This window comes from Photorhabdus sp. RM71S (assembly GCF_042879355.1).
GTDB classification, from domain to species: Bacteria; Pseudomonadota; Gammaproteobacteria; order Enterobacterales; family Enterobacteriaceae; genus Photorhabdus; species Photorhabdus kayaii.
Genome location: NZ_JBHFKV010000009.1, coordinates 1 through 57,671 on the forward strand (window position 1 = coordinate 1; position 57,671 = coordinate 57,671).

General features: G+C 41.3%; 51 protein-coding genes and 1 riboswitch (1 of these 52 running past the window's edge). Of the genes, 22 read left to right on the plus strand and 29 right to left on the minus strand.

The annotated features are described in order from the left end of the window. A partial coding sequence (locus ACGF5R_RS07230) for a hypothetical protein (RefSeq protein WP_387690388.1) occupies positions 1-107 on the plus strand: 107 nt, incomplete at its 5' end. A 105-nt stretch (positions 108-212) separates the two neighbouring features. On the opposite strand, the gene bioA is transcribed toward ACGF5R_RS07230, so the two are convergent. Beyond that, positions 213-1,484 carry an adenosylmethionine--8-amino-7-oxononanoate transaminase gene (gene bioA, locus ACGF5R_RS07235; protein ID WP_387690290.1) on the minus strand — a complete coding sequence of 424 codons (1,272 nt, stop codon included), beginning with the start codon at positions 1,482-1,484 and terminating at the stop codon, positions 213-215. A 95-nt stretch (positions 1,485-1,579) separates the two neighbouring features. Here bioA and bioB point away from each other — a divergent pair, with 95 nt between their 5' ends. From bioB to bioD, 4 genes are read left to right on the plus strand one after another with little or no spacing between them, the layout of a single operon-like run. Further along, positions 1,580-2,617: a biotin synthase BioB gene (bioB, locus tag ACGF5R_RS07240; protein ID WP_112876161.1), complete on the plus strand. Its 1,038-nt coding sequence runs from the start codon at positions 1,580-1,582 to the stop codon at positions 2,615-2,617. Beyond that, entirely contained in the window at positions 2,617-3,768 is a 1,152-nt protein-coding gene (gene bioF / locus ACGF5R_RS07245) for an 8-amino-7-oxononanoate synthase (RefSeq protein WP_112876253.1), read from the plus strand. Before bioB ends, bioF begins: the two co-directional genes overlap by 1 nt. Continuing rightward, positions 3,752-4,519 carry a malonyl-ACP O-methyltransferase BioC gene (gene bioC / locus ACGF5R_RS07250; RefSeq protein WP_387690292.1) on the plus strand — a complete coding sequence of 256 codons (768 nt, stop codon included), beginning with the start codon at positions 3,752-3,754 and terminating at the stop codon, positions 4,517-4,519. The genes bioF and bioC overlap by 17 nt, the downstream gene beginning before the upstream one ends. Further along, positions 4,512-5,192: a dethiobiotin synthase gene (bioD, locus tag ACGF5R_RS07255; RefSeq protein WP_387690294.1), complete on the plus strand. Its 681-nt coding sequence runs from the start codon at positions 4,512-4,514 to the stop codon at positions 5,190-5,192. Before bioC ends, bioD begins: the two co-directional genes overlap by 8 nt. Before the next feature lie 407 nt (positions 5,193-5,599). Here bioD and ACGF5R_RS07260 read toward each other — a convergent pair whose 3' ends face one another. Then, entirely contained in the window at positions 5,600-6,493 is an 894-nt protein-coding gene (locus tag ACGF5R_RS07260) for a queuosine precursor transporter (RefSeq protein WP_112876158.1), read from the minus strand. Then, positions 6,494-7,108: a helix-turn-helix transcriptional regulator gene (locus ACGF5R_RS07265; protein WP_112895810.1), complete on the minus strand. Its 615-nt coding sequence runs from the start codon at positions 7,106-7,108 to the stop codon at positions 6,494-6,496. 1,637 nt (positions 7,109-8,745) lie between these two features. Here ACGF5R_RS07265 and uvrB point away from each other — a divergent pair. After that, entirely contained in the window at positions 8,746-10,755 is a 2,010-nt protein-coding gene (gene uvrB, locus ACGF5R_RS07270; RefSeq protein WP_387690296.1) for an excinuclease ABC subunit UvrB, read from the plus strand. On the opposite strand, the gene yvcK is transcribed toward uvrB, so the two are convergent. Further along, positions 10,752-11,660 carry a uridine diphosphate-N-acetylglucosamine-binding protein YvcK gene (gene yvcK, locus ACGF5R_RS07275; RefSeq protein ID WP_387690298.1) on the minus strand — a complete coding sequence of 303 codons (909 nt, stop codon included), beginning with the start codon at positions 11,658-11,660 and terminating at the stop codon, positions 10,752-10,754. The genes uvrB and yvcK overlap by 4 nt on opposite strands. Before the next feature lie 384 nt (positions 11,661-12,044). Continuing rightward, a riboswitch (molybdenum cofactor riboswitch) is annotated at positions 12,045-12,189 on the plus strand. Here yvcK and moaA point away from each other — a divergent pair. The 5 genes from moaA (at position 12,179) to ACGF5R_RS07300 (ending at position 15,270) form a co-directional block, all read left to right on the plus strand. Further along, the gene (gene moaA / locus ACGF5R_RS07280) at positions 12,179-13,159 is read left to right on the plus strand and encodes a GTP 3',8-cyclase MoaA (protein WP_387690300.1); all 981 of its coding nucleotides are present in this window, start codon (positions 12,179-12,181) and stop codon (positions 13,157-13,159) included. Its footprint overlaps the riboswitch before it by 11 nt. Before the next feature lie 39 nt (positions 13,160-13,198). Further along, positions 13,199-13,678 (plus strand): cyclic pyranopterin monophosphate synthase MoaC, encoded by a 480-nt coding sequence (gene moaC, locus ACGF5R_RS07285; protein WP_112876153.1) that lies wholly within the window; start codon positions 13,199-13,201, stop codon positions 13,676-13,678. Beyond that, complete coding sequence (moaD, locus tag ACGF5R_RS07290; RefSeq protein ID WP_262981302.1) at positions 13,675-13,920, plus strand: molybdopterin synthase sulfur carrier subunit; 246 nt, start codon at positions 13,675-13,677, stop codon at positions 13,918-13,920. Before moaC ends, moaD begins: the two co-directional genes overlap by 4 nt. A gap of 3 nt (positions 13,921-13,923) precedes the next feature. Next, the gene (moaE, locus tag ACGF5R_RS07295; RefSeq protein WP_262981303.1) at positions 13,924-14,376 is read left to right on the plus strand and encodes a molybdopterin synthase catalytic subunit MoaE; all 453 of its coding nucleotides are present in this window, start codon (positions 13,924-13,926) and stop codon (positions 14,374-14,376) included. 183 nt (positions 14,377-14,559) lie between these two features. Continuing rightward, positions 14,560-15,270, plus strand: a complete 711-nt coding sequence (locus ACGF5R_RS07300; RefSeq protein WP_262981304.1) for a Bax inhibitor-1/YccA family protein — start codon at positions 14,560-14,562, stop codon at positions 15,268-15,270. Positions 15,271-15,338: 68 nt separating this feature from the next. On the opposite strand, the gene ACGF5R_RS07305 is transcribed toward ACGF5R_RS07300, so the two are convergent. The 5 genes from ACGF5R_RS07305 to cecR are packed head-to-tail and all read right to left on the minus strand — an operon-like array spanning position 15,339 to position 21,059. Beyond that, a complete protein-coding gene (locus tag ACGF5R_RS07305) occupies positions 15,339-16,445 on the minus strand; it encodes an ABC transporter permease (protein ID WP_387690303.1) in 1,107 nt (368 codons plus the stop codon). A 12-nt stretch (positions 16,446-16,457) separates the two neighbouring features. Further along, the gene (locus ACGF5R_RS07310) at positions 16,458-17,618 is read right to left on the minus strand and encodes an ABC transporter permease (protein WP_387690305.1); all 1,161 of its coding nucleotides are present in this window, start codon (positions 17,616-17,618) and stop codon (positions 16,458-16,460) included. Beyond that, positions 17,618-19,354, minus strand: a complete 1,737-nt coding sequence (locus ACGF5R_RS07315) for an ATP-binding cassette domain-containing protein (RefSeq protein ID WP_262981305.1) — start codon at positions 19,352-19,354, stop codon at positions 17,618-17,620. The genes ACGF5R_RS07310 and ACGF5R_RS07315 overlap by 1 nt, the downstream gene beginning before the upstream one ends. A gap of 9 nt (positions 19,355-19,363) precedes the next feature. After that, on the minus strand, positions 19,364-20,356 hold the full coding sequence (gene hlyD / locus ACGF5R_RS07320; protein ID WP_112876146.1) for a secretion protein HlyD: 993 nt from the start codon (positions 20,354-20,356) through the stop codon (positions 19,364-19,366). A 16-nt stretch (positions 20,357-20,372) separates the two neighbouring features. Next, positions 20,373-21,059 carry a transcriptional regulator CecR gene (gene cecR / locus ACGF5R_RS07325; RefSeq protein WP_112876145.1) on the minus strand — a complete coding sequence of 229 codons (687 nt, stop codon included), beginning with the start codon at positions 21,057-21,059 and terminating at the stop codon, positions 20,373-20,375. Positions 21,060-21,361: 302 nt separating this feature from the next. Here cecR and rhlE point away from each other — a divergent pair, with 302 nt between their 5' ends. Both rhlE and dusC read left to right on the plus strand, forming a co-directional pair. Continuing rightward, positions 21,362-22,648, plus strand: coding sequence for an ATP-dependent RNA helicase RhlE (rhlE, locus tag ACGF5R_RS07330; RefSeq protein WP_112876143.1), 1,287 nt, complete (start codon positions 21,362-21,364; stop codon positions 22,646-22,648). 3 nt (positions 22,649-22,651) lie between these two features. Further along, entirely contained in the window at positions 22,652-23,584 is a 933-nt protein-coding gene (dusC, locus tag ACGF5R_RS07335) for a tRNA dihydrouridine(16) synthase DusC (protein ID WP_387690307.1), read from the plus strand. A gap of 124 nt (positions 23,585-23,708) precedes the next feature. Here dusC and ACGF5R_RS07340 read toward each other — a convergent pair whose 3' ends face one another. The 7 genes from ACGF5R_RS07340 to ACGF5R_RS07370 form a co-directional block, all read right to left on the minus strand. Next, the gene (locus ACGF5R_RS07340) at positions 23,709-24,263 is read right to left on the minus strand and encodes a GNAT family N-acetyltransferase (protein ID WP_112876141.1); all 555 of its coding nucleotides are present in this window, start codon (positions 24,261-24,263) and stop codon (positions 23,709-23,711) included. A 235-nt stretch (positions 24,264-24,498) separates the two neighbouring features. Next, positions 24,499-25,605 (minus strand): lipase family protein, encoded by a 1,107-nt coding sequence (locus ACGF5R_RS07345; protein WP_387690309.1) that lies wholly within the window; start codon positions 25,603-25,605, stop codon positions 24,499-24,501. Between the two features lie 591 nt (positions 25,606-26,196). After that, a complete protein-coding gene (locus ACGF5R_RS07350) occupies positions 26,197-27,276 on the minus strand; it encodes a lipase family protein (protein ID WP_387690311.1) in 1,080 nt (359 codons plus the stop codon). Between the two features lie 357 nt (positions 27,277-27,633). After that, positions 27,634-28,752: a lipase family protein gene (locus tag ACGF5R_RS07355; protein WP_387690313.1), complete on the minus strand. Its 1,119-nt coding sequence runs from the start codon at positions 28,750-28,752 to the stop codon at positions 27,634-27,636. A gap of 578 nt (positions 28,753-29,330) precedes the next feature. Further along, positions 29,331-30,455 carry a lipase family protein gene (locus ACGF5R_RS07360; protein ID WP_387690315.1) on the minus strand — a complete coding sequence of 375 codons (1,125 nt, stop codon included), beginning with the start codon at positions 30,453-30,455 and terminating at the stop codon, positions 29,331-29,333. 629 nt (positions 30,456-31,084) lie between these two features. After that, positions 31,085-31,921 (minus strand): 3-mercaptopyruvate sulfurtransferase, encoded by an 837-nt coding sequence (gene sseA / locus ACGF5R_RS07365; protein WP_387690317.1) that lies wholly within the window; start codon positions 31,919-31,921, stop codon positions 31,085-31,087. An 83-nt stretch (positions 31,922-32,004) separates the two neighbouring features. Beyond that, positions 32,005-32,166 carry a hypothetical protein gene (locus ACGF5R_RS07370; RefSeq protein WP_167405280.1) on the minus strand — a complete coding sequence of 54 codons (162 nt, stop codon included), beginning with the start codon at positions 32,164-32,166 and terminating at the stop codon, positions 32,005-32,007. Between the two features lie 156 nt (positions 32,167-32,322). Between ACGF5R_RS07370 and dinG the strand changes: the two genes are divergently transcribed. Beyond that, positions 32,323-34,455: an ATP-dependent DNA helicase DinG gene (gene dinG, locus ACGF5R_RS07375; RefSeq protein ID WP_387690319.1), complete on the plus strand. Its 2,133-nt coding sequence runs from the start codon at positions 32,323-32,325 to the stop codon at positions 34,453-34,455. A 131-nt stretch (positions 34,456-34,586) separates the two neighbouring features. Here dinG and ACGF5R_RS07380 read toward each other — a convergent pair whose 3' ends face one another. The 3 genes from ACGF5R_RS07380 to rhtA all read right to left on the minus strand — a co-directional run bounded on the left by ACGF5R_RS07380 (position 34,587) and on the right by rhtA (position 36,802). After that, complete coding sequence (locus ACGF5R_RS07380; protein ID WP_112876135.1) at positions 34,587-34,808, minus strand: alkylphosphonate utilization protein; 222 nt, start codon at positions 34,806-34,808, stop codon at positions 34,587-34,589. A gap of 188 nt (positions 34,809-34,996) precedes the next feature. Further along, on the minus strand, positions 34,997-35,503 hold the full coding sequence (dps, locus tag ACGF5R_RS07385) for a DNA starvation/stationary phase protection protein Dps (RefSeq protein ID WP_387690321.1): 507 nt from the start codon (positions 35,501-35,503) through the stop codon (positions 34,997-34,999). Between the two features lie 405 nt (positions 35,504-35,908). Continuing rightward, positions 35,909-36,802: a threonine/homoserine exporter RhtA gene (gene rhtA, locus ACGF5R_RS07390; RefSeq protein ID WP_387690323.1), complete on the minus strand. Its 894-nt coding sequence runs from the start codon at positions 36,800-36,802 to the stop codon at positions 35,909-35,911. A 431-nt stretch (positions 36,803-37,233) separates the two neighbouring features. Between rhtA and ACGF5R_RS07395 the strand changes: the two genes are divergently transcribed. Further along, positions 37,234-37,797, plus strand: coding sequence for a TIGR00730 family Rossman fold protein (locus tag ACGF5R_RS07395; RefSeq protein WP_262981321.1), 564 nt, complete (start codon positions 37,234-37,236; stop codon positions 37,795-37,797). 189 nt (positions 37,798-37,986) lie between these two features. On the opposite strand, the gene ACGF5R_RS07400 is transcribed toward ACGF5R_RS07395, so the two are convergent. Continuing rightward, positions 37,987-38,397: a toxin gene (locus ACGF5R_RS07400; RefSeq protein ID WP_112876131.1), complete on the minus strand. Its 411-nt coding sequence runs from the start codon at positions 38,395-38,397 to the stop codon at positions 37,987-37,989. Between the two features lie 1,219 nt (positions 38,398-39,616). Here ACGF5R_RS07400 and ACGF5R_RS07405 point away from each other — a divergent pair. Next, positions 39,617-41,212, plus strand: coding sequence for an ABC-F family ATPase (locus ACGF5R_RS07405; RefSeq protein WP_112876130.1), 1,596 nt, complete (start codon positions 39,617-39,619; stop codon positions 41,210-41,212). 100 nt (positions 41,213-41,312) lie between these two features. Here ACGF5R_RS07405 and moeB read toward each other — a convergent pair whose 3' ends face one another. From moeB to ACGF5R_RS07420, 3 genes are all read right to left on the minus strand, one after another. Further along, entirely contained in the window at positions 41,313-42,065 is a 753-nt protein-coding gene (gene moeB / locus ACGF5R_RS07410) for a molybdopterin-synthase adenylyltransferase MoeB (protein WP_387690326.1), read from the minus strand. Beyond that, entirely contained in the window at positions 42,065-43,306 is a 1,242-nt protein-coding gene (moeA, locus tag ACGF5R_RS07415; protein ID WP_387690328.1) for a molybdopterin molybdotransferase MoeA, read from the minus strand. Before moeA ends, moeB begins: the two co-directional genes overlap by 1 nt. Positions 43,307-43,533: 227 nt before the next feature. Next, positions 43,534-44,280: an SDR family NAD(P)-dependent oxidoreductase gene (locus ACGF5R_RS07420; protein WP_387690330.1), complete on the minus strand. Its 747-nt coding sequence runs from the start codon at positions 44,278-44,280 to the stop codon at positions 43,534-43,536. Between the two features lie 362 nt (positions 44,281-44,642). On the opposite strand from ACGF5R_RS07420, the gene ACGF5R_RS07425 reads away from it, so the two are divergent. The 3 genes from ACGF5R_RS07425 to yeiB all read left to right on the plus strand — a co-directional run bounded on the left by ACGF5R_RS07425 (position 44,643) and on the right by yeiB (position 47,939). Further along, positions 44,643-45,818 (plus strand): YbfB/YjiJ family MFS transporter, encoded by a 1,176-nt coding sequence (locus ACGF5R_RS07425; protein ID WP_387690332.1) that lies wholly within the window; start codon positions 44,643-44,645, stop codon positions 45,816-45,818. 291 nt (positions 45,819-46,109) lie between these two features. After that, on the plus strand, positions 46,110-46,769 hold the full coding sequence (gene folE, locus ACGF5R_RS07430) for a GTP cyclohydrolase I FolE (RefSeq protein WP_112876125.1): 660 nt from the start codon (positions 46,110-46,112) through the stop codon (positions 46,767-46,769). A gap of 21 nt (positions 46,770-46,790) precedes the next feature. Beyond that, a complete protein-coding gene (yeiB, locus tag ACGF5R_RS07435) occupies positions 46,791-47,939 on the plus strand; it encodes a DUF418 domain-containing protein YeiB (protein WP_112876124.1) in 1,149 nt (382 codons plus the stop codon). Here yeiB and sanA read toward each other — a convergent pair. From sanA to metG, 6 genes are all read right to left on the minus strand, one after another. Further along, positions 47,911-48,651 carry an outer membrane permeability protein SanA gene (sanA, locus tag ACGF5R_RS07440; RefSeq protein WP_112876123.1) on the minus strand — a complete coding sequence of 247 codons (741 nt, stop codon included), beginning with the start codon at positions 48,649-48,651 and terminating at the stop codon, positions 47,911-47,913. The genes yeiB and sanA overlap by 29 nt on opposite strands. A gap of 141 nt (positions 48,652-48,792) precedes the next feature. Then, complete coding sequence (locus ACGF5R_RS07445) at positions 48,793-50,490, minus strand: NAD-dependent malic enzyme (protein WP_112876122.1); 1,698 nt, start codon at positions 50,488-50,490, stop codon at positions 48,793-48,795. Between the two features lie 212 nt (positions 50,491-50,702). Then, complete coding sequence (cdd, locus tag ACGF5R_RS07450) at positions 50,703-51,587, minus strand: cytidine deaminase (RefSeq protein ID WP_262981316.1); 885 nt, start codon at positions 51,585-51,587, stop codon at positions 50,703-50,705. A 141-nt stretch (positions 51,588-51,728) separates the two neighbouring features. After that, positions 51,729-52,424 (minus strand): CidB/LrgB family autolysis modulator, encoded by a 696-nt coding sequence (locus tag ACGF5R_RS07455; RefSeq protein ID WP_112876120.1) that lies wholly within the window; start codon positions 52,422-52,424, stop codon positions 51,729-51,731. Positions 52,425-52,426: 2 nt separating this feature from the next. Beyond that, positions 52,427-52,855: a CidA/LrgA family protein gene (locus tag ACGF5R_RS07460; RefSeq protein ID WP_387690334.1), complete on the minus strand. Its 429-nt coding sequence runs from the start codon at positions 52,853-52,855 to the stop codon at positions 52,427-52,429. Positions 52,856-52,987: 132 nt separating this feature from the next. Further along, positions 52,988-55,015, minus strand: a complete 2,028-nt coding sequence (metG, locus tag ACGF5R_RS07465; RefSeq protein ID WP_387690336.1) for a methionine--tRNA ligase — start codon at positions 55,013-55,015, stop codon at positions 52,988-52,990. A 261-nt stretch (positions 55,016-55,276) separates the two neighbouring features. Here metG and apbC point away from each other — a divergent pair, with 261 nt between their 5' ends. From apbC to dcd, 3 genes are all read left to right on the plus strand, one after another. Next, positions 55,277-56,389 carry an iron-sulfur cluster carrier protein ApbC gene (gene apbC / locus ACGF5R_RS07470; protein ID WP_387690338.1) on the plus strand — a complete coding sequence of 371 codons (1,113 nt, stop codon included), beginning with the start codon at positions 55,277-55,279 and terminating at the stop codon, positions 56,387-56,389. Positions 56,390-56,646: 257 nt separating this feature from the next. Then, on the plus strand, positions 56,647-57,288 hold the full coding sequence (gene udk / locus ACGF5R_RS07475) for a uridine kinase (protein WP_036777923.1): 642 nt from the start codon (positions 56,647-56,649) through the stop codon (positions 57,286-57,288). 183 nt (positions 57,289-57,471) lie between these two features. Continuing rightward, positions 57,472-57,671, plus strand: partial view of a dCTP deaminase gene (gene dcd / locus ACGF5R_RS07480; RefSeq protein ID WP_387690340.1) — the beginning only. It continues 382 nt past the right edge of the window; only the first 200 of its 582 coding nucleotides appear in the window; the start codon lies at positions 57,472-57,474; its stop codon lies beyond the right edge, outside the window.

The window sequence follows — 57,671 nt, forward strand, 5'->3', positions numbered from 1 at the left end:
AGTTAGTGAAGCTCCCGGTAAGGAGAAAAAGAGCCTTCCCGAGGGTAGTAAAGGAAAGACCTTACAAATACAGAAAAGCCCAGAAAAACAGCCAGTCAGTTGCTTAACTGATCGGCATTACTCCCGGTTGGGGGCCTTTTTTGATCGAGTTGAAATTCAGCTTTACTAACTGTTCGCAATAAATTCAGAAAAATTTTTTCAATAACAAAAAATCACAAATTAATTGCACCAGAGACAGCCTTTGTCAGACGTGAAAGTTGCTCTGGTTGAATAATATAAGGCGGCATCAAATAAATCAGCTTGCCAAATGGTCTTATCCAGACACCTTGAGAAACAAAATAGTGTTGTAGCACCGCCATATTCACGGATTGCTTCATCTCCACGATGCCAATTGCACCTAATACCCGAACATTAGCCACTTTTGTATGGTGTCTTAGTGGCATCAATTCAGTCTTTAACTGGTTTTCAATTGATTTAATACGTTGTTGCCAAGGGCTTTGTAATAACAAGTTCAAACTGGCTTCTGCTACGGCGCAAGCTAATGGATTGCCCATAAACGTTGGGCCGTGCATAAAACAGCCTGCTTCACCATTGCTAATCGTTTCGGCTATCTTACGGGTTGCCAGTGTTGCTGATAGTGTCATATAACCACCTGTCAGCGCTTTTCCTACACATAAAATATCTGGCTCAATTTCAGCATGTTCACAAGCAAACAATTTTCCTGTGCGGCCAAAACCGGTGGCAATTTCATCTGCAATTAATAGAATCCGGTGCTGATCACAAAGCATTCTGACCTGACGCAGATATTCAGGATGATAAATTCGCATTCCTCCAGCACCCTGTACGATAGGTTCAAGGATCACCGCGGCAATATCACGGGAATGCTGCTCCAGCAAAGTGCGAAATGGCATGATATCCCGCTCGTTCCATTGAGAATCAAACCCGCACTGAGGCGATTCAGCGAACAGATGGGGTGGCAGATAGCCTTTGTAGAGATTATGCATTGAATTGTCGGGATCACAGACGGACATAGCGCCGAATGTGTCGCCATGGTAACCGTGGCGTAATGTCAAAATACGCTGGCGTTTCTCACCTTTTGCCTGCCAGTATTGCAATGCCATTTTCAGAGCCACTTCCACTGTGACAGAGCCTGAATCAGCCAGAAAAACACATTCCAATGATGGCGGGGAGATTGCCACTAATTGCCTGCAAAGTGCGATTGCGGGTGGATGGGTAATTCCACCAAACATGATATGGGACATATGATCAATCTGAATTTTAGCGGCTTGGTTCAGTACCGGATGGTTATATCCATGAATGGCGGCCCACCAAGAAGACATACCATCCACTAGCTTACGGCCATCAGCCAACTCGATTTCCATCCCAGAAGCGCCAACAACAGGGTAAACCGGAAGAGGGTTGGTCATGGAGGTATAGGGATGCCAAATATGGTGTAGATCAAATTCAATATCAGAAGAAGTCATAAGGCTATACTGTCAACCAATTTTATTAAAATTGGTTGACAGTATAGCGGCATTATTTAAACTGACTAGACTTTTTTTACACTGGAGATGTTATTGTGATTGAGCGTAAGCAATGGACAATTAAGCAGGCGCAAGAGCTGTTTGATAAACCTTTTTTCGAATTATTATTTCAAGCACAGCAGGTTCATCGTATTTACTTTGACCCACAGCAAGTACAGGTTAGTACACTACTTTCCATCAAAACCGGGGCTTGTCCGGAAGATTGCAAATATTGCCCGCAAAGCTCCCGTTACAAAACAGGTCTTGAAAAAGAGCGGTTGATGGAAGTGGAACAGGTGATTGATTCTGCTCGTAAGGCTAAAAATGCGGGTTCAACACGTTTTTGTATGGGTGCCGCGTGGAAAAATCCCCATGAGAGGGATATGCCTTATCTGGAGAAAATGGTTAAGGAAGTCAAAGCATTGGGAATGGAAACCTGCATGACACTGGGCATGCTCAATGGGTTACAAGCGCAGCGGCTGGCGGATGCAGGATTAGATTACTACAACCACAACCTTGATACCTCCCCGGAATTTTATGGCAACATCATTACGACTCGGACCTATCAGGACAGGTTGGATACCCTTGATAAAGTACGAGAGGCCGGAATAAAAGTGTGCTCTGGTGGTATTGTTGGTCTGGGTGAGGCGATACGTGATCGGGCCGCGTTATTGGTACAACTGGCAAATCTGCCAAAACCGCCAGAGAGTGTACCCATCAACATGTTGGTTAAGGTCAAAGGCACGCCATTGGCTGAGAACGAAGATGTAGACCCTTTCGATTTTATCCGCACGATTGCTGTTGCCAGGATCATGATGCCGTCTTCTCATGTTCGGTTATCCGCAGGTCGTGAACAGATGAATGAGCAGACACAGGCAATGTGTTTTATGGCTGGCGCTAATTCTATTTTTTATGGCTGTAAGTTGCTCACTACACCTAACCCTGCGGAAGATAAAGATTTACAACTATTTCGCAAGTTGGGCATTAATCCTCAGCAGACTCAGACAGCATTTGGTGATAATCAGCAACAGCAGCATTTGGCAGAAGCCATTATCAATGCGGATAACGAACAATTTTATAATGCGGCATTATGATGGACTGGTCATCTTATCTTTCCCGGCAATTGTCTGAGCGTCGGGACACTTCGCTATGGCGTCAGCGGCAGGTCAATCAGAAATCAGATGGGCGTTTCCTGTATGCCACTGATGGCAAATATCTTAATTTTTCCAGTAATGATTACCTTGGGTTAAGTGCAAATCCCGCAATCATTTCCGCATGGCAGCGGGGAGCTGAACAATATGGTGTTGGTAGTGGAGGTTCCGGTCATATTACGGGTTATACAAAGGCTCATCAGCTATTGGAACAACAATTGGCTGACTGGCTGGGTTATCCAAAAGCATTACTGTTTATTTCGGGGTATTCTGCTAATCAGGGGGTCATTGCCGCGTTAATGACGGAACAGGATCGGATTATTGCCGATCGCCTGAGTCATGCTTCATTAATGGAAGCGGCTATGCATTCCCCCGCTCAGCTACGGCGTTTTCTGCATAATCAACCTGAATCACTTGCAAATTTACTGGCAACGCCTTGTGTTGGAAAAACGCTGGTGGTAACCGAAGGTGTGTTCAGTATGGATGGTGACTGCGCACCGCTAGCCGATATTCATCAGCAAACCAGAATTTCTGGCAACTGGTTAATGGTGGATGATGCTCACGGTATTGGTGTCTGTGGTGAGCAGGGAAGGGGAAGCTGTTGGCAACAGGGAATCAAACCGGAAATTTTGATTGTCACTTTTGGCAAAGCATTTGGATTGAGTGGCGCGGCGGTGCTTTGTGATGAGCAGACGGCAGAATATCTAATTCAGTATGCCCGTCATCTGATCTACAGCACTTCTATGCCTCCTGCACAGGCTCAGGCGCTTTCTGAAGCTGTTCGGCAGATACAATCTGGTGATGAATTGCGCCAACGATTACAGCAGAATATCAATTACTTCCGCCGGCAAGCTCAGAAACTGCCATTCAATCTGACAGATTCAATTACCGCAATTCAGCCATTGATTGTGAGTGATAATGAGCTGAGTGTGTCCTTGTCTCAGTATCTGCAACAAAAAGGGATTTGGGTTAAAGCCATCCGCCCACCAACAGTACCACCGGGCAGCGCCAGATTACGTATTACTTTGACGGCCAGTCATATGCCACAGGATATTGATATGTTGATGGAGGCGTTGCATGGGTTCCGTAGCTGAATTTGCCAATAAACAGGCGATTGCTGGAGCGTTTGGACGAGCGGCCGCCAATTATGATGTGGTAGCGAAATTACAGCAGCAAACCGGTGAATTCCTCATGCAACAAGCCGCTGGACATCCTGGTCAGTTAATATTGGATGCTGGTTGCGGTACGGGTTTTTTTAGTCACCGCTGGCGACAACAGGGGAAACAGGTTATTGGGTTGGATTTAGCATCAGGCATGTTAGTTTATGCCCGTAAGCAATTGGCGGCTGACTATTATTTACAAGCGGATATTGAACATTTAGGGCTTGCTGACAGCAGTGTTGATATCTGTTTCAGTAATCTGGTTGTTCAGTGGTGTGATAATTTATCCAGCGCTTTAAGAGAACTTTATCGGGTAACCTGCCCTGGTGGATTAATTCTATTTTCCACCTTGGCCAAAGGTTCATTGCATGAATTGAAGCAAGCTTGGAGTGCGGTTGATAACTACCAGCATATTAATCAGTTCCTACCGCAACAGACAATTAAAGATGCCTGTCAAGGGTTCCGGCATTGTCTTATTAGTCAGGTTTATCGCCAGCAATATTCTCATATATTGCCGCTATTGGGTTCTCTGAAAGGGATTGGCGCGACTCACCTTCATTATGGGCGACAGCAAGGACTGATGACGCGTGGACGACTGACTGCTCTGGAACAGGCTTATCCACGAGAAAATGAACAGTTACCTCTTAGCTATCAGGTTGTTTTTGGAGTGATTCATCGTGACTAAGTGCTGGTTTTTGACAGGTACAGATACCGAAGTGGGTAAAACAGTTGTAAGTTGTGCTTTGTTACAAGCGGCAACTAAAACAGGATATAAAACAGCAGGTTATAAACCTGTCGCTTCCGGTAGTGAAATAACGCCGGCAGGTATCCGTAATTCCGATGCGCTGGCATTGCTGGCAAATAGTTCTGTATCTTTGCAATATGAAGAAGTGAATCCGTTAGTATTTGTTGAAGCAACATCACCCCATATTGCCAGTGATGACTTGAATCAACCTATTGATTTTACTGTTATGTCTACGGGGTTGCATCAGTTAGAAAAGAAAGCAGACTGGGTTTTAGTTGAGGGCGCTGGTGGTTGGTATACCCCTTTATCAGAATCGGTGACTTTTGCTGACTGGGTGGTTAAAGAGCAACTGCCGGTTATTTTGGCAGTGGGGGTGAAGTTGGGCTGTATTAATCATGCGCTACTTACCGTGGAAGCTATTATAGGTTCAGGGTTACATTTTGCAGGCTGGATAGCTAATGAGGTTGAACCCGCAGGCAAACGTCAGCAAGAATATTTGGCGACATTAGAGCGTATGTTACCGGCTCCTTTATTAGGTATGATTCCTCATTTAACGCAAGAATATTTTAATCATTTAGGGGAATATATAGATTTAAAATTACTGAATAATTAATTTGAAAATTTAATCTGGTGGAATGTTATTTCAATGTCATGATGAATGATTACACTACTCATATCTATACCCGTCATCTTTCAAGTTGCCTCTTTGTTGGCTGCACTCACTCACCCCGGTCACATAGTTATCTATGCTCCCGGGGATTCGCTCCCTTGCCGTCGCGATGCATCTTGAAATCCATAGGGTATATACCCGTTATCTTTCAAGTTGTCGCTTTGTTGGCTGCACTCACTCCGGTCACATAGTTCGCTATGTTCCCGGGGATTCACTCCCTTGCCGTCGCGATGCATCTTGAAATCCATAGGGTATAGGTTATTTTAGGATAATATGCCGGAATGACACTCCGGCATAAAAATGATATTTTTCAACGAGTTTACTCTATTTTGAAAAAACGTTATCTCTATTTATACTTCAGCGAGTTTTTTATTCACTGGCGCATCTGCTGGCCGATTTATATAATTCCTGAATATCTTCCTTACCAGATAAATAGGGCCTACACCCAAGATAGAATAAGCCACTTTAATGAGGAACTGGGCGATAATCATTTCTTTTATGATGTCTATGCCGAGAACACCATAGAAAGCGATTGAACAGAATATGATACTGTCGAATGCTGAAGCGATAACAGTACTGGTTATTACTCGCAGGAAAAGATACTTTGAGTTTGTGAGAGATTTTATTTTGCAGAGGAGATACGAGTTTATATTCTCAGAGATAAAATAAGCAAGAGATGATGCCAGTAATACAGATACGATACTATTCACTATTCCATTATAAGTCGCACCAAACTCCCATCCAGGAACACCTGGCATCAGTGCGGTTCCCCAAAGCCCTAGAACAAATAATAAGTTCGCTGTAAAAGAGATAATAATCGTTCTTCTTGCCAGACGTAATCCATAGAATTCGTTTAGAATATCGACCAGTAAGAAGGTTATAGGGTAAATAAAAACCCCAGGAGGCGTGACAATATTAAGGATCGGGATATGAATGGGCTTCACACCACATATGGTAGAGAAAATATAGATAACACTGAGTGCGATGCTAATGAGTAAATAGGCTTGCCATGAACGCTCATGACGATCCCCAAGTTCATAAGCTGTTACGATATTACTGTGGCTGTATAGTTTCCGGTATATCGTACTGAGCTCATGTCTGCTCAGATCTTCTGAAATATCACTGTCAGCGAGCTCTTTTAACCCCATAGTAATGGTCTTACCTGTCGCTAGCACCATGACATTTGCCGATAATTTACCATACCTTGAAAATCCCAGTAACTTAAACTTTTGATTTACCGTCATTTATAGTCTTTCTCCTACGATACAGCCTAAAAAATAAGCATTTTTGTAGGGTTTCCTATCGAGGCTGTCATCATTTTTCTCTTGCCGGATAAAGAACCCAATTTCCTTAGAGTAATACAATAATGGCGTATTGGTGACTAATGCGGGGGGACGTTTTATAATGATCACCTCACCGGGTATGAATGTATCTTCTATTGCCGATTCGACTTTAAGAGCCAACATGTTTGATTCATCACCAAAGAAATAGGTAAGCGGATACTCGGTAACAAGCTGACCTATTTTTTTCTCAGAAACGGCTAGAAATTCAGATTGTGGAACGATAGGGATAGCCGAAGGATTTTTATTGCCTTCGGTTGAGAGTGTTTCATTGAGGCGTTCTAATTGCTCAAGGTCATAATATTCTATTTCTTCACAAGAAACGCCGAAAAAATCGGAGATCCGAAGAACCGTAGATTGTTGAACGTTATTGACTTGTCCTTCCAGAATTTTATAAATGGTGGTACGGGTTAATCCTGTTCGGTTGGAAAAAGAGCTCTTGGTTTCTCCACGGGTACGTATCAAATATTCTATATTTTTAATGATATTTGTTTTTCGCTGTGCATTAGACGTTTTCATGAGAATCCTTTATGTAAAGATAACAGCATTACTATATATTACTTGATGATATTGTCCAGTGTGAAAAAACCACTCATTGTGATAATTTATTGATTTTACTTTTAATATCTGATTTTTCTAGTTATCTATATTAGCACATCCTATATCAGAAAATGCTCATGGATTTACCTTTATATTCTAAAAATGAAAGTTAAATCATATAATTAAGTGAAATTCATTATAAAGTTTACACAAAACTGAACTTTATGTTTATTTTTGTGTTGACTTTATGGATTTTATTATAATAATGTTAAGTTGTGTTGATGTGTTTTTGGATCATTAGATAGCATCAAACGAAACATTATTCTTATTATAAATCTCTCGGGGAAGAGCTACTTTATCCTTTGAGTTTGAAAGTGGGTTATTTTTTTAGCACTAGGGAATTTCAAGAAAATAGAGGAAATTAAATAAACATTAGGACTGAAATTAGTAAATTAATAAAATGATAACGCAGTTAAAACACCAGGAAATGGCAGTATAAAGATGCTTTGGAACAGCAATCGATTGAAATTGTGAATGATAGATACAAAGTAAGTTTTTCGATCGAAAATAGCCAGCAGAATATTGGACGTTTTACGAGGGCTGTGTCGATTTGATATTTGTGTATCTATCATTTTTTTTGAGCAGTTACGATGGAGCTCGTTTTGTAAAATAGAGGATATGCTGATGTGAATTGGTTAATTTATCAATGACATATCTTAATATTCTAATTAAAAATTGGGTTTTGCTCATGCCAATTGAGTCAGTTGTTGTTTTTTGGTAAATGTTTATCGGCACTGTTTATATCGGCATAGTCAAAAATGCTATTGAACCTGCTATTGCTGAAAGCGTAGGAAACAGAGAATTTAGGTAAAACACGCCTCTCCTCTTGATTAACAGATTTCATATAGGAAACTGTTCACCGGTTATCTCTTATTGAATAAAAATCCCAATCTAACCCGTATTATTTGCTGTTGTTTGATGCAAAAAAGGCAGTTTTTTTCGCTCAGTCTACAGAAAAAATAGACAATTATCTACCTTTAATGCTGGTAATATTGAAAGAATATAATTTATTGATGTTTAATTTCCGTGAGAAAATTCTTACTTTTTCAGCAAATTTATTCATTTTTTTGAAAGGAAGAATTGAGATAAAGGTTAAAAAAATAGTAAAAATTTTTATCGGTAGAGGATACCTATTTTGTGGCATGATGTTGCAACCTCGTACAGTTAATAGGGTTTGTAGAGTTATCCACTATTCCTGTGGATAACCTTGTGTATTAGACTTAGAAAAGTTACGCGACGCAAGAAAATACGCGGCTTTCGTCAAGGTTGATGTTATTCTCGTCTTTGTTTTAATTTTATTAAATATCAATAAGATAACTAAAATCAAGCCCTGTCTGACCTGTGATGATGTCCCATGTTGTCACCTTTCAGCCAATCATATAAAAAATGGAAAAATCAAGATAATTTTGGGGATAAAATGGTATTTATTTTGATATCAACGGATGTTTAATTGATAGGGAAGTGACCTACTTGAGTCCGTTTTTATAAAATCAACTTGAAGCTGGTTTTATATCCAGTATTATAGGCTAACTTAATGTTAGGAAAGTGAGATACCGATGAGTAAGGTGTTCAAATTACATTCTGACTTCCAACCGGGGGGTGATCAACCAGAGGCCATCCGTCAATTACAAGAAGGCTTAGAAGACGGGCTTGCCCACCAGACTTTGTTAGGGGTAACTGGGTCGGGTAAGACATTTACTGTCGCTAATGTGATAGCCAATTTAAACCGACCAACGATGGTACTTGCTCCGAACAAGACACTGGCGGCTCAACTTTACAGCGAAATGAAGGACTTTTTCCCAGAAAATGCCGTAGAGTACTTTGTTTCCTATTACGATTATTACCAGCCGGAAGCTTATGTGCCGAGTTCCGATACTTTTATCGAAAAAGATGCTTCCGTGAACGAACACATTGAACAAATGCGCCTGTCTGCCACAAAAGCTTTGCTGGAGCGGCGAGATGTGATTGTCGTTGCGTCTGTATCGGCTATTTATGGTTTAGGTGATCCTGATAGTTACCTGAAAATGATGCTCCACCTGACCAACGGTATGATGATTGATCAACGCTCCATTCTGAGACGTTTAGCTGAATTGCAATATACCCGTAATGATCAGGCATTCCAGCGAGGGACATTTAGGGTTCGTGGTGAAGTGATTGATATCTTTCCGGCTGAATCTGATGAGCATGCCCTGCGCGTTGAACTATTTGATGATGAAGTAGAACGGTTATCACTGTTTGATCCGCTAACGGGACAGATTCAATATCATGTTCCACGATATACCGTTTATCCGAAAACCCACTATGTTACTCCGCGTGAGCGTATTATTCAGTCAATGGAAGCGATTAAAATTGAGCTTGAGCAGCGGCGTAATGTATTGCTGGCAAATGGTAAACTGCTGGAAGAACAGCGTATTACGCAGCGTACCCAATTTGATTTGGAAATGATGAATGAATTGGGTTATTGCTCCGGCATTGAAAACTATTCCCGTTATCTCTCTGGCCGTGCCGAAGGGGAGCCGCCGCCGACACTGTTTGATTATCTCCCGGCTGATGGTTTGCTGGTAGTGGATGAATCGCACGTTACCATCCCGCAAATTGGTGGGATGTATCGAGGGGATCGTTCCCGCAAAGAGACGCTGGTGGAATATGGTTTCCGTATGCCTTCTGCGCTGGATAATCGTCCACTTCGGTTTGAAGAATTTGAAGCACTGGCTCCACAGACCATTTATATTTCGGCTACGCCAGGCAAATATGAATTGGAAAAATCCAGTGGCGATGTGGTGGAACAGGTGGTGCGTCCTACGGGTTTGCTTGATCCGGAAGTGGAGGTGCGTCCTGTAGCGACACAGGTTGATGACTTACTGTCTGAAATCCGTATTCGGGCGGTGGAAAATGAACGGGTATTGGTCACCACATTGACTAAGCGAATGGCGGAGGATTTAACCGAGTATTTGGAAGAGCACGGTGAACGGGTTCGCTATTTGCACTCGGATATCGATACTGTCGAACGTGTGGAAATTATTCGGGATCTTCGTTTAGGTGAGTTTGATGTATTAGTGGGAATTAACTTGCTGAGGGAAGGGCTGGATATGCCAGAAGTTTCTCTGGTGGCCATTCTTGATGCGGATAAAGAAGGTTTCCTGCGGTCTGAACGTTCATTAATTCAGACGATTGGGCGTGCTGCCCGTAACCTGCATGGTAAAGCGATCCTTTATGGCGATAAGATCACTGATTCAATGGCAAAAGCTATTGGTGAAACGGAACGCCGGCGTGCTAAGCAGCAGATATTTAATGAAAAACACGGTATTGTTCCAAAAGGTCTCAATAAGAAAATTAGTGATATTCTGCAAATTGGGCAGCCAGCGGGTGGTAAAAGAAAGGGCAGAGGTAAAGCGGTTGCCACAGCGGAAACATTCAGCAACCTGTCTGCCAAAGAGCTGGAAAGCAAAATCCGCGAGCTGGAAGCGAAGATGTACCAGCATGCGCAGGATCTTGAATTCGAACAGGCGGCGAGTGTTCGGGATCAGATTCAGGCATTGCGAGAGCAATTTATTGCCAATTCTTAACCAAGGTTTTGCAGGGTATTCTCTAACGCCTGATGTAGTAATTCACGGTCGTGGCGATAGGGAACATCCTGTGCTTCGAGTATTTGCTGAGTAATAATCCAGTCGTTAAGCTCGCTGATATTTGTGCACGGGCCAACGATTACTGCATCAATTATCCGGCTGCCAATTTTGTTTTCCATTATTTCCAGCTTATCTTTCAGTGTCAGTTCGGCGGCCGCGGCACTGAGTTCTTTGCCTAGGTTACCGATATAAATCATATTGGCGTTGCTACGACGCAGTGCTTGGGTTAAATCTTCAAGCAGAAGCAATGGCATCAGACTGGTGAAGAAGCTGCCAGGGCCGATAATAATCAGATCTGCTTGAGTGATAGCATCCAATGCCTCTTTTGTTGCGGTCGCAGGCGGATAAAGCATCAACTCCTGAGGAATACAATTCAATTGATCAACATTAACTTCGCCATAAATGGTGTTGCCTTGATCATCTATCGCCATTAGGTCAACGGGCTGCTCAGACATTGGAATAAGATGAGCATTAACTTTCAACAAACTGCGGATTAAATTAATTGCCTCAAGGGGTCTGACACTTAAATGATCTAACGCTTTAAGCATCAGATTCCCCAGATTATGCCCTGCCAGTTCGCCATTGCCACTGAAACGGTATTCGAACATTGCTGACGCGACACTGGGTTCGGTAATAAGCTGATTTAAACAATTGCGGGTATCACCCCAGGCAATACCGCCTTCTGAACGCCGGATCCTGCCGGTTGAGCCGCCATTATCTGTCGTGGTCACAATGCCTGTCAGGCGAGAGCCTAGTGATGAAAGAGAGGACATAACGCGCCCAAGGCCATGACCTCCGCCTAAGGCAACTACCCGATCTAAATCGGCTAATGTGCGGTTTCGCATAGAATTCCTATTACTGACTGAGCATATATTCGCTGAATAATTTTAGCGTAATTTATTATAAAACACGATTAACCGAACAAACGTTATGATTGGGTGCAATGTTTTAACTGATCACAAATAGAAATTGTCTGTTATTTATTCTGAACAATGTGGTAATTCATTGTATATTCAATTATATAACGAAAGTGGGTATTCGCATTTTTCTTTGTTAAGCGCTAAAATCCATATCAGAGAAGGTCGTTTTACATTAAATCATATACCCAATGGATTTCAAGATGCATTGCGACGGCAAGGGAATGAATCCCCGGGAGCATAGGTAACGATGTGACCGGGGTGAGTGAGTGCAGCCAACAAAGAGGCAGCTTGAAAGATGACGGGTATAGATGTTGGAATTAACTCCTAGCCTCTGCATCTAAGTCCCTTTTTACACAGCGATATGATGTTTTGGCCGTGACTACTGAGTCACCAGGATGCGAGGCAGAAATGCTCGCGTCTCCCATGTTTGGAAAGGTGTTATTGTGGAACAACTCATAGACGCTTTTGCTCGTAAATTTTACTATTTGCGGCTATCTATTACCGATGTATGTAATTTTCGGTGTACTTATTGTTTGCCGGATGGTTATAAACCCCGTGGACATCACTCCTTTTTGACATTATCCGAAATTCGTCTTGTTGGCCGGGCGTTTGCCGATCTGGGTACAGAGAAAATCCGTTTGACGGGGGGCGAACCGACCATGCGCCGTGATTTCACCGATATTATTTCCGTCATACGTGAAAATAAGTTGATTAAAACCCTCGCAGTAACCACTAACGGTTATCGAATGGAACGAGATATTGCTAAGTGGAAAGAGGCGGGTTTAACCGCAGTGAATGTCAGTATGGATTCGCTTGATCCCCGTCAATTTCATGCGATTACCGGGCAGGACAAATTTTTTCAGGTGATGCGTGGTATTGATGCAGCATTTGCGGCGGGTTTTAGTAAAGTGAAAGTCAACGTAGTGCTAATGAAAAATGTTAACGATATCAGCCTGCCGGCTTTCCTGCACTGGATAAAAGATCGTCCGATTCAATTAAGATTCATCGAGTTGATGGAAACCGGTGACGGTGGTGAAATGTTTCGTCAATACCATATTTCGGGGGAAGTTATCCGGGAACGCCTGTTGCTCGATGGTTGGCATTTGCTTCAACGTTTACGCAGTGATGGCCCTGCACAGGTTTTTAGCCATCCTGATTATCAGGGAGAAATTGGTCTAATTATGCCTTATGAGAAAGATTTTTGTCGGAGTTGTAATCGGTTACGTATTTCTTCAATAGGTCATCTTCATTTATGCCTGTTTGGTGAACAGGGGATACCACTGCGTGACTTATTGGCGAGTGAAAAACAACTTGATGATCTGAAATTGCGTATTCAGGATGGATTGCGGCATAAACGGGAAACCCATTTTCTTCATCAAGGTGACAGTGGTATCACCCCAAATCTTTCCGTCATCGGCGGTTAATTTACCGTCTGGATCTTGTTGTTTTTTCAGGAGCTAAGAATGTCTCAATTAACCCACATCAATTCTATCGGTGAAGCGTATATGGTTGATGTTTCTGCTAAAGCTGAAACATCACGCGAGGCAAGGGCAGAAGCGTTTGTTGGAATGAAGCCGGAAACACTGGCAATGATTATTGAAGATCGCCATCACAAAGGTGATGTATTTGCTACCGCGAGGATTGCGGGTATCCAAGCAGCCAAGCGCACATGGGAATTAATTCCGCTGTGTCATCCATTACTGCTAACTAAAGTAGAAGTCCAGTTGGAAGCTCAGACAAAATATAACCGGGTCAGAATTGAATCCTGTTGTCGTCTGACTGGGAAAACCGGTGTTGAAATGGAGGCACTGACAGCGGCGTCAGTCGCGGCTTTGACAATTTACGATATGTGTAAAGCGGTACAGAAAGATATGGTCATTGGGCCAGTTCGTTTGTTGGAGAAGATAGGTGGGAAATTAGGCCATTTTAAGGTGGATAAATGATTAAGGTACTGTTTTTTGCTCAGGTACGTGAGCTGGTAGGTACTGATTCACTGGATCTCGATAATCGTTACACAACCGTTGACGGTTTGAGGACGGCGTTAATATCAAAGGGAGAACGTTGGGCCTTGGCGTTGGAAGATGGAAAATTGTTGTCAGCGGTAAACCAATCTCTTGTTCATGGCGGGCACCCATTACAGGATGGTGATGAAGTGGCCTTTTTCCCGCCAGTGACTGGGGGATAATAAATGGAAAACACCCGCATTTTCGTTGGGCCGGAAAATTTCAATGTAGGGGAAGAATATCAATGGCTTGCTCAATGTGATGAAGATGGTGCTATCGTCACTTTCACCGGCAAAGTCCGTAATCATAATCTGGGTGACCGAGTGAGTGTCCTGAGACTGGAACACTATCCCGGAATGACGGAAAAAGCGTTACAAAATATTGTCACCGAAGCACGGGATCGCTGGCCATTGCAGCGTATCAGTGTTATCCACCGGATTGGGACGCTTTACCCTGGTGATGAAATTGTGTTTGTTGGCGTGACAAGTGCCCATCGTCATATGGCTTTTGCAGCGGCTGAATTTATTATGGATTATTTAAAAACGCAGGCGCCTTTATGGAAAAAAGAGTTTTTGCCTGATGGTGATCGTTGGGTTGAATCCCGTGAGAGTGATCAGGAAGCCGCGAAACGTTGGTGATGAAAGTGTTGGCTAAATTCTGCGAAACGCTTCGAAAACTGATCAGATAGATGAACTGCTATACAAGTAATTATTGAATGGTTAATTGTTTTGATTATATTCTGTGATAATGTATAAAACTTGAGTGGGTTGTTGATATTAAACAGCCTGAATTTCTAAACACTGTCATAGAAGGTAAGCGCCATGGATCGTTATCCACGCTCAAATGGTTCTATAATCCAGCAAGCTGGAACCGGCTTGCAAACTTATATGGCCCAAGTTTATGGTTGGATGACTTGTGGCCTGTTGTTAACGGCGTTTGTGGCTTGGTATGTGTCACAAAATCAGAATGTTGTTGAATATATTTTCTCAAACTCGGTGATTTTCTATGGATTAGTTATTGCTCAATTGGGATTGGTTTTCGTCCTCTCTGGCATGATTAACCGCATGGGAGCTTCGTTAGCTACTGGGTTGTTTATGCTCTATTCAGCGCTGACTGGGCTAACGCTTTCCGGTATTTTTAAAATATATACTGGTGGTTCCATTGCCACTACTTTTGTCGTGACCGCAGGGATGTTTGGTGCGTTGAGTTTTTACGGCTATACCACCAAACGTAGCCTGAGTGGCCTTGGTAGCTTCTTGTTTATGGGGTTGATCGGCATCATTTTGGCTTCTCTGATTAACCTCTGGTTAAAGAGTACAGCGTTGATGTGGGCGGTAACCTACATTGGTGTCGTTATCTTTGCGGGCTTAACCGCTTATGACACTCAGAAGCTGAAAGAGATGGGTGAAGATCTTGATGTGAATGACAAAGAGAATTTGCGTAAATTCTCAATTGTTGGCGCATTAACGCTGTATCTGGACTTCATCAACATGTTCTTGATGCTACTACGTATTTTTGGCGATCGTCGCTAAATTCACTGATTGGTTTCTGAGAAAAGCCCTGCATCGTTAAGTATAGCTAAAATGCAGGGTCATTCTTATTAAGAAATTTTCCGTCTAAATAACCAATAGGCAAGATTACCGGTTGTGGCAGTAATTACCAAAAGAGGCCACAAACTTCTCCAGATAACCGTGAAATCGGCATCTTTGAGATAAATTTGCTTAGTGATGTCGTTAAAGTGCCAGATAGGATTAATCCAGGTGATGTCTTGTAACCATCCGAACATATTTTCAACCGGAGAAATATAACCGGAGATTAAGATAGCGGGCATGATAAAGACAAATACGCCAATAAACGCCTGTTGCTGAGTGTAGCAAAGGGAAGAGATTAGCAGGCCAAATCCCACCAACGATAAACTGTAGATCAGCATAGCGCAGTAAAACAGCGCTAGTGAACCAGAAAAGGGAATTTGATAGCAGAATATGCCAATAGCAAGCACTAAAGTTGCCTGAAAGGTAGCGACAATCACCGCAGGAACTGCTTTGCCAATGAAAATCTGCCAGGTGGTCATGGGTGAAACTAGTAATTGATCCAGTGTTCCTTGTTCCCTTTCGCGCGCAATTGACAGTGCTGTGACCGTCAATATTCCAACCGTAGTAATCAGTGCCACCAAAGAGGGCACGACGAACCATTTATAATCCAAGTTAGGGTTATACCAGTTGCGGATCACCAACTCGCTATTATTGGCTTTCGGCAGGTTACCCATCAGTTCCTGTTGATAGTTAAGGACAATTTCTTGGATATAGCCCGCAGCAATTTGAGCGCTGTTAGAATTGCGTCCATCCAGCAATACTTGGAGGGAAACCGGGTCATGACTGGCAATTTTAGCACTGAAATCTTGTGGGAAACGTACCAGTAATAAGGCCTTTTGGTGATCGATTACCGGTTGTATTTCTTGTGAATGGTTCAGCAATAGCACATCAGGAAATGCTTTTGATTTTGCCAGCCGTTGGGTGAGCTCAATAGAGGCTCTGCCTTTGTCTTCATCAAAAATAGCAATAGTTGCATTAGTCACATCAAGGGTTGCTGATAAAGGAAATAAGATCATCTGGAAGATAACCGGCATAACTAAGATAGCCCGTGTTTGCGGATCTCTGAGTAGAGATTGCAATTCTTTAATAATCAGGGTGTAAAGACGATAAAACATGCTAATTCCTTCTTAATCCAGACGCCGCTGGGTTTTCCATGCTGTCAGGCCAATAAACACAATAGCGGAGGCGATCAGTAATAATAGATTTATCACCAGTACCGTACTGATATTTCCAGCCAGAAAGAGAGTATGCAAGCTACTGACAAAATAACGAGCCGGGATGAAATAGGTCACTACCTGAATAAAGGCAGGCATGCTATTTATTTCAAAGATGAAGCCGGAAAGCATAATCGCAGGCAGAAAAGCGACATTCAGCGCTATCATTGCGGCATTAAATTGGTTGCGTGTCACCGTAGAAATCAAAAGCCCGATACCAAGGGCCGTAGCCAGGTAGAGGCTAGTGATTGCGGACAATATCCATAATGAGCCTCTGTAGGGTACATCCAGCACAAATACTGTCATCAGCATACAGAGCATCATGGAGAATGATCCAAGCACTTGATAAGGCAAGAGTTTGGAAAGCAGTAATTCGGTGCGGGTAATTTGAGTAGAAAGCAGAGCTTCCATCGTACCGCGTTCCCATTCACGGGCAACCACCAATGATGTCAGAATGGCGCCAACCACGGTGATGATAATGGTTATTGCGCCGGGAATGATGAAATGCTGGCTAATTGTTGCCGGATTGAACCAATAACGAACCTGCATATCAATTAACGGATTAACAGCGTTCCCCTGATCTTGTCCTCTTTGTTGTAGCCAAATCTGCCACACTCCTTTAGCATAACTTTGTACAAAACTTGCTGTATTGGGTTCACTGCCGTCAGTAATGACTTGAATTTGGGCTTTACCGTCAGGACGGGCAAATTGCGCATCGAAATTAACAGGAATGACAACCAGTCCACGTATTTCTCCCGATTGCATCATATTAATTAATTGCTGACGATTATCGCTGATTTTGGGTTCAATATAGGGAGAACCGGCAAAAGCCTGTATCAATTCACGAGCATCTTCACTTTGTTGTTCTACCAGAATACCAACACGGACTGTACTGGCGTCGAGATTAATACCGTAACCAAAGATAAACAGCAGAATCAATGGAATGGCAATAGAAATTAATCCGCTGGTGGGATCACGTAAGATCTGTTTTGTTTCTTTTACACAAAGTGCTTTCAATCGCCACCAAGAGAAGCAGACAGCTTGCTGTGGAGTATGTTGCTTTGGGCTACTCATTATTGTAGCTCCTCATCATAATTAACGACCAGATCAATAAATGCCTGTTCCATTGATGGGTCAGGTTTTTCATCAGTAGCAACCAATTGTTTCAAATCATCAGGCGTTCCGGCGGCAATCAATTTACCTCGGAATACCAACCCTATTCGGTCACAATATTCTGCTTCATCCATAAAGTGGGTGGTCACCATAACGGTAACGCCTTTATCTACCATGCCATTAATATGTAGCCAGAATTCCCGTCGTATCTGTGGATCAACTCCCGAAGTTGGCTCGTCCAGGAACAAAATATCTGGTTCATGCATCAGTGCGCAGGAAAGGGCAAGACGCTGTTTATATCCCAGAGGCAATTGGTCGGTGGTTTGATGTAAAACAGATTTGAGATTGAAAGCGTTGATCATGCCATCAATTTTTTCTTTTTGCTTGCGCCCTTGCAGGCCGTAAATGCCGGAAAAGAATTTCAGGTTCTGTTCAACTGTCAGGTTGCCATACAGAGAAAATTTCTGCGCCATATAACCCAAATGTTGGCGGGCTTTCCCGGAGCTGGTTTTCAGATCCATTCCCAATACCAGCGCCTTACCGCCAGTCGGCACCGTGAGCCCGCACATCATTTTAAACGTGGTGGATTTACCGGCACCGTTCGGGCCAAGCAGACCAAAGATTTCTCCACGTTTTACCTGAAAATCAACATGGTCAGTGGCAGCAAAATCGCCAAATTTTTTGGTTAAATCCTGCGCTTCAATGACTGTTTCTGTCGGGTTAGCAGCAATCCGTGGCATGATCTTTGCTAGTTCAGAATGGCGGGTGGAACCGCCACCGAGTAAATCGATAAAAGCATCTTCAAAGCGGGGAGCGGTTTTAACGATTTCAGCATCAGGTTGCTTAAGCTGGCTAAGTAATTCTTGCGGTGAGGCATCAGATTTGAGAATAAGACGAACATATTTCCCCTGAATCACGCCGTCTGTTACTTGTGGCAAGGTAAGAGCGTGTTGCAGCATTTTTCTACGAGAATCTTGTTTGGCACCAAGCAGAAAAGAACGCCCGGACATCTTTTGGGTCAGTTTTTGTGGTTGTCCGCTGTAGAGCAGTTTTCCTTGATTAAGTAACAGGACATCACGACACCGCTCAGCTTCATCCAGATAAGAAGTACTCCAGAGGATTAGCATCCCATCATCTGCCAGTTCGTGAACCATCCGCCAGAGTTCGCGGCGGGCTATCGGGTCAACTCCAACGCCGGGTTCGTCCAGCAGCAGAACTTTGGGTTTGCCAAGCAGAGTACAGGCAAGCCCCAATTTTTGCTTCATGCCGCCTGAAAGTTTGCCCGCCAGTCGCTTGGTAAAACGGGTCAGATCAGTAAACGTAAGTAGTTGTTCATAGGTTTTTTTACGCTCGTCACCCAGCACGCCACGCAGATCTGCATACAGATTCAGGTTTTCTAATACGGTTAAATCTTCATACAGGCCAAATTTCTGTGGCATATAGCCCAGTTCAAAGCGCACTTGTACGCCATCTTTTATCGGATCAAGCCCTATTATTTCAATAGAACCGCTATCGGGTTTCAGTAAACCCGCTAGCATGCGTATCAGTGTAGTTTTTCCTGCTCCATCCGGGCCTACAAGCCCAGTAACTGAGCCACCGTAGATCTCTGCGGTCAGGCTGGATACCGCAGGATTATTCAGGCTGGGAAAAGTTTTTTCGACTTTTTCTAACCTTATCGTATATGCAGAGCTGCTCATGACAGCTCCTTATTTATCTGAATCGGAAAAATGCAGAGTAACTGGCATACCTTGACGCAGGGCATCATCCGGGTCGGTGACAATAATGCGCAACCGATAGACTAGAGTAGTACGTAGATCAGGGGTCTCTACATTCTTTGGTGTAAATTCGGCGGTGGGTGAAACAAAGCCAATTTTGCCGTGATAAGGTTTATCTTTACGGCTGTCGGTATAGAGTAAAATTTCACGTCCGGGCGTTGCCTGTCCGAGATGGCTTTCACCGATATAGGCTCTTACCCAAACTGGGTCAGTCAGAGAAAGTGTAAACACCGTATTGCCGGCTGACAACATAGTGCCTGGTTCAATGGCGCGGGTCAGAATAGTACCGGATGAGGGGGAAGTCAGTTGAGTATCTTGCAAGTCCAATTCAGCCTGAGCAACAGCCGCTTCGGCTTGAGCAAGCTGGCCTTTAGCTTCTGCAATTTCTTCTTTACGATAACCGGTTTCGAACTGGTTCAGTTTATCTTTAGCTGCTTGTAAAGCTGCTAATGCTTGATTGTGATTTGTTTTAGCATCATCTAATTCGTTGGCCGAAATAACTTTACTTTGCCACAAACCTTGTTGGCGTTTGAAGAAACTATTAGCGAAATGCCAGGCAGCCTCGCGTTGTGCAACTTCCGAACGGACTTGGGCAATTTCTTCTGTGCGATAACCCTCTTCCATCATGGCTAAACGTGCTTTAGTGCTATCACGAGTGGCTTTCGCTTTATTGAGGGCGTTAATAAATGGCCCATTGTCCAGTTGGCCGATGACTTGATTGGCTGCAATGGTATCGCCTTCATCAACTTGTAGACTAGCGAGTTTACCACCAACCCGGAAACTAAGATTAACAGTACGTATATCTACATTGCCATAGAGGGTCAGAGTTTTATCACTTTTACCTTGATAATAGTAACTTCCTAAAATAGCACTAAGAATAATCGCAGTCACCAATATTGCCAGAGTGAGTTTTTTGTTGTACATGATATTCCCTGTTATTTTATTTATTCGGATTATGTTTTTTCAGTCCATTCAGTAATAAATCGATATGCTGGATAAGGATCTGATCAATCAATTTATATTCTTCGGGTCCGATATTATTCCAGCCTGTCTGACGTAATAAAGTTTCCCTCGCCATGCGGAAAGTGAGAACTTCTCCCATTAAAGCATGAGTGTGTAACATGGTAGAAAGCTGATGTTCATCGGCGCCGATATAGCTGGCAATCAGTTTATTTAATCTGCTGTGAAGGGGCACGAGTGCTTGCTCATGGATTAGGGTATAAGCATCCGTTGGCGCAAGTTGTTCTCTGGCCATTATCCGGCTGATATTAATACTCTCTTTTTCAATCATCAGGCGGTTAATTCCAAGGAATCCTTCATGAATCATCCTCAATATATTTTCTGGTGAGTACGGTGCTGATGATGAAAAAAAATCATCAATTTTTTTAAAAAGATGAGTGAACTCAGTCTTAATTGTGTCAGTAATATGCTGGGCAACTGCCTGATAAAGCCCCTCTTTAGAGCCAAAATAATAAGCTATGGCGGCAATGTTTTGTTGAGCATGTAATGCAATTTCCCTAGTCGTTGCACCGGTCAGTCCTGATTTACCGAAAATTTCAAGGGCTGCTTCGAGTAGCTGTTGTTTGGCTTGTTCGCCTCTGGTGGTTTGGGTGTTGTTGACTGACATGGACATGAATCCTGTTGCAAATAATCAAAAGACTTAAACAAAATATCAATCATTAGTTAACTCTATACTTATAGTAAATCAATGTAAATTGCATAAAAATGTTATGGATCATGAAAATTACTGGGTAAATAGCTGTCGTTTTAGTTGCATCATCAGAAAGTATATCTGGTATAATAGTTAAAACATGGAGCATTGCAGTTTGTGTTTTTTCCTTTGTGGTATTTACCACGTCTGATTTTCTTCCCATAAAACTGCCCCTGAATAGCGTTCAGGAATGGTGAAGTTTGGAGTTTTTCTTATTTATGAATTTTAAATCACTTGGCTTAAGTGCTGATATTTTGCGTGCCGTTGAAGAACAAGGTTATTCAGCGCCGACGCCAATCCAACAACAGGCAATTCCTGTTGTATTAGCAGGTAAAGATTTATTAGCGAGTGCTCAAACAGGCACGGGTAAAACTGCCGGTTTTACCTTACCCATGCTGCAACGGTTAAATGATTCTCCTATTCAGATGAAAGGGCGCCGGCCAGTCAGAGCATTAATCCTGACTCCAACTCGTGAATTAGCTGCTCAAGTGGGTGAAAATGTACGCGACTACAGCAAATACCTCAGACTGCGCTCTCTGGTTGTTTTTGGCGGTGTCAGTATTAACCCTCAGATGATGAAATTGCGGGGTGGTGTGGATATTTTAGTCGCAACGCCAGGGCGGTTACTGGATCTTGAACATCAAAATGCGGTTGATTTATCACGGGTAGAAATTCTGGTATTGGATGAAGCTGACCGGATGCTGGATATGGGGTTTATTCATGATATTCGCCGGGTGCTGAATAAATTACCACCGAAACGGCAAAATTTACTGTTTTCTGCGACTTTCTCTGACGATATCAAAAAATTAGCCAATAAGTTATTGCGTGATCCTGTTAGTGTTGAAGTTGCACGTCGTAACTCTGCTTCTGAACAGATTGAACAGTTTGTTCACTTTGTCGATAAAAAACGTAAAGGTGAGCTGCTCTCTTTCTTGATCGGTAGCCGTAACTGGCAGCAAGTGCTGGTATTTACCCGAACCAAACATGGCGCAAACCGTTTGGCGGAACAGTTAAATAAAGATGGTGTAACGGCTTCTGCTATTCATGGTAATAAAAGTCAAGGGGCGAGAACCCGTGCACTGGCTGATTTTAAAGATGGCCGGATCAGAGTGCTGGTAGCGACAGATATTGCTGCCCGTGGTTTGGACATTGATCAACTGCCTTATGTGGTGAATTTTGAATTGCCTAATGTCGCTGAAGATTATGTCCACCGTATTGGTCGTACTGGTCGAGCAGATGCAACAGGGCAGGCACTTTCTCTGGTCTGTGTTGATGAGCATAAACTGTTGAAAGATATTGAACGTTTGTTAAAACGGGAGATTCCCCGTATGGCAGTTCCCGGCTATGAGCCAGATCCAACCATCAAGGCTGAACCTATTCAGAATGGCCGTCAGGCACGTGGCGATAATGGGCAGAAAAATAGCCATCGTCGTTCTGGGGTACCTTCACGTCAGCGTAGCCGCAATCATGATGTATCCCATAAATGGCCTAACGCTAGAGGTTAATGAATGCGGGTTTTACTGGCTCCGATGGAGGGTGTGCTGGATTCTTTGGTCAGGGAACTTCTGAGTGAAATCAATGAGTATGATCTGTGCATTACAGAATTCTTACGAGTTGTTGATAGCTTATTGCCAGTAAAATCTTTTTATAGGCTTTGTCCTGAATTACATAACCAAAGCCGGACACCATCCGGCACGTTGGTAAGGGTTCAGCTCTTGGGTCAATATCCGCAGTGGCTGGCAGAGAATGCGGTACGAGCGATTGAATTAGGATCTTACGGTGTTGATTTGAATTGCGGTTGCCCGTCAAAAACAGTCAATGGTAGCGGTGGCGGAGCAACGCTGCTGAAAGATCCTGAACTGATTTATCAGGGAGCGAAAGCGATACGTGAAGCGGTACCTGCTCATTTGCCTGTGACGGTTAAGGTTCGCTTGGGTTGGGATAGCGGTGATCGGCAATTCGAAATTGCTGATGCGGTACAACAGGCGGGCGCGACGGGAATTACGGTTCATGGGCGAACCAAAGAGGATGGTTACCAAGCGGAGCGTATTAACTGGCAAGCAATTGGTGAAATTCGTCAACGTCTTTCTATTCCGGTTATCGCCAATGGTGAGATTTGGGATTGGCAAAGTGCGCAGGATTGCCTGAGTGTGACAGGTTGTGATGCGGTCATGATTGGGCGGGGTGCGCTTCACGTTCCTAATTTGAGCCGAGTGGTGAAATATAACGAACCAAAAATGTGCTGGCAGGACGTTGTTCAACTATTGCAAAAATATATCCGGTTGGAAAAGCAGGGTGATACCGGGCAATATCATGTTGCTCGAATTAAACAGTGGCTTGGTTATTTGCGTAAAGAATATGAAGAAGCGACAATGCTGTTTGAGGCGATAAGAAAGTTAAAGACATCTGCTGATATAGCACATGTGATCTCTTTGGTGTAACAGGTGATTAAGAGCAATTTAAAACCTCCCATCAGGGCTATTATTTTATTTTGCTCTTCTTTGTTATGAAGAATGAACTTGGGCAGTGCTTAGACAAAAGCATGCCCATGAACATGTAAGACCGTTACTCTTTTTGAGAATTATTTTTATTCCACTCGTCGCGAGTTATTTCCCATATTTCCGAGGGCATTCTTCCGCTAACAAAATCTTTACTCTCTAGTCTTATTAATCGCATACCACTTTTAATTGATATTTTCCTTGAAGCGATATTGTTACTGGATTTAGGCGCTCTGAGTAGGTTGCGATTTAGGGTATTAAACCAAAAATCGGTAACTATTTGGACCGCTTCGGTCATAAATCCGTTTCTATGCCATTGTGGATCTAGCCAGAAACCTCTATTATTATTTTCTTGATCATATAGTGATATCATTCCTATTATTATTGATGGCTGATCCTTCTTTCTTATAGTCCAAAACCATGCATTTCCTTTTGCCATTGATGGTAGGGCAATATTATTTATATATTTCATGGCACCATCATCTGGGTAGGGCCACGGGGTGTTTGCTGTAAGATAGCGAACAATTTCCCACTGAGGAAAGATATTTTGAATTTGTATATAATCCTTACTTTCTAAAGGATGTAATATCAATCTTCTGGTTTCTAGTTTTTTGGGTTCCATTTTGGTTTCCTTTGGTAATGCTTTATTTTAAAAAAAGTCAGATGATAATGAATTTTACTACCACTACGTGATATCTTTGTCAAAAGAATTTTAATTGATGTGATAATGGTTATTATGAATGATTTTGGTGGAGGGATGATTCATTAGTAATGTTGAAGATTATGAAGTCATAAAATGGAACCTTTAATCAAGGTTCCATTTGGTTTAAATTAAAGCAAGAGACAATACGATGAAATTAACAGGTATTATCTTCATCTTGAATAATAGATGAGAAAAGCTCTCTAATATTGCGAGATTGACCATCGTTAATCACAACAATATCATAATCAGTTGGTGGATTAATACGATCATTAACGACTGTAAAACTCATGCCGTACTCTTTGGGATAAGCATCAATATGTTGAAGTACGAGTTTTTCAATTAAACCGGTAGAAGGTTTTAAATCAGGTGCAGTAAAAGGTAAATCTGGCGTAAGTTGAGTGTAATTCTTATCCTTCACGACTGAAATAAAACCGTTAACGATTAAAGTTGATATTGGATAGAGAGCCTTAATTTGCTCTAATCCTTTTACACTCCAGGCTAGGGTAACGATATCTTTACGATTGTGGATTCGGAGAAACTTACTTTCATAGCTAGATAGTAATGTTCCATTAAAAATAGATTCACTATAGGATACAAAAACGTCGTTACCGGCAGTTGGGGCAGCAAAGGAGGAAACATGAATACGAATATTGTTATTTCCTTTATCAATATAACGTCTCTTTAAATACAGACCAAGCGTAGAGGCCATCACACCGCCTAAACTGTGCCCTGTAAGAATAATATTATGTATTCCTTCTTCCAGAGCAATTTTATCAATTGCTTCAATCAGTGATTCTCCATAACCAGCAGGGTTATTGCTCTTTATTTGGTTGACAATATAGTCTAAAGTTATATGGGTTCCTTTTGAAATTTTAGCATCTTTGGGGGCTTTTGGATCCCAAATTGACCAGTTTTCAGTTGTGCCTACATTGAAATTCTCATCAAACCAGTTAACAGTGGACCATGAACCACGAATAACGATTCGATAATCATTTGGATTTTTGAGATCTTTTACAATGAATAAAACGTGATCATCTTTTTTATCTGTAACGCTTGTTTTCTTATTAACACTACCGACACGAAAAACAGCAGGTCCCCAAATGATAGAGAATCTATTTGCTGTCGCTTTACTACTTGCTAATGATTTTTGAATATTTTCTGAAACGAGAGCCGGTTCTGGTTGATAGGTTATTATACTCCCCGAGTTAATAATAAAGCCTAACGCGAGATTTATTTTTTGATCTTCAAGAGAAATTGTCATTTTTGTTTCCAATTTTTAATATAATGAATGCTGATCTGATGTGTTAGCTTAAACATCAATGATCAATACCTTGGGTTTTTATTTAAACAACAGAATCAAAGTTAATAATAATCTTTAAATCTGTTAAATGAGAGTATATAATTTTTTGAAGTTATTTTATTTAACAAAATAAATTATCTATTATGAACTTTAAAATAAGCGATAAAAATTACACCATGCTTTTGTAAGGTTATATTAGCTATTGAGAGTGATAATTGTGATATCTATTATCTATGGAAAATAATTTATATTGGTATCTACAAAAATGAGTGATAGTGAATGGCTGTAATTAGTGATAGATAAGAAAAATAATTTATTTACGCTATTTAATTATATACCCAATGGATTTCAAGATGCATCGCGACGGCAAGGGAGCGAATCCCCGGGAGCATAGCGAACTATGCGACCGGGGTGAGAGAGTGCAGCCAACAAAGAGGCAACTTGAAAGATGACGGGTATAATTTATTGCAATGAATGGAACCCTTAATATAAGATTCCATTACTGATGAATCAAAAAATATATTACAATATGGTAAGGTTAGTAATATTGTTCTAATCTTTAATTAGAGAACTGAAACAGTCATGAATATGTTTAGATAAGTTATTGTCAACCACAACAATATCGCAATCAGTCGGTATCGTTGAATTGCCATGAACTTCTTTGTAAGTCATTTGATAATGTTTTGGATATGCCTTGATATGTTGAAATCCTATACTATCAAGTAAGTTTTGATGTTTATTTAACTTCTCTGAAAAAGAGCACTCTGGGGAGAGTTGGGTATAGTTTATATGGTGGGTTTTGTGGATATAAATCTCAACTCCAATTGTTAGTAGTGGATAGAGTTTCTCAATTTTCCTCAAATCATTTTTAGCCCATGCTAATGGAACGATATCATTGATATTATGAATTCTCAGAAAATTACTTTCATAAACGTTAGGGCTTAATGTTCCTTTAAAAACAGAGTCAGAATAGGAGGCGAAAATATCATTGCCGGCAGTTGGGCCTGCGAAGGAGCAAGTGTGAATACGTATATTGTTGTTGTTGATGTAGCGCCTTTTAAGATATAAGCCAATAGTAGAGGCTAGTAAACCACCCAAACTATGCCCCGTGACGGTAATATTCAGTATCTTATCTTTCCTTTCTTCTGTGGTAATTTCATCAAGTTTATCGATGAGTGATACGTTGTTCTCATTAAGAGGTTTACCTTGAATAAGGGATTTTAATGCTAAGTCTGTTCCATGGGAGATCTTAGCATCTTTAAATTCTTGAGGAATATTTGTGTCCCACTTCGACCAGTCTACAGTTTTAGATACATGAAGATCTTCATCAATTTCGTTAATCTTAGACCAGGTTCCCCGAATGATAAGGCGATAGTCACTTGGATTATCGATATTTTTCACAATCATGACAACGTGATCATATTTTTTGTCATGGTGTTTTTCATTAATACGGAACACAGCCGGTCCCCAAATAATAGAGAATTTATCTGCTGTTGCCTTACTGTTTTTAAGTGATTGTTTAATATCACATTCAATGGTTTTTATTTTGTCTGATTTGTCAGATATTTCTCCAGAATTAATAATAAGGCTTAACGCGAGATTTAATTTTTGCTCTTCAAGAGATATAGTCATTTTTTACCCCTCCCATTTTTTCATATGGTAAATGTTGATCTGATGCTTTGGCTCAAACATCAAGGTTTAATTTTTTGAGTCTTCCGTTTAAATAAAAATATAGTTAAGTTTAAAGTTAATAATGAATTTTGAATTTGTCAAATATGTGCAAAGGGTTTTTAATGTTATTTTATTTGACAATACGTAAATTATTTATTATGAAATTAAAGGTAATTGATAAAAATGACATGCTAAATAATTCTATAAAAATATCATTACATCTTTGAAAGGTTATTTATAACGCTGATTATGGAAAGTCATTTATTGCAATGAATGGAACCTTTAATAAAGGCTCCACTTATATTATACATAATAAGATTATGTAATATTGATTTTATCTTTGGTTAGAAATTTGAAGAGATCGACAATACTTTCGGATAGGCTATCATTAACTACAACAATATCGTAATCAGTCGGTATATTTGAATTATCATCAATGGTGATAAAACTCATATCATACTCTTTGGCATAGGCATGAGTATGTTGATTGCCAATATTAACCAGTAAATCATCAAACGACACTATTGGTGATATTGGAATCTGTGAATGAATAGGGAAATCTGGGGAAATTTGAGTGTAATTCTTATTAAAGACAGAGAGGATGAGAGCATTAATTGTTACAGTTAACACTGGATAGATAGCTTTAACTTCCTCCAAATCTTTTATATGCCAGGCTAGGGGAACCACATCCATGCTATTATGAATTCTTAGAAAATTACTTTTATAACCGGCTACTGATATGTCATTGAAAATAGATTCAGAGTAGGATGCGAAAACATCGTTACCAGCAGTTGGTCCTGCAAAAGCACAAACATTAATCCGAATATTATTATTTCCTTTATCAAGATATCGTCTCTTTAGATATAAACCAATGGTAGAAGATAGTACGCCTCCCAAACTGTGTCCTGTAATAGTAATGTTTTGTATTCCTTCTTTTAGGGCTATTTTATCAATCGCATCAGTGAGAGATTCTCCATAACCCGGAGAATTATTGCTTTTCATTTGGTTAATAATATAGCCTAATGCCATGTCGGTTCCATAGGCTATCTTGGCATTTTCAGGTGATCTTGAATCCCATCGTGCCCAGTCTTGAGTTTCACAGACAATAATATCTTCATTAAGCCAGTTAATATCGGACCATGATCCCCGAATAACAACGTGATAGTCATTTGGATCATAGCGATTTTGCACAATGAATAAAACATGATCGTCTTTTTTATCTATAACGCTTTTTTTCCTACCAATGTCATCAACACGAAACACTGCGGGTCCCCAAATGATAGTGAATTTATTTGCTGTAGCTTTACTGCTTTCTAACGATCTTTGGATATTTTCTGAAACAATGCCCGGTTCTGGTTTACTGGTTTTGATTCCTCCAGAGTTTATAATGAAGCTGAGCGCGAGATTTATTTTTTGATCTTCACGAGAAATAGTCATTTTTACTCCCTATTTTTTCATGTAATAAGTGTTAATGCGAGGTATCGGTCTAGATATCAAGATTTAATTCTTTTGCTCTTCCATTTAGACAAAAACAGAATTTAACTTAAAGTTAATAATAACTTTCAAATCTGTCAAATAATTACATCGGTTTTTTGATATTATTTTATTTGACGGAAATATAAATTATTTATTTCGAAATTAAAAGTAAACGATTGAGTTATATATTGAATAATTACATTGTAATATTATTTTTATCTTTTAGGATTATATGTATTACTTAATATTAGTAATATATAAATAGCTTTGAGATTATCTCTGCGAATAATGTTATTGGGAGTAATTATAAATCAATGATATTCTAATGATATATACCCGTCATCTTTCAAGCTGCCTCTTTGTTGGCTGCACTCGCTCACCCCGGTCACATAGTTTGCTATGCTCCCGGGGATTCACTCCCTTGCCGTCGCGATGCATCTTGAAATCCATGGGGTATATTAAAATAATTTTGGTTTAATGGAACCTTTGTAATAAGGCTCCATTAAATTTAGATAAAATATAGATAAAGCATAATAAATTTATGAGACATTAATATTGTCATCAGGCAGAGGTATAAGTAAGAAATAAGCGACGATATCTTGAGATAGATTACTATTAATAACCACAAGATCATCAATAGGTGGTTGAGTACCGTCATTAACTTCCACTAAATTCATGCCATATTGGTTAGCATAGGCTTTAATATGTTGAAAAACAACTTGCTTATTGAGGTCCAGTTCTGCAATAGGTGCTGTAAAAGGTAAATCTGGCGTGAGTTTGGTGTAACCTTTATCTTGTACGAGAAGAACAATCTTTTTAAATCTATTAATTAATTTCTCATCTAATTTAATTAATGGTTCATAGATGGTTGGGATTTTCTCTAATCCATCCAGGTTCCATATTAGGGAAATAACATCTTTACGATTATATATCCTTAAGAAATGGCTTTTATAGCGGGTTGTTGAGGTGCCATTAAAAACAGATTTAATATAAGATGCAAAAATATCATTACCGGTATTTGGATTGGCAAAAGAGCAAACATGAATACGAATATTATTGTTCCCTTTATGAAGGTATAAGCGTTTTAAATACAACCCAAGGGTAGAAGCGAGAATACCACCCAAACTGTGCCCGGTGATGGTAATATTATGTGTACCTTTTTCCGAAGCAATTTTATTAATTGCCTCAATGAGTGATTCTCCATAACCAGGAATATTGTTACTTTTTACTTGATTAACAATATAGTTTAATGCTAAATGGGTTCCATAAGAGATCTTAGCATCTTTAAACTCTTCAGGGATATTTTGATCCCAAAGTGACCAGTTTACCGTTTCATGTACAGCAAAATTTTCAACTTGCCAGTTAACATCAGACCATGATCCTCGGATAACGATGCGATAATCATGGGGAATTTTGCGATTTTTTACAATGAATAAAACGTGATCGTCTTTATTATCTTTAGTGTTTTTTCCATTATCAACACGAAAAACAGCGGGGCCCCAAATAATAGAAAATCTGTTGGCTGTCACTCTGCTCTTTTCCAGTGATGTTTGAATATCTTCTGCAACCATAGTTGGCTCTGGTTTTTCAGTTATTATACTCCCCGCACCACTGATAAAGCTGAGTGCGAGATTTATTCTTTGATCTTTAAGAGAAATAGTCATTTTTACTCTCCATTTTTATAATATAAATTTTGATATTATGCTCTGGTAAAAGTATCAATATCCAACTTTTTTATAACCCATTGCATAGGGATATTTTATTTTTACACCTTTGTGGTAAAACGTGGAACAGGGTAATATTCCAGATAAAAATCAATGGGTTTTAAACCCATCTTGGTGCTGATCTCCTTATGTATTTCCTCTAAAGACAATCCCTATTGGAATAATATCTTAATCTTATTTTTAAATAAAAAACAGAGTTGAATTTTAAGTTGATAATAATAATATTTGAATTTGAAAATATATTTATTTCATTGTTTTATGTAACTATGATTGATAAAAATAATATTGATTGAAGAATGAAAAATTAAATTGACAAATGGAATTGTGAAATATAACGATATGGAAATTATTTGATTGGATGCTATTTAATTACTGAAAAACATATCTATACCCAATGGATTTCAAGATGCATCGCGACGGCAAGGGAGAGAATCCCCGGGAGCATAGCAAACTATGTGACCGGGGTGAGCGAGTGCAGCCAACAAAGAGGCAACTTGAAAGATAATGGGTATATTTGTTTATATTAAATAATTAGAGGGCATAGAGTAAATATGCCCTATGGCATTTAATTATTTTTCAAGTGGCAAAGCATCATCTGCTCCCCATTCAGCCCATGAGCCGTCATATAAATAAACATCTTGCTTGCCGATGATATCTAAACCCAGTACCAAAACGGCCGCGGTCATACCTGATCCACAACTGGCAATAACTGGTTTGTTTAAATCGACATCTTGCTTACGGAAAATATCTGTAATTTCATTTGCGGATTTAAAATGACCACTTTCTACTAACATGGTCCACGGAACGTTTTTACTACCGGGAATATGGCCCATTCTTAATCCGGGACGCGGTTCTGGTGCTTTAGCTTGAAAACGGTCTGTTGCTCTAGCATCGGCAATTTGGGTCTGTTGATCATTGAGAGAATCCAGAATTTGTTCCAGAGATTTCACTTTGTCGGCATTGAAATTGGCACTAAAGATTTGAGGATTGCGTTTCACTTCACCTGATTCTGTTGGCAATCCTGCCTGTTGCCAACCTTGTAAGCCGCCATCAAGAATACGGACGTTATGGCTACCGAATATCTTAAATGTCCACCATGCACGAGGAGCAGAAAACATATTGCCTTGGTCATAAATCACGACTAAATGATTTTTACTGATCCCCATTGCGCCAATAGCCTGACTAAAAGTTTGCGGGTCGGGCAGCATGTGAGGTAATCCACTTTGATGATTGGCAATTTTGTCTAAATCAAAAAATTGGGCGCCGGGAATATGGGTATCCAGCCAAAGTTTATGACAATCAATCTGTTGAGGTGGTGGTGGGGCGGTTGCATCAAGGATGACGAGATTCTTATCATCAAGATGATCTTTTAGCCATTGTGGAGTGACAAAGTATGCGTTATTCATGGGGTCCCTCACTTGATACGAAGATGAATTAGATACAAGGATAAAATAGCCCTATTGGGATAGGCACTACGTGTTACAGCCCGTTATTGTTGTTGTGCCGGCGCTGTGGTGGTTTCTGGTTGTTGGCTGGTTGGTGATTCTATCGGTGTGGTTGAACGGGTATACATATTAAGGCCCGCCAAGAATACGCCGCCAATTGAACCAAATGCAAAGATAGCGATGAAAATGATAAGGAGCTTTTTCATTATTGTTCTCAGGTGTTGTAGAAAATAGGCAGTATATAGCGTTCTGAATAGCTGACAAGGTGCTCACCAATTTAATGATTATTGCCTCGACATGAAGCTGATTTCATTTCTGCTCTGTGGGACAATAGCGCTCCGATTTCATAGCAGTAGAATCCAATGGCACTTTCCAATTCAATAAAAAATCAGATAAGTCAGTGGTATAAGATATTACCTCAACATATTAATGGTTTTATTTCTCGTACTCCGCAGCGGCAGATGATTGCCGAAGTTGCAAAAACGCTTGCGGATCAGGAAGGTCGTCATTTGGTTATTGAGGCACCAACGGGAATCGGTAAAACCCTTTCTTACCTGCTACCTGGGATTGCTATCAGCAGAGCGGAAAGTAAGCCATTGGTCGTGAGTACGGCGAATGTCGCTTTACAAGATCAGATTTACAGTAAAGACCTTCCTCTGTTGCGTAAAATTATTCCCGATCTGAAATTTACCGGTGCTTTTGGTCGTGGTCGTTATGTTTGCCCACGCAATCTTGACGCTATCTGTGCAACCGAGAGTGAGCAGATCGATCTTATGTTTTTGGTTGAGGACAAAACAGAGCTTGCCAGTAGTGAAGAGAGGGAATTGTGTCGTCGGTTGCGTAGTGATTACACAACTTTTGCCTGGGATGGGTTGCGTGATCACCATAAATTGGCTTTGTCCGATGCTTTGTGGGGGAAAGTGAGTACGGATAAAGCAAATTGTTTGGGACGTAACTGTCAGTATTATCATCGTTGCCCATTTTTTATTGCTCGCCGTGAGATAGAAAATGTCGATGTGGTGGTCGCTAACCATGCGTTAGTGATGGCGGCATTGGAGAGTGAATCGGTACTCCCTGATGCTAAAAATTTGTTATTGGTACTCGACGAAGGACACCATATACCGGATGTTGCCAGGGATTCTCTGGAAGTGGAGGGGGAAATCACTCTGTTTCAACTGAATGGTCAATTAGATACTTTTGTTCGTCATGTTGAGCAATATCTGGTGCAGTTCCATCCGGCAAAGCCACCACGCTTAGCTAATGCCAGTCGCCTTAATGAACACAGTGAAAAACTACGAGAATGCTTTAGAGAGCTTGCAATTATCACTCAGGCGTTTTTACCTGATAAGAATGAAATAGATGAGTATCTGTTTGAGATGGGTAAATTACCGGATAACTTGCTACTTTGCTGCCAGCAGCTATTTAAATTGACTGACGGTTTACGGGGTTTGGCAGAAGCGATACTGAATGATTTGACTGAGCGGACGGCTAAACAGGATATTGTCAGATTGCATCGGTCTATTTTGCATACTAGTCGTACGCTTGGATATTTTGAAAATATGACTAAGCTGTGGCGTTTAGCAGCGTTGGAAGAGTCATCCAGTGCGCCGGTATCAAAATGGCTTAGACGCCGTGATGAGAAAAATCAGTCACACCTCTATTTCCATTGTGCCGGTATCAGAGTCAGCGAACAGCTTAATCAACTGCTTTGGCGTAGCATTCCTCATGTGATTGTGACATCGGCAACGCTTCGTTCTCTGAATAGTTTTTCCCGTATTCAGGAGTTGACTGGGTTGACTGAAAATGCAGGCGACCGTTTTGTCACATTGTCATCACCTTTTGATCATATGCGGCAGGGCAAACTGGTTATTCCCAAAATGTCATGGGAGCCGACACTGCACAATGAAACCGCTCATTTGCAAGAGATGGCGTGTTATTTCAGAGCCCAACTGCTGAGGCAGCAACATAAAGGCATGTTGGTTTTGTTCAGCAGTCAGAGGGCGATGGATATCTTTCTCTCTTATGTAACAGATTTACGTCTGATGTTACTTGTGCAAGGGGATCAGCCACGTTATCGGTTAGTGGAAACACATTGTCAGCGTATCAATGAAGGGCAGTGTAGTGTTTTGATTGGATTGCAATCTTTTGCCGAAGGTTTGGATTTAAAGGGGGATTATCTGTCCCAAGTTCACATTCAAAAAATCTCATTTCCGCCAGTGAATAATCCAGTCATTATTACTGAAAGCGAATGGTTGAAATCACTTAAACGTTATCCTTTTGAAGTGCAGAGTTTACCAAGTGCTTCTTTTAGCCTGATTCAGCAAGTAGGAAGACTTATCCGTAGCCATGAATGTTATGGTGATGTGGTGATTTATGACAGGCGCTTACTGAGCAAAAGGTATGGCCCAAGATTGTTGCAGGCGCTGCCCATTTTCCCTATTGAACAGCCGGAGGTTATTTCAGAGACGGAAATTGAGAACATAAAAAAGAGATAACTAGCAAGGAATAGTAAATCTACCCAAAATCGAGGTTTATTTTTACTCTTAGCAAAAAATGTCGGCCTTTTACGCCACCCTCTTTATAGGGGGCGGCTAATTTGGTAAATAAAATCGATAGAAAAGGCGATTTATCCTACTTTTTTCAGAAAACAGGTTTTTAATACTAACCCTCTGATTTTATCTGCGTTACATTCGATTTCATCGTCACGATGGGTAAGACGGATATTTTTAATCAAAGTGCCGCGTTTTAACGTTGCTGATGTGCCTTTTACTTTTAGATCTTTGATGACCTGTACAGAATCGCCATCATTAAGTAGGGTGCCATTACTGTCTTTTACTTCGGTGTCCATTTTATTATTTCCTCAAGTTATTTCTGAAAATAAGTGTGGATTATAGACAATTTGTGCTGATTATTAAAGGATATGGCGAAATTTGTCCGTTCCGGGTATTGGGTGATGAAAGGATAATGCAAACAAGCCCCATTGTTAACAGGGGCCTGTAGGTTTCAGAGCTCTTAATTTGGCGGCTCTTTATATTTTTACTGCTCAACACTTGCTTCAATAAACCATAAGAATTTGTCGAGATCACGAGAGGCGGTAGTTAACATATCTGCGGTGTTTTCATCCTCAATTTCATCCAGTGCTTTGCGGATATCGTTAGCGACAACAGCATAACGGTCGGCCAGCGCTTTTAGATGATCCTGCACGTCATGGATATTTGTTGGGTAGCTTTTCAGTGCTGTGTGTCTATTAACTTCCTGTACGGTGCCGAGAGCTATTCCACCAAGTTGTACGACTCTTTCTGCAAAGATATCCGAATGTTCAATAATCGTGGCACGAAAGATATCCAGCATTTCATGGATGGAAATAAAATTTTTGCCACGCATGTTCCAATGTGCTTGTTTGGTAAGCAGCGAAAGATCAATAAATTGGATCACCATATGGTTCAGAATTTCAATTGTTTCCTGCTTAATGTCATCATCGACATCATTACGAGTATAAAGTAGTGTGGATGTCTCTATTTTGACTAATTTGGCAGTCTCCATAATAATTTTCCCCTGATGTTAATAATGAGTCTTTCATTGATGAGATAAATGTAACTCGATATTAGTCTTAAGTCATATATACCCGTTATCTTTCAAGTTGCCTCTTTGTTGGCTGCACTCGCTCACCCCGGTCACATAGTTTGCTATGCTCCCGGGGATTCACTCCCTTGCCGTCGCGATGCATCTTGAAATCCATTGGGTATAGCTTATTCCTATTAAATCAATAGTTAATTTTTATAAGAAAATATTTACCATGAAATTCTTCAATTAATATTGAAAAGTATAATAATTTATCAGGTAAATCTGTGTGAGTAATTTTTTCATGAATCAGTTTTTTATTTATAAAAAAACCGGAGAATGACTTTATTCCTCCGGCTTCTATTTTATTTAGATTAAATAAAATAATTAATCTATTTCGGTGATTTTAGGTTTTCCTTTTATTGTTGACGTAGAACCGATGGAGGCAAAAATAATACAGAACAGTGCCAGCCATTGCGTTATAGTTAAATGCTCATTCAGAAACGCAATACCAGATAGTGCACCCAATGCGGGTTCAAGGCTCATTAGAGTACCAAATGTTTGTGCAGGTAAACGGGTTAGAGCAATCATTTCCAGTGTATATGGGAATGCGGTAGATAGAATTGCAATTGCCAGTGCCAGAGGGAGAATAGACATATCAAATAATAGCTCTGGCCCTGTTTGTATTAAACCGATAGGGAAAAATATCATAGCAGCGATAAATGAACCAATGGATACAGTTGCTGCTCCATGACCTGCCCCGGCGCGTTGGCCGAAAATAATATACAGCGCCCAACAAACCCCGGCGCTGAGTGCATAAATAACCCCTATAGGATCTAAACTATTAACATTATTATTGCCAATAGGTAGTAGGAAAAATAAGCCAGCGATAACCAACGCCACCCAAAGAAAATCTATTGGTCGACGTGATGAGAACATGGCTACAGCCAGTGGGCCGGTAAATTCAAGGGCCACGGCAATACCTAAAGGAATAGTTGTCAGTGCCATATAGAATGTATAATTCATCGCGCCAAGAGCAATACCATATGTAAGCAGTGGCATGATGGATTTTCGGCTAAAACGCAAGCGCCAGGGTTTAAAAATAATAAACAGAATGATAGTTCCAAGACCTAGGCGCAGTGCGGTAACACCTGGTGCACCGATGACCGGAAACAGCGTTTTGGCAAGAGAAGCACCACCCTGAATTGATGTCATGGCAAGCAGTAACAGTATTACAGGTATTAATGGAAAGGTGCTCTTTTGGAGCTTGGAAGGAGACATCCGGGCAAAACCTCAAATTAAAATCAAGTGATCTGACCGATAATCTTCGCAGTGAAATGCAGATAACTCAATAGGTTTAGAGAATATAATTTTAGCGAAATATTTTTCATTTATTAGACCATATTATATGGTTATAGTGAAATTAAATTTCATTATTGGTATATAATTCTGGTATAAATTTACATTGTATTTTAATATGTTGATAATTTAGGGATGACAAGTGATGAAGGTATTTACTACAATCTGGTTAATGTTTGATTTTATATCATAATAATTAAGTATAAGTTATGATTAATGCTAATATATTGAATATGAAAGAAACCGTCTTTATTTTGTTTTTTTATATCAGTTTTATAAGTGAGTTGTATGATTGTGATACTAACGTATAATCTTGGTTTTCATGTGAAGATAAAGTAACAGGAGCTGAGATAATGAAAAGTATTGCGGTTTATTGTGGTTCAAGTCTGGGTATATCTGAAATCTATAAAGAAAATGTCATTATCTTCGCAAAGGAATTGGTTAAACGTAATCTTACACTGATTTATGGTGGCGCTAGTGTGGGTATTATGGGAACTGTTGCGAATACGGTTTTGGCAGAGGGCGGGAAAGTCATTGGTGTTATTCCAACATTATTGGAAGCACGGGAAATATCACATAAAAATCTGACTGAATTATACGTTGTTGAAACGATGCATCAGCGTAAAAACAAAATGATTGAATTAGCTGATGGTTTTGTTGCTTTACCTGGTGGCTTTGGTACGTTGGAAGAGTTTAGTGAGGTATTTACCTGGAGTCAGATTGGGTTACATACGAAACCTTGCGGTATTCTTAATATTAATAACTTTTATGATCCACTAATTGCCATGATCAATAAAATGGTTGATGAACAATTCTTACATGAAAAATATCGTCATATGGCAATCATTGAACAGGATCCGGCCATCTTACTTGATCGTTTCAATACTTATCGGGCGCCGTCTATAAAAACATATTAAAAGCAGCTCTATAATTAAAATAGTATTATTATGATGAGAGAGTTATACAGGAATGGTAATAATAAGTAAGAATTCATAATTGATTAAGATGGGAAAGAAATTATCTCTTTAAATAAACCATTCCTGTTGTATAGATATTAATTAAAATATCTTCTCACAGGAATGGTTGTTAATAATGCTGATTAAGTATTAGCTTACAATCATATATTCTACTACTGGATTATTACCGCCATCTGCTGTATAGGATAAATGTAAATCATCACCTAAATAATCAGTTGAGATTGAGTAGCTGCTGCTGCCAATCAGAGGATTGCTCCATGTAATATAAACGCTATAGATTTCGCCTTTACTATCTACAAATACATAGGTACAGCGCCCTGCAACACCACCTAACAGGCTGTTTGAATCACTTCTCCAAATCGCTTTTCCAGGCGTGTTATCATTGCTTCTATTAATGACTTGAGGAGGAAGAGTGGTCCACTCACCTTGATCCAGACGAATAGAATCCTGAATAAGTTTAAGTTTATATACTGATTTGTTAGTTACTTTTGCAATAACGCTGATTGGTGCTTTTAAGGAGATTGCTTCGATCTCTGACATAGTATTACCTCTTGTGATTGATTTTAAAAATATAATTAATAAATTCCAAGATTTTAATTCAACCTGTTATGGTTATATAAAATAACTTGGGGCGTAACCAACTTTCTTAGCTATATTTGATAGCTTATTTTTACTTCTTATTAGAATTCCATTTCTTTATGTTTCCTGAAGATCAATTTTTATATCTGAGTATTTTTATTTATCGTTATCACCATTTTATTACCATTTTTGATAATTTTAATCTTTTAAAAGATTAAAATTAAAAGCAAACTATCTATTCATTGGTGTAGATAAAAAGATTTATTTTGTCTCGATGTTTTTTAAGATACCTTTTCTCTCAGATAAAAGTCAATTTTTTTGCTCTTTGTGTTTTATTATAAAATAACAACCGGTTAATTATATTTTCGTACTTAAAAACGCAGATATAAATGATAAAATATGTCTATGTTTTTAATAACTAATATATAAAACAACTATAATGACAAACAAAAATAGATTGCTAGGTCTATGATGAATGAATAATAATTTTATTGTTTTTTGAACATTAATTCATCATTATATTGATGAGATGTTAATATGTTGTAATATTGAATGAGTATAACTTAGCAACAGATTGTATTTATTTTGAATAGCTATAAACGCATTAATTTGATAAGTCTTTCTTATTGCTAAGAAGTTTATTGATTTATTGATTAACAAATATTTGGATAATGGGATGAAATTATATTCACTATAGGGACTATTACATCCTTGATGAAAATATCATAAAAAAATTAAATTGTTATAAATGTAATGTCATTGGTTATTAATATGTTTATTTTCGGTGTGTCATTATTGATTTTTCTTAATTTTCTTCTTCGTGTTTGATTTGAGAGCACATTCCGCATCAAATTAAATCACAGTATCGTTTTGTCATTCAGAGTACCAATAGAAAGCTTGTTGCTATTTTATTAAAAGTAAAAAATCAAAGCAGTCTATTTTTAGATATTAGTCGCCAGATCTTGCAAGCAAGCCTTTAAGCTGGCGGAATGCCCTGGGACTCTAGGGCTTCTCACGAGTCTGGAGTCTGTTTTAGCGAATGAATTTTCGGTACGATATAAATTAATTAGCTCGAATAACGCTCAAAACTCTCCGCGATCTCTTAACACTATTGTGGCATAATGCGCCGCTACCGATTTTTCCGATTTTCCTTTTGTTTCTAAATGTAAGAGCGAATGCAGTGTTAAGTACAAACAACATCACCATGCAATTTGGCAGTAAGCCCCTGTTTGAAAACATTTCTGTCAAGTTTGGCAACGGTAACCGTTATGGTCTGATTGGCGCTAATGGTTCCGGTAAATCTACTTTTATGAAAATTCTGGGAGGTGATCTGACACCCTCTGCCGGCAATGTCAGCACCGATCCCAATGAGCGTATTGGTAAACTGCGTCAGGATCAGTTTGCTTTTGAAGAGTTCACGGTGTTGGATACCGTGATTATGGGGCACACGGAACTGTGGCAGGTAAAGCAGGAGCGTGACCGCATCTATGCAATGGCAGAAATGAGTGAAGAGGATGGCTATCGCGTTGCGGATCTGGAAGTCGCTTATGGCGAGATGGATGGTTATAGTGCCGAAGCGCGAGCTGGAGAGTTGTTGCTAGGCGTGGGTATTCCAGTAGAACAGCATTACGGTTTGATGAGCGAAGTGGCGCCCGGCTGGAAATTGCGTGTATTGCTGGCTCAAGCGCTGTTTTCTAATCCTGATGTTCTGTTATTGGATGAACCAACGAACAACCTGGATATCGATACGATTCGTTGGTTAGAGCAAATACTGAATGAACGAAATAGCACCATGATCATTATTTCCCATGATCGTCACTTCCTGAATACAGTTTGTACTCATATGGCTGATCTCGATTACGGTGAGTTGCGTCTGTTCCCCGGTAATTATGATGAATATATGGTTGCCGCCACTCAGGCCCGTGAACGTCTGCTAGCTGATAATGCGAAGAAAAAAGCACAGATTGCGGAGTTACAATCTTTTGTCAGCCGTTTTAGCGCTAATGCTTCTAAATCAAAACAGGCGACTTCCCGTGCTCGTCAGATTGATAAAATCCAGTTGGAAGAAGTTAAAGCATCCAGCCGTCAGAATCCTTATATTCGTTTTGAGCAGGATAAGAAATTATTCCGTAATGCCCTGGAAATAGAAGGTTTAACTAAAGGTTATGACAATGGCCCTCTGTTTAAAAATCTTAATCTCTTGCTGGAAGTTGGTGAGAAACTCGCTGTTATTGGTGCTAACGGTATTGGTAAAACAACTTTCTTGAAAACGCTCGTTAGTGAAACAGAGCCAAATAGCGGCACAGTTAAATGGTCTGAAAATAGCAGCATTGGTTACTATGCTCAGGATCATGCCCATGATTTTGACTGCGATCTGACGGTTTTTGACTGGATGAGTCAATGGAAGAGAGAAGGGGATGATGAACAAGCCGTTCGTAGCGTATTAGGACGTTTGTTGTTCAGCCAGGATGACATTAAGAAAAAAGTCAAAGTATTATCGGGTGGTGAAAAAGGGCGGATGCTATTTGGCAAATTAATGATGCAACAGCCAAATATTCTGATAATGGATGAACCAACAAACCACTTGGATATGGAATCCATTGAATCCCTGAACCTTGCGCTTGAATTGTATAAAGGTACTTTGATATTTGTTTCTCATGATCGGGAATTTGTGAGTTCCTTGGCAAGTCGAGTTATGGAAATTAAATCTGATAAGGTCATTGATTTCAAAGGTACTTATGATGAGTATCTGAGAAGTCAGGGAATTATTGAGTAATAATTTTATGAGATAAATCGCCCCGGTGGAGATAACCGGGGCGTGTTATTTCTGTTGTGTGTTATTTATAGCAGTGTGTTATTTCTATCGGTGGATAGAATTAACTGCTGCACACTTCGCAATTGGGATCTTTAAGTAACTTAATATCACGAAATTGCATCGTCATTGCATCAAACAATAAAACCTTTCCGCTGTTGACTTTGCCATATCCAGTAAGGAGTTTGATGGTTTCCATTGCTTGCAATGTACCGATGGTGCCGACTAATGGCGCCATAACTCCCGTTTCTACACATGTTAGATTGTTTTCGCCAAACAGTCTGCTCAGGCAACGGTAGCAGGGAGCATCTGATTGATAAGTAAATGTAGTGAGTTGTCCTTCCATGCGAATAGCTGCGCCGGAAACCAGAGGCGTTTTCTTTGCCAGACACGAGAGGTTCAGTTGTTCGCGGATTGCCACATTATCAGTACAATCCAAGACAACATCATTCTGGCTGATGAGTTCATCTAGCGCCTGATCTTCCAGTAATCCATTAACTGTTTTAATGGTGACATGTGGGTTTATTGCTCGGAGTGTCAATTGGGCTGAATGTACCTTAGCCATGCCGATACGTTCGTCCCGATGCAGGATCTGCCGTTGTAGGTTCGAGAGAGAAACGGTATCAAAATCCAGTAGTGTTATTGTTCCCACACCTGCTGCGGTCAAATACTGGGATGCTGCGCAACCTAAACCACCGGCACCGACTATCAGGATCGCCGAAGATTTCAATTTTTCCTGACCGTCAAAATCAAACCCGCGTAGAACAATCTGACGGTTATAGCGTAGGGTTTCTGTGTCTGTGAGTTCAATGGTCATTATTCATTTTTCAGTAAGTGATTGAACAATTCGATTTCAACATTTTCACCAACTTCTACCCGCCCACGTTCACGTTCCAGAACAATGAAGCAGTTCCCCTGAGTGAATGAACTAAATATATGAGAACCTTGATGCCCTGTCGTACAGACTTCTAATTGACCTTGTTCATTCACCGAAGCAATACCTCGTTGGAAATCCATTCTTCCCGGTGTCTTTTTCAATGGTGTGGTGACCTTGGCGCACATACGCATAGGGGGTTGCCATGCCGTAAAACCGGATAGATGCGCGATTAAAGGTTGAACTAATTGATAGAAAGTGAGAACGGCTGAAACTGGATTACCGGGCAAACCACAGAACCAGGCGTTTTTTAGTTTGCCAAAAGTGAAAGGTTTACCCGGTTTAATTGCCAGTTTCCAGAAACAGATTTCGCCTAATTCATCCAGTATCTGTTTGGTGTAGTCTGCTTCACCCACAGAAACACCACCACTGCTGATAACTAAATCAGCTTGTTGATCTGCTTGAGCGAAAACATGGCGTAAAGCCTGGGGATTGTCTGCAATAACCCCTAAATCAATAACGTCGCAATCCAGTTTCTCCAGCATCAGTCGAACGGCAAAACGGTTGGTATCATAAATTTGCCCTTCCTTAAGTGGGTGACCGATAGCTTGTAGCTCATCACCTGTCGAAAAAATGGCGACTTTCAATTTGCGAACCACTTCAACTTCGGTGATGCCTAAAGAGGCAATCAGGGGTAGCTGAGCGGTGGATAATTTACTACCTGCCGGTAGTACCACCGCGCCTTTAGTCATATCTTCGCCCGCCAGACGGATATTCTGACCTTGTTTGGCTGGCTGAGTGAAAACGATGCCGTCATCAGTAATTTCCGCGTGTTCCTGCATAATGACCGTATCAGCACCTGTGGGAATTGGTGCGCCAGTCATAATGCGGATACAGGTTGCAACCGGCCATTCTCCTTGAAAAGGTGCGCCTGCAAGTGCTTTTCCTGCCAGAGGCAGTGGTTTACAGCTATTTAAATCCGTATAGCGCACGGCATAACCATCCATTGCTGAGTTAGCAAAGGGAGGCACATTGATAGGAGAAATAATATTTGTTGCAGTGATGCGTCCTGATGTTTGCGGGAGGTTGACGGTTTCTGTATCAGTCAGTGGTGTAACTTGTGTCAGAAATTTTTCCAACGCCTGCTGCAAAGAGATCAATCCAGAGGTGTGACAGTGATCCATAATGATGCTCCCAGATAAGGTTTTTCATTAATGGCATTATGACAGAGATCATCCTATGTGTGAGTGATATTTGGCTTTGATGAGTATCCTATGTTTCATAAATGCGGCGATATTGGTATCGGTGGTCCAAAGCGCCGCAACATGTGATAAATATGCAGAACATGACGATTAACCTGGCATCAGGGAGTTTGCTGTTGTCATAGCCAGGTTAGAAAGCAAGTAAGCGCTTATAAGGTTTGACCACTGTCAACGGTTATGATTTGTCCTGTCATCGATTCTGCTTTTAACAGCATCAAGGTTATTTCTGCAACATCTTCTGGCGTTGAAATTCTTTCTAAGGGCAAATAAGTGCAAAGCGTATGCATTTTCTCTTCTCTCCCTTTCCACCATCTTGTTTCAACGGCGCCTGGCGCTACGCAGTTAACCCTGACCGATGGAGCCAGTACCCGAGCTAAGGATCTTGTCAGTCCGTGAACCGCTGATTTGGAAGCGGCATAGGGGATACAAGAACCTAGGCCTGTTTCGCCGGCGATACTACCGACATTCACGATAGCACTCCCCGTTCTTGCTTTAAGATAAGGTGCAGCATACCGGCAACAATGAAATGTGCCTTTCACATTAACATCAATAATGGTATCCCAAATATCGCTAGATATGGCATCAAGATCTTCAAATTGAAGTTGTCTGGTTGTCGCCGCGTTATTTACCAGATAGTCGATCCCGCTAAACTTTTCCACGACGGTGTTTATCATTGCCTGCACAGCTGATTCGTCGGCAACATTCGCTTTTACCGCGATAGCTTGCCCCCCATCCTTGATAATGGTTTCTGTTGTTTCCAGCGCTTCAAGTTCACTTTGTGAATAGATCACTGCGACCATAGCACCTTGTTTCGCCAGCATAATACTGATAGCCCGTCCTATACCGGTTCCACCACCGGTTACAATGGCTGTCTTACCTTGAAATGCTTTATACATAACAATGCTCCTTAATTAATATTTGTACATGACATGATGAATCATATCTCTTATAGACAGGTTTGTTAGTACCATTTTGGCGTTATTGTGCGGAAGCCTGGATAATTCAGCTAATGTTGTGCCGTAAAATTCGATTTAGTCTTAGTTAAGGTGCATAAATTAGAACAGTGCGCGAAGGGTCATATATTCTGACATTCCAGATACTGTAATTAATTGCTTACTGATTTTTTATTTATGGGCAGAAATAATTTACGTTTTTCTGGGAATTTTGTTAATTAAAAGTGTGTATTGTATTTGATTTCTGTTTTGGATTGTGAGAAATAAATTAAAAAAAATAATATCTTATGGCTATGAACAATTCAATGTCTTCTCAACAAAGTCACCACTACCTAGCTTTTCATATCGCAATGAGTGGATTTTTGGCGCTGGTCGTCGCTATGGGAATTGGGCGTACTGCTTTCACTCCTCAAGTACCTTTAATGATCGCAGAATTCCAGTTTAGTCTGACTGGGGCCGGTATTGTTGCGGCTTTTAACTATTTGGGATATCTGGCCGGCTCCTATGATGCAATGCGGGCGCGCCGTTTGATTGAATATCGGCTTTGGGCCGGATTATGGGGAGCAGTGATTATCACATTGCTCTCTGCACTATTGTATGGGGCGATATTGCACAGTATCGCCCGTTTTTTTATTGGTTGGGCGAGTGGTTGGACATTGGTGTTAGTAACATCATGGGCCAATGAACAGTTGGCTAAATTGAATCGTCCTGCGTTGAGTGCTGCCATATTTGCGGGGCCGGGAGTCGGGATATTCGTTACTGGTATCCTTGCTATCGGTATTCAAGCATGGCAAGTGAGTGCTTCCGAAGCATGGATGTTGTATGGCATTTTGGCGCTGATTTGCAGTATCTATATTAGTCGGCATTTGCCCCGTAGTGGTGAGTTACACCGTTCACAGGCTGAGGTGAAGAAACTGACTTTGACACCTGCAATTAAGCGGCTGGTATGGGGCTACAGCTTAGCGGGCTTTGGTTATATTTTACCTGCGACTTTTCTTTCACAAATGGCAAGTGATCGTTTCCCTGGCAGCTTGTTTGCACAGTTTGTCTGGCCAATATTTGGTGGTGCCGCAGTTATCGGCATCGGTTTTGCTATTCTGACCCGTCATATGCTGACAACGCAAATCCGGCTTGCGATCACTTTATGGATTCAGGCTGTGGGCATTCTTATCGCTGAGATCATTCCGGGAATAGGTGGTCTGGCATTAAGCTCTTTGTTGGTTGGTGGTGGTTTTATGTGTGTGGTGCAAATGGGGTTTCAGTATGGGCGTGAATTAGCACCAGAACATAGCCGTTATATGGCTGGGTTATTAACCACCGGATATGCTGTCGGGCAGCTTATTGGGCCGATGTTGTCAGCGGTTTCTACCGCAATAACCGGGAGATTGGAGCCAGCATTATATGTTGCATTGATTACCTTGGTCATTGCCGGGTTATTGGTTTGTAACAGGAATGAACCGACCAGTGAAGTGCGTGTGTAAAAAATTCATATAATTATGAAAAGCAATCACTGGATAATCACCACGTGCTCATTTACAGTGTGTGCAATAGTTATCTGTTAGTTGTGATTGTTTCAGTGATGGTATACCCAATGTATTTTAAGATGCATCGCGACGGCAAGGGAGCGAATTCCCGGGAGCATAGCGAACTATGTGACCGGGGTGAGTGCAGCCAACAAAGAGGCAACTTGAAAGATAGCGGGTATATTTATGACTTAAACATCCATTTTACTACCCGCCAGATGATGGAAAGTAATGTCTTTGGAGAAAATAATGTCATCCTTAAGTAAAGAAGCTGAGCTTGTGCATTCGGCGCTGGAAGCTCGTGGTCTTGAAACGCCCTTGCGTGGTCAGGCATTGGCGCCGGAAGTGCGCAAAGCGCGGATTGAGGAGCATATGACGGAAGTTATGAAACTGTTGAATCTTGATTTGCGTGATGACAGTTTGGCAGAAACCCCAGGTCGTATTGCGAAAATGTATGTCGATGAGATTTTTTCAGGATTGGACTACAGCAATTTCCCGAAAATCACATTGATAGAGAATAAAATGAAAGTGGACGAAATGGTGACCGTTCGTGATATCACACTCACCAGCACCTGCGAACACCATTTTGTGACCATTGATGGCAAGGCGACGGTTGCCTATATTCCAAAAGATAAAGTGATTGGGTTGTCTAAAATTAACCGTATTGTGCAATTTTTTTCTCAACGTCCACAGGTTCAGGAGCGCCTGACCCAGCAGATCTTGATTGCATTACAGACACTCCTTGGCACCAATAATGTTGCCGTATCGATTGATGCGGTTCATTACTGTGTGAAAGCGCGGGGCATCCGTGATGCAACCAGTACCACGACAACAACCTCCTTGGGGGGATTATTTAAATCTAGTCAAAATACCCGTCAAGAGTTTTTACGCACAACTCGCCATGTGTAATTTTCACACTGGGATATAAGAATGGCCTGCCAGAGAATTGACTCACTGGATAGTATTCGTGGCTTGGCAATACTGGGGATATTGCTACTCAATATCTCCGGTTTTGCTTTGCCATCCGCTGCTTATTTGAATCCGGCATATAATGGTTCAGCTTCTTTAACTGATTTGATTGTCTGGTCTGTACTTAGCGTCTTTGTTCAGGGAAAGTTCCTGTGTATTTTGGCCTTCTTATTTGGTGCGGCATTGGAGCTACTATTACCAAGGGGCAAAATCTGGAATTATCCACGATTAACCATACTTGCTCTAATTGGAATGGGACATGGCATCCTACTCTGGGATGGCGATATTTTGCTCTCTTATAGTTTGGCAGGTTTTTTCAGCTTTCAATTGATTAGCCAAAATAGCGCCAGTAACCGGTTATTTATGAAAGGCGCTATTTTTTATCTGATCGGATTAGTGCTATTGTTTATTCTCGGCTTTTTTTCCAGCGGCGAATCTAATAATGTTTCTTGGCAATCGACGGAATTCCAGATGTTATACGAAACATATTGGAAAACGTCTGGTGGATGGCTGGCAGCAAAAGAGCGTTTCAATCAGATCATGTTGATGATGGTCATGCTGTTTGTTCAGTATGGTTGGCAGCTTATCGGTATTATGTCATGTGGTGCTGGATTAATGCGTAATGGTTGGCTAAAAGGGGAATTTTCAGTGAGCCATTATCGAAATGTGGCGCTAGTGCTGATACCGCTCAGTGTTGCTGTTCAGATATTCTCTGTGGTGCTCCAATATACCCATAATTGGGATTACTTTTGGTCAGGCATTGTCGGTTATATCCTTGCTGAGTTGGTAACGCCATTTCAGGCACTGGGGTATATGGCTTTAATATATGGTTTCTGGCCGATCATTTCATGCTGGAGAATTAATTACTGGCTCAATCAGGTTGGGCGAATGGCGATGAGTAATTACTTGCTACAAACCTTAATCTGCACCTTGCTGTTTTATAACCTTGGTTTTTTTGGTCAATTTAGCCGTTTGGAATTGCTTGCATTTATTCTTCCCATTTGGGCAGTGAATATTCTTTTTTCATGCTGGTGGTTACGTCGTTACCCGCAAGGTCCAGTAGAACAGCGGTGGCGTGAGATTACGGCGGTGTTGGCTCGGTCGGCTTAAACTGGGTTTTATCCATTGACCGTAATTCTTCAGGAGTTACGGCAGGGTAATCAGTCATACCTTTTGGTACCTTATACGGAGCAGGAATAGGGATCAACGGACCCAAGAAACGAGGTTCACGTTTCAGAATATAAAGATCAGTCAGGGCACCAAGGCGGGCAATGATTTCACGTAATCGAACGGTAATCATATTCTTGGGTGTGGAAACTGCATAACACTGAGCATCAATTCCCATATGCATAGCGATAAACAGGGCTCGTTCGCAATGAAATCGCTGGGTAATAATCGTGAAATCATTAGTGTTAAAAACTTTCCGGGTTCTGACTATTGAGTCAAGTGTTCTGAAACCAGCAAAATCCAGTACGATATTTGCAGCAGGAATACCCGCTTTTACCAAATCTCTGCGCATGGTTACCGGTTCGTTATAACTTTGCTGAGCATTGTCGCCACTCAGTAACAAATATTTGATTTTGTCGCTGTTATAAGCATTAATCGCTCCCTGAATACGGTACATATAGTACTGATTTGGCGCGCCAGAGAGGTAATATTTAGCAGTACCAAGTACTATACCCACTTCACGTTCAGGAAGTTGTTTGAGATCATCAAAGACATAGGGGGCTGTTTTCCAACTAATCCAGCGGTCAAGTGCAATAGCTGTCAGTATCAGCATCCCTATGATGAATAACAGACTAGTTATCAGGCGCTTCCACATGCTTTTGCCTTATACACATTAATGACTGAATTTGTTAAAGGCTACTTTACCTGAAATTTCGAAGCAAGTTTTCTCTGTAAGAAAAAAGCTTGATAGTAAAAGAGAACTAACAAGCTTTTTACGTATTTTTAATGATAAAAATCAGAATGAAGTACGTTTGTACACGCGGTATTCAGGTTTCCAGAAGTTGCGTTCAATCGCTTCATCCAGTGCTCCATCTGAGGTCACAGTGGCAACGCCCTGTATTTGTGCTTCTTTGGCGACTTGTTTGGCAATTTTGCGTGACACTTCCTGAATATCATCGATAAGTGGCAGTAACGGACCTTGACCCTCTTGGGCTAAGGGTGAGCAATCCGCCAATGTTCGGCTTGCTGCCATCAACATACCGTCAGTAACCAGTTTGGCCCCCGATGCAATGACACCCAAGCCAATGCCGGGGAAGATATAGGCATTGTTACATTGCGCTATTGGATACTCCTGATCTTTATATTTTACCGGATTAAATGGACTACCTGTTGCAACCAAGGCGGCACCATCCGTCCAGTTGATGATATCTTCGGGACGGGCTTCAACACGGGAAGTTGGATTCGATAATGGCATGACGATTGGACGTTCACAATGTTTATGCATCTCACGGATGATCTCTTCTGTAAACAACCCTGCCTGACCTGAAACACCAATCAATACTGTCGGTTTAGCATTACGGACAACATCGAGCAGCGAGATTGAATCGCTGTTTACATCCCATTTAGCCAATGAGTCGCTTTTCTGCACCAGCTTGTTCTGGAAATCCAATAGATTTGGCAGCTTGTCTGTCAATAAACCGAAACGGTCAACCATGAAAATACGGGCACGAGCCTGTTCTTCGCTTAAACCTTCTGATTTCATTTGGGAGACGATCTGTTCTGCAATGCCGCAACCAGCGGAACCTGCGCCGAGGAAGGTGACCGTTTGATCTTTCAATTGACGGCCCGCCGCGCGACTGGCGGCAATTAAGCTACCTAACGTAACGGCGGCAGTTCCCTGAATATCATCATTAAAGCAACAAATCTCGTGGCGATAGCGATTAAGAAGAGGCATGGCATTTTTTTGTGCGAAATCTTCAAATTGCAGCAACACATTTGGCCAGCGGCGTTTAACAGCCTGAATAAATTCGTCTATGAATTCATCATACTCTTCACCCGTGATACGCGGGTGACGCCAGCCCATATATAAGGGGTCATTCAGGCGTTGCGGGTTGTTGGTGCCTACATCCAGGACGACTGGCAGTGTATAAGCCGGGCTGATACCACCGCAGGAGGTATACAAGGAGAGCTTACCGATAGGAATACCCATTCCGCCAATGCCTTGGTCGCCCAAACCGAGGATACGTTCACCATCGGTAACAACGATGACTTTTACATTTTGTTTGGTTGCATTTTGCAGCATGTCATCAATATGTGCTTTGTTTGGATATGAGATGAACAGGCCACGGGCACGGCGGTAAATATCGGAAAAGTGCTCACAAGCTTCACCGACGGTTGGGGTATAGATGATCGGCATCATTTCGTTCAAATGCGCATCCAGCAGACGGTAGAACAGGGTTTCGTTAGTGTCCTGAATATTTCGCAGGTAAATGTGCTTATCTGCATCATTTTTGAAATCAAGATACTGCCGATAGGCACGTTCAGCTTGTTCTTCGATGGTTTCGACCGCTTCCGGTAATAAACCGTAAAGATTAAAGTTGCTGCGTTCTTCCTTAGTAAAAGCGCTGCCTTTATTCAGCAGGGGGAATTCCAACAGAATTGGGCCAGCATAGGGAATGTATAGTGGACGTTTACTTTCGTGTTCCAGTTCCATGAATCTTACTCTTTGAACTAAATGGATAAAAGGTCGCTACAGATCCTAAGAGATAGGAAAAATATGTACAGTAAATGTTACTTAATTAGAGGTATTATGAGTAAAAATGAGAGATAACATCCAGAGTTAGCTAATAAAATGTTACGGTAATTATTTTTTACAGCGGAAAACCCTCTATCTGCATAAAGGGAAAAATGAATTTTCCACTGAACTTAGAAAGTGTAGTAATCAAATTTGCTGCAACCGAGCGCAGCAAGTATAGATTGAGTCGCACTCCGTTGGGATAAATCACTGTGTTTTCCCTCAACTAACACCGCTCTTTCGATAGCCAGGCAATCACCACCAGAAATGTTCATCAGAATCAGCGCTGCTTGTAATGGGGGCAAGCTTGGGTTAAATGCGGCATTTTCTGCATAACGCCCAGGATAAATTCTTCCATCTTTTCCCAGAAGTGCGGTACCACTGTAGGAATTACTGTATGGGGCATAGCTCTGGTTTGCTGCATCTAATGCCGTTAGTACTAATTTATCCGTCGTTTCTAGTTTATAGCCATGGTTGACCGGATCCATCAACAAAGTTGTGATGCCCAGATCATTTGGACCAAAAGAATCTGGCAGATAGTGATCTAATGTTGAAGGTGCCTGCTTTGGCAGATGAATCTCTAATTGAGTGCCACTATTAAGTTCATTCATAAATTGACGGCAGTGGCCGCACGGAGAGTAATTCACAGTAACAGATGCCAGTCTTTTCTCGCCCAATAACCAGGCGTGGGTAATCGCACATTGTTCAGCATGAATCGTTTGCTGTAGTGGTACACCAGCAAATTCCATATTAGCGCCAAAATAGAGGTTTCCGCTTTCACCGCGGGCAATTGCACCAACATTAAAATGTGATATTGGTGTCAGGGAACATGCCGCTGCGAGTGGCAACAGGGCGACAGCCAAGGTGTTATCGTCAAAACCGCAGGCTTTCTTAATAGATTTAGCCTGTTCAGCAGTGAGCATGGCAGGAAAGTCATCGTTTCCTGCGTAAGGTAAAAGTGCATCCTGTAGTTTAGATGGCAGCTGTACCCATATAGGGTGAAAACGAGCTTGCATAGCGTGATCTCCGAATTAACTTAAGATCATTCTAAGTTGTCTGATGAGATTTGTAATGTGATAAATATCATATAGATGATGAGAATTATGTAATTGAAGTTGGTAATCGAGCGATTATTATCAAATTTCCTAACAGATATACTAGCTAAATAGGTATAGCAGCACCGGGAATACAAAAGGGGCTGTTAGTGAAGTAATGATACCGCAGGTCATCAATGCCAATGAGCTGTATGCGCCTTCAACGAAATTGACCTCTGCACAGCGGGCGGTACCCAAAGCATGTGATGCCGTTCCCATTGCTAAGCCGCGGGATGCTTTGGTTTTTACCTGTAAAAGATCAAACAGGTTATGACCAAATATTGCGCCGAGAATGCCGACAAAAATGACACAAGCAGCACTGATTGCAGGAATACCGCCAATGGCGTCTGCTACTGCCATTGCTATTGGTGTTGTGACAGATTTAGGCAGTATCGAAGCGGCCATTTCAGGCGTGGCGCCCATCCACAAGGCAATAGCAGCGCCTGTCACCATAGCGACAATACTACCGATAAAACAGATGCTAATAATGGACTTCCATTGGGCTCGGATCTGGTGTATCTGCTCATATAGAGGAAATGCCAGAGCAACTACGGCGGGCTGGAGTAGATCATTTAGAATTTGGCTGCCGGCAAAATAGTGTTCATAAGGCGTGTGGGTTATTAACAATATTGGAATAAGGACGGCGATAGAAACCAATAAGGGGTTCAGAATGGGAATTTTGCATCGTAGTGAAAGTTTTCTTGCGGTGTAGAATACAATCAATGTTAATGGCAGTGACCACCAAATGTGACTTAACATTTTTATTTCTCTTGTTTCTGTTGTTTACTCTTAATTTCTGATGCGGAGTCTATAATTGGACGTTCATGATGAACATAGTGGGAACTGTAAGCAACGATAATCATAACAATTGCAGTACTGATCAGGCATGAAAAAACAATCGGAATTATCTGTTGGCTGAGTTGATCGTAATAATTCATTACGCCTACGCCAATAGGCAGAAACAGCAAGGTCATATTTTTTAGTAACAGGCTACAGCCTGGTTTTGCCCAATGAGCCGGAATCAGCTGGAAAGCTAATAAAACGAACAAGATCAACATACCGATAATACTGCCGGGAATAATGATGGGTAGTAGGGAAGAAATGGCATTACCTGTCAGCAAACATAAATAAATCAGAACAAATGCTCGCAGGTACTGCCAACCAACAATCAGTACTTCACGAAACGACATAACAAAATTCCTAATTCCGGTGAGGTATTCATCATACAATTAACCTTGGGAAGGTGCCATAGCTCACATTTAAAAAAACGGGGACCATTGCTGATCCCCGTGAGTAAAAATATCAGTGAAATAAATTAACGGTTATTTCACTTGCATACCGGGTTGGGCGCCGCTGTCTGGGCTGAGCAAGAAGATATCTTTTCCACCAGGTCCGGCCGCCATAACCATCCCTTCTGAAATACCAAAGCGCATTTTGCGTGGTGCCAGATTGGCTACCATAATGGTTAAACGGCCTTCCAGCGCTTTTGGATCAGGATAACTGGAGCGGATACCAGAAAACACCTGACGGGTTTCACCGCCCAGATCCAGCATCAGTTTCAGCAACTTATCTGAGCCTTCGACAAAATCAGCCTGTTTAATAAGGGCGACGCGCATATCAACTTTGGCAAAATCATCAAAGGTGATCGTGTCCTGAATCGGATTTTCTGCCAGTGGACCGCTGACTTTTTGTGGTGTGTTGATGCTCTCTTTCGATGCCGCAACCATAGCGTCCACTTTATCTATATCAATGCGATTGAACAGGGCCTTAAAGGCAGAAACTTGATGATCCAGCAGCGGCTGTTCAATACCATGCCAGGTGAGTTCTGTATTTAAGAAAGCTTCTGCGCGTTCTGCCAGACTTGGTAAAACGGGTTTCAGGAAAGTCATCAAAACGCGGAACAGGTTGATGCCCATTGAACAGATAGCTTGAAGATCGGCATCACGGCCTGCTTCTTTTGCCACCACCCACGGCGCTTGCTCATCCACATAACGGTTTGCCAAATCAGCCAGTGCCATGATTTCACGGATTGCTTTGCTGAATTCGCGGTTATTAAACTCTTCTGCAATCATCTTTGCCCCATCAATAAACTGTTGGTAAAGCACCGGATCAGCCAGTTTATCCGCCAGCTTGCCGTTAAAGCGTTTATTAATGAAGCCTGCATTACGGGAGGCCAGGTTAACAACTTTATTAACGATATCGCTGTTAACACGCTGAACAAAATCTTCCAGATTCAGATCGATATCATCAATGCGAGCAGAGAGTTTGGCTGCATAGTAATAACGCAAACAGTCTGCATCTAGATGATCCAAATAAATGCTGGCTTTAATAAAAGTACCACGGGATTTGGACATCTTCGCACCGTTGACGGTGACATAGCCGTGAACAAACACGTTGGTTGGCTTACGGTAACCGCTGCCTTCCAGCATGGCAGGCCAGAACAGGCTGTGGAAATAAACAATGTCTTTACCGATAAAATGATAAAGATCAGCGGTGGAATCTTTTGCCCAGAACTCATCAAAGCTTAGATTTCCGCGTTTATCACACAGGTTTTGGAAAGAACCCATATAGCCAATGGGAGCATCCAGCCAGACATAAAAATATTTGCCCGGCGCATCAGGAATTTCAAAACCGAAATAGGGGGCATCACGGGTGATATCCCACTGTTGTAAACCGGATTCAAACCATTCCTGCATTTTGTTAGCAACTTGTTCCTGTAATGCGCCGGAGCGGGTCCAGGCTTGTAACATGTTACTGAATGCGGGCAGATCGAAGAAGAAGTGTTCTGTTTCACGCATTTCTGGCGTCGCGCCGGAGACAGCAGAACGTGGGTTGAGTAGCTCAGTTGGGCTGTAGGTTGATCCGCAAACTTCACAGTTATCGCCATACTGATCTTCTGCCTTACATTTCGGGCAGCTACCTTTCACAAAGCGATCCGGCAGAAACATATTTTTCTCAGGATCATATAACTGAGAAATAGTACGATTTTTAATATGACCGTTTTTTTTCAGTTCGAGATAGATTTTGGTTGATAACGTTTGGTTCTCTTCGCTATGCGTAGAGTGATAGTTATCATAGCTCACTGAAAAGCCAGTAAAATCCTGATGATGCTCTTGGTTCACCGTTGTGATCATCTCTTCAGGAGCAATACCCATTTGCTGAGCTTTCAGCATGATTGGTGTTCCATGAGCGTCATCGGCACAGATAAAGTGAACCTCTTTGCCGCGCATTCGCTGAAAACGGACCCAAATATCTGCTTGGATATGTTCCAGCATGTGACCGAGATGGATTGGACCGTTAGCATATGGCAACGCGCACGTTACCAATAATTTTTTTGCGACTTGAGACATAGTAAGGATCTGACTTCCAATAAGTGAAAAAGGAAGTTTGATGTTAACCGATCAAAAAAATTGTCGCTAGGGTAAGGTTTAATATTAGTGAGTTTTATCCAGTGCGTCTTAAAACCCAAATACTTCAGAGGCTGTCAATGGATAAAAATTGGATCAGTGAGCGGAAAGCGGGTTTTTGTCGCTAATTTTATCCGAACGCATTGGGTTCTGTTATGATGGAGAGATGGTTTTTAGCTAATGATAATCATTAAAGGAGCCGGGATGAACTCACAATCCCCCGAGCAGACCAATCCTGACCTGCTGAAATCTCAGGTAACAAAAATACTTACTACTTTTACACACCTGACACTAGAACGTGATTTGACAACATTGAAGGCCCTACATCATTGCACGATGCTTGATGGTGTCTTGCACATTGAATTACTGATGCCGTTTGTCTGGCAAAGCGGTTTTAAGGCATTAAAAGCAGCGACAACGGAAAAATTACAGGTGGTAACTGGTGCAAAATCGGTGGCGTGGAAATTGATCCATGATATCAGCACATTACGTCGCGCTAATGATTTGCCGGGAATTAATGGTGTCCGCAATATTTTGGCTGTCAGCTCGGGTAAAGGTGGGGTGGGTAAATCCAGCACTGCCGTAAACCTGGCGCTGGCATTGGCTCAGGAGGGGGCAAAAGTCGGTATTCTGGATGCAGATATCTACGGTCCTTCTGTTCCGAGTATGTTGGGAACCACCAAAGAGCGCCCAACTTCCCCGGACGGGCAGCATATGGCGCCGATTATGACTCATGGCCTTGCCACTAACTCGATTGGTTATTTAGTAACAGATGACAATGCAATGGTATGGCGCGGCCCAATGGCTAGTAAAGCATTGATGCAGATGTTACAGGATACATTATGGCCGGATCTTGATTATCTGGTTATCGATATGCCACCAGGAACCGGTGATATTCAGCTCACTTTGTCACAAAACATCCCGGTAACGGGGGCGCTAGTGGTAACAACGCCTCAGGATATTGCCTTAATTGACGCAATGAAAGGTATCGTCATGTTCCAGAAAGTGAAGGTGCCTGTATTGGGTATTATTGAAAACATGAGTACGCATATTTGTGGTAACTGTGGTCACCTGGAACCTATTTTTGGTACCGGTGGGGCAGAAAAATTGGTGGCTAAATATCACTGTAAATTATTGGGACAAATCCCGCTGCATATTTCACTGCGTGAAGATCTTGATCGTGGTCAGCCAACCGTTATTAGTAATCCTGATAGTGAATTTACCGATATTTATCGCGAAATTGCCGCGAATATTTCAGCACAGATGTATTGGCAAGGTGAGAAGATACCAACAGAAATTTCGTTCCGTGCTGTTTAATGCAAGCATTTGATTGATGATAACGGGTGGTGGATGTTTTCATTGCCCGCTTTTTGTATGGGGAGATTTTGTGTGGGGAGAAGTATGCTTGTTCGATTTCCTTCGTTACATGGTTTTTATGCGAAACGCTTCGAAAAAAGTGAGACTTCTCTTGTTTACACTGGAACAGATACCATTAACTCCCTATAATCTCGCCAAACAAAGCACTTAGTAAGTGCTTTGTTCCCATTTTTTTCTAGAATCAGGTTATCTCTATTATGGCTGACGAAGCATATCAGTGCACAATTGTAGGAATTTCTGGTGCATCTGCCTCAGGTAAAAGTCTCATTGCTAATACACTTTATCGTGAATTACGCGCTCAGGTTGGTGATCACAATATCGGTATTATACCAGAGGATTGCTATTATAAAGATCAGAGCAATCTATCAATGGAAGAGCGTTATAAGACTAATTATGACCATCCAAGCTCAATGGATCACAATCTGCTCTTTTCTCACCTACAAGCGCTGAAAATGGGTGAATCAATTGAATTGCCACAATACGATTATGTTGCTCATACTCGTAAACCAGAAGCGATTCATTTTGCACCGAAAAGGGTTATTATTCTGGAAGGTATTCTATTATTGACCGATAAGCGCTTGCGCCAGGAGATGGACTTCTCTATTTTTGTTGATACGCCACTGGATATTTGCCTTATGCGTCGTATTAAGCGGGATGTGCATGAACGGGGGCGTTCTCTGGATTCGGTTATTGAGCAATATCATAAAACTGTGCGTCCAATGTTCCTGCAATTTATTGAACCATCAAAGCAATATGCAGATATTATTGTGCCGCGCGGGGGTAAAAACCGAGTAGCAATTGATATATTGAAAGCCAAAATTGGTCAGTTCTGCGAATAATATACCCTATGGATTTCAAGATGCATCGCGACGGCAAGGGAGCGAATCCCTGGGAGCATAGCGAACTATGTGACTGGGGTGAGTGAGCGCAGCCAACAAAGAGGCAACTTGAAAGATAACGGATATAAAACTTTGCTTGTCAGTCATTGAATTGATAAGCAGCATCGTATTGGAGAGGAAATAATGCGACTCTGTGACCGCGACATTATTAAATGGCTTGATGAAGGTAAATTGGTCATTGCTCCACGTCCGCCGATTGAACGTATTAACGGGGCAACTGCGGATGTGCGCCTTGGGAATCAGTTTCGTGTTTTCTGTGGTCATACTGCGGCATATATTGATTTGAGTGGTCCGAAAGATGAGGTCAGTGCTGCGCTTGATCG

Bases quoted from the DNA above. Each gene is read 5' to 3' on its own strand.
- bioA (WP_387690290.1), bottom strand. From the start codon at position 1,484: ATGACTTCTTCTGATATTGAATTTGATCTACACCATATTTGGCATCCC.
- bioF (WP_112876253.1), top strand. From the start codon at position 2,617: ATGGACTGGTCATCTTATCTTTCCCGGCAATTGTCTGAGCGTCGGGAC.
- bioC (WP_387690292.1), top strand. From the start codon at position 3,752: ATGGGTTCCGTAGCTGAATTTGCCAATAAACAGGCGATTGCTGGAGCG.
- ACGF5R_RS07260 (WP_112876158.1), bottom strand. From the start codon at position 6,493: ATGACGGTAAATCAAAAGTTTAAGTTACTGGGATTTTCAAGGTATGGT.
- ACGF5R_RS07265 (WP_112895810.1), bottom strand. From the start codon at position 7,108: ATGAAAACGTCTAATGCACAGCGAAAAACAAATATCATTAAAAATATA.
- uvrB (WP_387690296.1), top strand. From the start codon at position 8,746: ATGAGTAAGGTGTTCAAATTACATTCTGACTTCCAACCGGGGGGTGAT.
- yvcK (WP_387690298.1), bottom strand. From the start codon at position 11,660: ATGCGAAACCGCACATTAGCCGATTTAGATCGGGTAGTTGCCTTAGGC.
- moaC (WP_112876153.1), top strand. From the start codon at position 13,199: ATGTCTCAATTAACCCACATCAATTCTATCGGTGAAGCGTATATGGTT.
- moaD (WP_262981302.1), top strand. From the start codon at position 13,675: ATGATTAAGGTACTGTTTTTTGCTCAGGTACGTGAGCTGGTAGGTACT.
- moaE (WP_262981303.1), top strand. From the start codon at position 13,924: ATGGAAAACACCCGCATTTTCGTTGGGCCGGAAAATTTCAATGTAGGG.
- ACGF5R_RS07300 (WP_262981304.1), top strand. From the start codon at position 14,560: ATGGATCGTTATCCACGCTCAAATGGTTCTATAATCCAGCAAGCTGGA.
- ACGF5R_RS07305 (WP_387690303.1), bottom strand. From the start codon at position 16,445: ATGTTTTATCGTCTTTACACCCTGATTATTAAAGAATTGCAATCTCTA.
- ACGF5R_RS07310 (WP_387690305.1), bottom strand. From the start codon at position 17,618: ATGAGTAGCCCAAAGCAACATACTCCACAGCAAGCTGTCTGCTTCTCT.
- ACGF5R_RS07315 (WP_262981305.1), bottom strand. From the start codon at position 19,354: ATGAGCAGCTCTGCATATACGATAAGGTTAGAAAAAGTCGAAAAAACT.
- hlyD (WP_112876146.1), bottom strand. From the start codon at position 20,356: ATGTACAACAAAAAACTCACTCTGGCAATATTGGTGACTGCGATTATT.
- cecR (WP_112876145.1), bottom strand. From the start codon at position 21,059: ATGTCAGTCAACAACACCCAAACCACCAGAGGCGAACAAGCCAAACAA.
- rhlE (WP_112876143.1), top strand. From the start codon at position 21,362: ATGAATTTTAAATCACTTGGCTTAAGTGCTGATATTTTGCGTGCCGTT.
- dusC (WP_387690307.1), top strand. From the start codon at position 22,652: ATGCGGGTTTTACTGGCTCCGATGGAGGGTGTGCTGGATTCTTTGGTC.
- ACGF5R_RS07340 (WP_112876141.1), bottom strand. From the start codon at position 24,263: ATGGAACCCAAAAAACTAGAAACCAGAAGATTGATATTACATCCTTTA.
- ACGF5R_RS07345 (WP_387690309.1), bottom strand. From the start codon at position 25,605: ATGACAATTTCTCTTGAAGATCAAAAAATAAATCTCGCGTTAGGCTTT.
- ACGF5R_RS07350 (WP_387690311.1), bottom strand. From the start codon at position 27,276: ATGACTATATCTCTTGAAGAGCAAAAATTAAATCTCGCGTTAAGCCTT.
- ACGF5R_RS07355 (WP_387690313.1), bottom strand. From the start codon at position 28,752: ATGACTATTTCTCGTGAAGATCAAAAAATAAATCTCGCGCTCAGCTTC.
- ACGF5R_RS07360 (WP_387690315.1), bottom strand. From the start codon at position 30,455: ATGACTATTTCTCTTAAAGATCAAAGAATAAATCTCGCACTCAGCTTT.
- sseA (WP_387690317.1), bottom strand. From the start codon at position 31,921: ATGAATAACGCATACTTTGTCACTCCACAATGGCTAAAAGATCATCTT.
- ACGF5R_RS07370 (WP_167405280.1), bottom strand. From the start codon at position 32,166: ATGAAAAAGCTCCTTATCATTTTCATCGCTATCTTTGCATTTGGTTCA.
- dinG (WP_387690319.1), top strand. From the start codon at position 32,323: ATGGCACTTTCCAATTCAATAAAAAATCAGATAAGTCAGTGGTATAAG.
- ACGF5R_RS07380 (WP_112876135.1), bottom strand. From the start codon at position 34,808: ATGGACACCGAAGTAAAAGACAGTAATGGCACCCTACTTAATGATGGC.
- dps (WP_387690321.1), bottom strand. From the start codon at position 35,503: ATGGAGACTGCCAAATTAGTCAAAATAGAGACATCCACACTACTTTAT.
- rhtA (WP_387690323.1), bottom strand. From the start codon at position 36,802: ATGTCTCCTTCCAAGCTCCAAAAGAGCACCTTTCCATTAATACCTGTA.
- ACGF5R_RS07395 (WP_262981321.1), top strand. From the start codon at position 37,234: ATGAAAAGTATTGCGGTTTATTGTGGTTCAAGTCTGGGTATATCTGAA.
- ACGF5R_RS07400 (WP_112876131.1), bottom strand. From the start codon at position 38,397: ATGTCAGAGATCGAAGCAATCTCCTTAAAAGCACCAATCAGCGTTATT.
- moeB (WP_387690326.1), bottom strand. From the start codon at position 42,065: ATGACCATTGAACTCACAGACACAGAAACCCTACGCTATAACCGTCAG.
- moeA (WP_387690328.1), bottom strand. From the start codon at position 43,306: ATGGATCACTGTCACACCTCTGGATTGATCTCTTTGCAGCAGGCGTTG.
- ACGF5R_RS07420 (WP_387690330.1), bottom strand. From the start codon at position 44,280: ATGTATAAAGCATTTCAAGGTAAGACAGCCATTGTAACCGGTGGTGGA.
- ACGF5R_RS07425 (WP_387690332.1), top strand. From the start codon at position 44,643: ATGTCTTCTCAACAAAGTCACCACTACCTAGCTTTTCATATCGCAATG.
- folE (WP_112876125.1), top strand. From the start codon at position 46,110: ATGTCATCCTTAAGTAAAGAAGCTGAGCTTGTGCATTCGGCGCTGGAA.
- yeiB (WP_112876124.1), top strand. From the start codon at position 46,791: ATGGCCTGCCAGAGAATTGACTCACTGGATAGTATTCGTGGCTTGGCA.
- sanA (WP_112876123.1), bottom strand. From the start codon at position 48,651: ATGTGGAAGCGCCTGATAACTAGTCTGTTATTCATCATAGGGATGCTG.
- ACGF5R_RS07445 (WP_112876122.1), bottom strand. From the start codon at position 50,490: ATGGAACTGGAACACGAAAGTAAACGTCCACTATACATTCCCTATGCT.
- cdd (WP_262981316.1), bottom strand. From the start codon at position 51,587: ATGCAAGCTCGTTTTCACCCTATATGGGTACAGCTGCCATCTAAACTA.
- ACGF5R_RS07455 (WP_112876120.1), bottom strand. From the start codon at position 52,424: ATGTTAAGTCACATTTGGTGGTCACTGCCATTAACATTGATTGTATTC.
- ACGF5R_RS07460 (WP_387690334.1), bottom strand. From the start codon at position 52,855: ATGTCGTTTCGTGAAGTACTGATTGTTGGTTGGCAGTACCTGCGAGCA.
- metG (WP_387690336.1), bottom strand. From the start codon at position 55,015: ATGTCTCAAGTCGCAAAAAAATTATTGGTAACGTGCGCGTTGCCATAT.
- apbC (WP_387690338.1), top strand. From the start codon at position 55,277: ATGAACTCACAATCCCCCGAGCAGACCAATCCTGACCTGCTGAAATCT.
- udk (WP_036777923.1), top strand. From the start codon at position 56,647: ATGGCTGACGAAGCATATCAGTGCACAATTGTAGGAATTTCTGGTGCA.